The 56,343-nt window shown below is 61.1% G+C and carries 49 protein-coding genes, 1 tRNA gene, 2 pseudogenes and 1 riboswitch (1 of these 53 only partly in view); of the genes and pseudogenes, 21 read left to right on the top strand and 31 right to left on the bottom strand.

Features of this window, described 5'->3' with window-relative positions:
• Nucleotides 1-36 precede the first annotated feature (36 nt).
• Nucleotides 37-294, bottom strand: coding sequence for a hypothetical protein (locus PW789_RS17145; RefSeq protein ID WP_299378896.1), 258 nt, complete (start codon nt 292-294; stop codon nt 37-39).
• 260 nt (nt 295-554) lie between these two features.
• On the opposite strand from PW789_RS17145, the gene PW789_RS17150 reads away from it, so the two are divergent.
• The 3 genes from PW789_RS17150 (at nt 555) to PW789_RS17160 (ending at nt 3,819) form a co-directional block, all read left to right on the top strand.
• On the top strand, nt 555-2,387 hold the full coding sequence (locus tag PW789_RS17150; RefSeq protein WP_299378898.1) for a hypothetical protein: 1,833 nt from the start codon (nt 555-557) through the stop codon (nt 2,385-2,387).
• A gap of 60 nt (nt 2,388-2,447) precedes the next feature.
• Nucleotides 2,448-3,074, top strand: coding sequence for a YbhB/YbcL family Raf kinase inhibitor-like protein (locus PW789_RS17155; protein WP_299378899.1), 627 nt, complete (start codon nt 2,448-2,450; stop codon nt 3,072-3,074).
• Between the two features lie 160 nt (nt 3,075-3,234).
• Nucleotides 3,235-3,819 (top strand): outer membrane beta-barrel protein, encoded by a 585-nt coding sequence (locus PW789_RS17160; RefSeq protein WP_299378900.1) that lies wholly within the window; start codon nt 3,235-3,237, stop codon nt 3,817-3,819.
• Between the two features lie 84 nt (nt 3,820-3,903).
• Here PW789_RS17160 and PW789_RS17165 read toward each other — a convergent pair whose 3' ends face one another.
• The 4 genes from PW789_RS17165 to PW789_RS17180 all read right to left on the bottom strand — a co-directional run bounded on the left by PW789_RS17165 (nt 3,904) and on the right by PW789_RS17180 (nt 8,908).
• A complete protein-coding gene (locus PW789_RS17165) occupies nt 3,904-5,463 on the bottom strand; it encodes a cytochrome P450 (protein WP_299378901.1) in 1,560 nt (519 codons plus the stop codon).
• Between the two features lie 45 nt (nt 5,464-5,508).
• Nucleotides 5,509-6,183 carry a dTMP kinase gene (gene tmk, locus PW789_RS17170; protein WP_299379243.1) on the bottom strand — a complete coding sequence of 225 codons (675 nt, stop codon included), beginning with the start codon at nt 6,181-6,183 and terminating at the stop codon, nt 5,509-5,511.
• A gap of 208 nt (nt 6,184-6,391) precedes the next feature.
• The gene (locus PW789_RS17175) at nt 6,392-7,591 is read right to left on the bottom strand and encodes a hypothetical protein (RefSeq protein ID WP_299378902.1); all 1,200 of its coding nucleotides are present in this window, start codon (nt 7,589-7,591) and stop codon (nt 6,392-6,394) included.
• 315 nt (nt 7,592-7,906) lie between these two features.
• Nucleotides 7,907-8,908: an aldo/keto reductase gene (locus PW789_RS17180; RefSeq protein ID WP_299378903.1), complete on the bottom strand. Its 1,002-nt coding sequence runs from the start codon at nt 8,906-8,908 to the stop codon at nt 7,907-7,909.
• A 141-nt stretch (nt 8,909-9,049) separates the two neighbouring features.
• On the opposite strand from PW789_RS17180, the gene PW789_RS17185 reads away from it, so the two are divergent.
• Nucleotides 9,050-10,264 (top strand): MFS transporter, encoded by a 1,215-nt coding sequence (locus tag PW789_RS17185; RefSeq protein ID WP_299378904.1) that lies wholly within the window; start codon nt 9,050-9,052, stop codon nt 10,262-10,264.
• A gap of 10 nt (nt 10,265-10,274) precedes the next feature.
• Here the strand turns inward: PW789_RS17185 and PW789_RS17190 are convergent, their stop codons facing one another.
• The 4 genes from PW789_RS17190 to PW789_RS17205 are packed head-to-tail and all read right to left on the bottom strand — an operon-like array spanning nt 10,275 to nt 13,155.
• A complete protein-coding gene (locus tag PW789_RS17190; protein ID WP_299378905.1) occupies nt 10,275-10,631 on the bottom strand; it encodes a hypothetical protein in 357 nt (118 codons plus the stop codon).
• 32 nt (nt 10,632-10,663) lie between these two features.
• Nucleotides 10,664-11,467: a response regulator gene (locus PW789_RS17195; RefSeq protein WP_299378907.1), complete on the bottom strand. Its 804-nt coding sequence runs from the start codon at nt 11,465-11,467 to the stop codon at nt 10,664-10,666.
• Between the two features lie 51 nt (nt 11,468-11,518).
• Nucleotides 11,519-12,526: a UDP-3-O-(3-hydroxymyristoyl)glucosamine N-acyltransferase gene (lpxD, locus tag PW789_RS17200; RefSeq protein WP_299378909.1), complete on the bottom strand. Its 1,008-nt coding sequence runs from the start codon at nt 12,524-12,526 to the stop codon at nt 11,519-11,521.
• Between the two features lie 35 nt (nt 12,527-12,561).
• Nucleotides 12,562-13,155: a hypothetical protein gene (locus PW789_RS17205; RefSeq protein WP_299378911.1), complete on the bottom strand. Its 594-nt coding sequence runs from the start codon at nt 13,153-13,155 to the stop codon at nt 12,562-12,564.
• 212 nt (nt 13,156-13,367) lie between these two features.
• Here PW789_RS17205 and PW789_RS17210 point away from each other — a divergent pair, with 212 nt between their 5' ends.
• Nucleotides 13,368-15,149, top strand: coding sequence for a CCA tRNA nucleotidyltransferase (locus PW789_RS17210; protein WP_299378913.1), 1,782 nt, complete (start codon nt 13,368-13,370; stop codon nt 15,147-15,149).
• Between the two features lie 116 nt (nt 15,150-15,265).
• Here the strand turns inward: PW789_RS17210 and PW789_RS17215 are convergent, their stop codons facing one another.
• The 6 genes and pseudogenes from PW789_RS17215 to PW789_RS17235 form a co-directional block, all read right to left on the bottom strand.
• Nucleotides 15,266-15,394, bottom strand: coding sequence for a hypothetical protein (locus PW789_RS17215; protein ID WP_299378915.1), 129 nt, complete (start codon nt 15,392-15,394; stop codon nt 15,266-15,268).
• A 12-nt stretch (nt 15,395-15,406) separates the two neighbouring features.
• Nucleotides 15,407-15,463, bottom strand: a pseudogene (locus PW789_RS20230) (hypothetical protein); the annotation flags it as partial.
• A 1-nt stretch (nt 15,464) separates the two neighbouring features.
• Entirely contained in the window at nt 15,465-15,767 is a 303-nt protein-coding gene (locus tag PW789_RS17220) for a hypothetical protein (protein WP_299378917.1), read from the bottom strand.
• A gap of 129 nt (nt 15,768-15,896) precedes the next feature.
• Nucleotides 15,897-19,364, bottom strand: coding sequence for a TonB-dependent receptor (locus tag PW789_RS17225; RefSeq protein ID WP_299378919.1), 3,468 nt, complete (start codon nt 19,362-19,364; stop codon nt 15,897-15,899).
• An 89-nt stretch (nt 19,365-19,453) separates the two neighbouring features.
• A complete protein-coding gene (locus tag PW789_RS17230) occupies nt 19,454-20,437 on the bottom strand; it encodes a hypothetical protein (protein ID WP_299378921.1) in 984 nt (327 codons plus the stop codon).
• A 133-nt stretch (nt 20,438-20,570) separates the two neighbouring features.
• A complete protein-coding gene (locus PW789_RS17235) occupies nt 20,571-22,115 on the bottom strand; it encodes an FAD-binding protein (RefSeq protein WP_299378923.1) in 1,545 nt (514 codons plus the stop codon).
• A gap of 342 nt (nt 22,116-22,457) precedes the next feature.
• On the opposite strand from PW789_RS17235, the gene PW789_RS17240 reads away from it, so the two are divergent.
• Nucleotides 22,458-24,944 carry a heavy metal translocating P-type ATPase gene (locus PW789_RS17240; RefSeq protein ID WP_299378925.1) on the top strand — a complete coding sequence of 829 codons (2,487 nt, stop codon included), beginning with the start codon at nt 22,458-22,460 and terminating at the stop codon, nt 24,942-24,944.
• A gap of 89 nt (nt 24,945-25,033) precedes the next feature.
• Here the strand turns inward: PW789_RS17240 and PW789_RS17245 are convergent, their stop codons facing one another.
• Nucleotides 25,034-25,888: a sugar phosphate isomerase/epimerase gene (locus tag PW789_RS17245; RefSeq protein ID WP_299378927.1), complete on the bottom strand. Its 855-nt coding sequence runs from the start codon at nt 25,886-25,888 to the stop codon at nt 25,034-25,036.
• A 102-nt stretch (nt 25,889-25,990) separates the two neighbouring features.
• Between PW789_RS17245 and PW789_RS17250 the strand changes: the two genes are divergently transcribed.
• The 4 genes from PW789_RS17250 (at nt 25,991) to PW789_RS17265 (ending at nt 31,894) form a co-directional block, all read left to right on the top strand.
• Nucleotides 25,991-26,740: a hypothetical protein gene (locus tag PW789_RS17250; RefSeq protein WP_299378929.1), complete on the top strand. Its 750-nt coding sequence runs from the start codon at nt 25,991-25,993 to the stop codon at nt 26,738-26,740.
• 84 nt (nt 26,741-26,824) lie between these two features.
• Nucleotides 26,825-27,781, top strand: coding sequence for a sugar phosphate isomerase/epimerase (locus PW789_RS17255; protein ID WP_299378932.1), 957 nt, complete (start codon nt 26,825-26,827; stop codon nt 27,779-27,781).
• Between the two features lie 66 nt (nt 27,782-27,847).
• Nucleotides 27,848-28,042: riboswitch (cobalamin riboswitch) on the top strand.
• 100 nt (nt 28,043-28,142) lie between these two features.
• Entirely contained in the window at nt 28,143-30,425 is a 2,283-nt protein-coding gene (gene metE, locus PW789_RS17260) for a 5-methyltetrahydropteroyltriglutamate--homocysteine S-methyltransferase (RefSeq protein WP_299378934.1), read from the top strand.
• Nucleotides 30,426-30,991: 566 nt separating this feature from the next.
• Nucleotides 30,992-31,894 carry an FAD-dependent oxidoreductase gene (locus PW789_RS17265; protein ID WP_299378937.1) on the top strand — a complete coding sequence of 301 codons (903 nt, stop codon included), beginning with the start codon at nt 30,992-30,994 and terminating at the stop codon, nt 31,892-31,894.
• Nucleotides 31,895-31,960: 66 nt separating this feature from the next.
• Here the strand turns inward: PW789_RS17265 and murQ are convergent, their stop codons facing one another.
• On the bottom strand, nt 31,961-32,929 hold the full coding sequence (murQ, locus tag PW789_RS17270) for an N-acetylmuramic acid 6-phosphate etherase (protein ID WP_299378939.1): 969 nt from the start codon (nt 32,927-32,929) through the stop codon (nt 31,961-31,963).
• A 168-nt stretch (nt 32,930-33,097) separates the two neighbouring features.
• Here murQ and PW789_RS17275 point away from each other — a divergent pair, with 168 nt between their 5' ends.
• Nucleotides 33,098-34,135 (top strand): serine hydrolase, encoded by a 1,038-nt coding sequence (locus tag PW789_RS17275; RefSeq protein ID WP_299378941.1) that lies wholly within the window; start codon nt 33,098-33,100, stop codon nt 34,133-34,135.
• 115 nt (nt 34,136-34,250) lie between these two features.
• Nucleotides 34,251-34,781, top strand: a complete 531-nt coding sequence (lepB, locus tag PW789_RS17280) for a signal peptidase I (RefSeq protein WP_299379245.1) — start codon at nt 34,251-34,253, stop codon at nt 34,779-34,781.
• A 48-nt stretch (nt 34,782-34,829) separates the two neighbouring features.
• On the opposite strand, the gene tpiA is transcribed toward lepB, so the two are convergent.
• The 3 genes from tpiA to PW789_RS17295 all read right to left on the bottom strand — a co-directional run bounded on the left by tpiA (nt 34,830) and on the right by PW789_RS17295 (nt 37,466).
• The gene (tpiA, locus tag PW789_RS17285) at nt 34,830-35,600 is read right to left on the bottom strand and encodes a triose-phosphate isomerase (protein ID WP_299378943.1); all 771 of its coding nucleotides are present in this window, start codon (nt 35,598-35,600) and stop codon (nt 34,830-34,832) included.
• Between the two features lie 101 nt (nt 35,601-35,701).
• Nucleotides 35,702-36,934, bottom strand: coding sequence for a phosphoglycerate kinase (gene pgk / locus PW789_RS17290; protein WP_299378946.1), 1,233 nt, complete (start codon nt 36,932-36,934; stop codon nt 35,702-35,704).
• A gap of 157 nt (nt 36,935-37,091) precedes the next feature.
• Nucleotides 37,092-37,466, bottom strand: coding sequence for a RidA family protein (locus tag PW789_RS17295; protein WP_299378948.1), 375 nt, complete (start codon nt 37,464-37,466; stop codon nt 37,092-37,094).
• Between the two features lie 75 nt (nt 37,467-37,541).
• Between PW789_RS17295 and PW789_RS17300 the strand changes: the two genes are divergently transcribed.
• Nucleotides 37,542-38,210 carry a DUF6629 family protein gene (locus tag PW789_RS17300; RefSeq protein WP_299378951.1) on the top strand — a complete coding sequence of 223 codons (669 nt, stop codon included), beginning with the start codon at nt 37,542-37,544 and terminating at the stop codon, nt 38,208-38,210.
• A gap of 76 nt (nt 38,211-38,286) precedes the next feature.
• Here PW789_RS17300 and gap read toward each other — a convergent pair whose 3' ends face one another.
• The gene (gene gap, locus PW789_RS17305) at nt 38,287-39,291 is read right to left on the bottom strand and encodes a type I glyceraldehyde-3-phosphate dehydrogenase (RefSeq protein ID WP_299378953.1); all 1,005 of its coding nucleotides are present in this window, start codon (nt 39,289-39,291) and stop codon (nt 38,287-38,289) included.
• Between the two features lie 230 nt (nt 39,292-39,521).
• Between gap and PW789_RS17310 the strand changes: the two genes are divergently transcribed.
• From PW789_RS17310 to PW789_RS17335, 6 genes are all read left to right on the top strand, one after another.
• The gene (locus PW789_RS17310; RefSeq protein ID WP_299378955.1) at nt 39,522-40,352 is read left to right on the top strand and encodes an AAA family ATPase; all 831 of its coding nucleotides are present in this window, start codon (nt 39,522-39,524) and stop codon (nt 40,350-40,352) included.
• Nucleotides 40,353-40,411: 59 nt separating this feature from the next.
• Nucleotides 40,412-40,921: an ATP-binding cassette domain-containing protein gene (locus PW789_RS17315; RefSeq protein ID WP_299378957.1), complete on the top strand. Its 510-nt coding sequence runs from the start codon at nt 40,412-40,414 to the stop codon at nt 40,919-40,921.
• Complete coding sequence (locus PW789_RS17320; RefSeq protein ID WP_299378959.1) at nt 40,818-41,174, top strand: ATP-binding cassette domain-containing protein; 357 nt, start codon at nt 40,818-40,820, stop codon at nt 41,172-41,174. Before PW789_RS17315 ends, PW789_RS17320 begins: the two co-directional genes overlap by 104 nt.
• Nucleotides 41,174-41,803: an ABC transporter permease gene (locus PW789_RS17325; RefSeq protein ID WP_299378962.1), complete on the top strand. Its 630-nt coding sequence runs from the start codon at nt 41,174-41,176 to the stop codon at nt 41,801-41,803. Before PW789_RS17320 ends, PW789_RS17325 begins: the two co-directional genes overlap by 1 nt.
• A gap of 8 nt (nt 41,804-41,811) precedes the next feature.
• The gene (locus PW789_RS17330) at nt 41,812-42,711 is read left to right on the top strand and encodes a glycine betaine ABC transporter substrate-binding protein (protein ID WP_299378964.1); all 900 of its coding nucleotides are present in this window, start codon (nt 41,812-41,814) and stop codon (nt 42,709-42,711) included.
• 72 nt (nt 42,712-42,783) lie between these two features.
• Nucleotides 42,784-43,290: a DinB family protein gene (locus tag PW789_RS17335; RefSeq protein ID WP_299378966.1), complete on the top strand. Its 507-nt coding sequence runs from the start codon at nt 42,784-42,786 to the stop codon at nt 43,288-43,290.
• Between the two features lie 2 nt (nt 43,291-43,292).
• On the opposite strand, the gene PW789_RS17340 is transcribed toward PW789_RS17335, so the two are convergent.
• Both PW789_RS17340 and ribA read right to left on the bottom strand, forming a co-directional pair.
• The gene (locus tag PW789_RS17340; RefSeq protein WP_299378968.1) at nt 43,293-45,476 is read right to left on the bottom strand and encodes a hypothetical protein; all 2,184 of its coding nucleotides are present in this window, start codon (nt 45,474-45,476) and stop codon (nt 43,293-43,295) included.
• Between the two features lie 169 nt (nt 45,477-45,645).
• Nucleotides 45,646-46,284, bottom strand: coding sequence for a GTP cyclohydrolase II (ribA, locus tag PW789_RS17345; RefSeq protein ID WP_299378970.1), 639 nt, complete (start codon nt 46,282-46,284; stop codon nt 45,646-45,648).
• 101 nt (nt 46,285-46,385) lie between these two features.
• On the opposite strand from ribA, the gene PW789_RS17350 reads away from it, so the two are divergent.
• Nucleotides 46,386-47,825, top strand: coding sequence for a sensor histidine kinase (locus tag PW789_RS17350; RefSeq protein ID WP_299378972.1), 1,440 nt, complete (start codon nt 46,386-46,388; stop codon nt 47,823-47,825).
• Here PW789_RS17350 and bshA read toward each other — a convergent pair.
• The 4 genes and pseudogenes from bshA to PW789_RS17375 form a co-directional block, all read right to left on the bottom strand.
• Nucleotides 47,795-48,949, bottom strand: coding sequence for an N-acetyl-alpha-D-glucosaminyl L-malate synthase BshA (gene bshA / locus PW789_RS17355; RefSeq protein WP_299378973.1), 1,155 nt, complete (start codon nt 48,947-48,949; stop codon nt 47,795-47,797). The two genes, PW789_RS17350 and bshA, sit on opposite strands and share 31 nt — an antisense overlap.
• Nucleotides 48,950-48,960: 11 nt before the next feature.
• Nucleotides 48,961-49,838, bottom strand: a pseudogene (locus PW789_RS17360) (ChbG/HpnK family deacetylase).
• Nucleotides 49,839-49,907: 69 nt separating this feature from the next.
• A complete protein-coding gene (locus tag PW789_RS17370) occupies nt 49,908-51,089 on the bottom strand; it encodes an OpgC family protein (protein WP_299378978.1) in 1,182 nt (393 codons plus the stop codon).
• 312 nt (nt 51,090-51,401) lie between these two features.
• A tRNA-Val gene (locus PW789_RS17375) sits at nt 51,402-51,478 on the bottom strand.
• A gap of 153 nt (nt 51,479-51,631) precedes the next feature.
• Here PW789_RS17375 and PW789_RS17380 point away from each other — a divergent pair.
• Entirely contained in the window at nt 51,632-53,092 is a 1,461-nt protein-coding gene (locus PW789_RS17380) for an MBL fold metallo-hydrolase (RefSeq protein WP_299378981.1), read from the top strand.
• A 3-nt stretch (nt 53,093-53,095) separates the two neighbouring features.
• On the opposite strand, the gene PW789_RS17385 is transcribed toward PW789_RS17380, so the two are convergent.
• From PW789_RS17385 to uvrB, 4 genes are all read right to left on the bottom strand, one after another.
• The gene (locus tag PW789_RS17385; RefSeq protein WP_299378983.1) at nt 53,096-53,746 is read right to left on the bottom strand and encodes a YdcF family protein; all 651 of its coding nucleotides are present in this window, start codon (nt 53,744-53,746) and stop codon (nt 53,096-53,098) included.
• Nucleotides 53,743-54,162, bottom strand: coding sequence for a response regulator (locus PW789_RS17390; protein WP_299378985.1), 420 nt, complete (start codon nt 54,160-54,162; stop codon nt 53,743-53,745). The genes PW789_RS17385 and PW789_RS17390 overlap by 4 nt, the downstream gene beginning before the upstream one ends.
• A 174-nt stretch (nt 54,163-54,336) precedes the next feature.
• Complete coding sequence (locus PW789_RS17395; protein WP_299378987.1) at nt 54,337-55,128, bottom strand: ABC transporter substrate-binding protein; 792 nt, start codon at nt 55,126-55,128, stop codon at nt 54,337-54,339.
• A 2-nt stretch (nt 55,129-55,130) separates the two neighbouring features.
• Nucleotides 55,131-56,343, bottom strand: the 3' portion of a protein-coding gene (gene uvrB / locus PW789_RS17400) for an excinuclease ABC subunit UvrB (RefSeq protein WP_299378989.1). 776 nt of this gene lie beyond the right edge of the window; only the last 1,213 of its 1,989 coding nucleotides appear in the window; its start codon lies off the right edge, out of view — the gene reads right to left on this strand; it ends in the stop codon at nt 55,131-55,133.

Genomic DNA, 56,343 nt, shown 5'->3' on the forward strand with positions numbered 1-56,343 from the left:
GTTGCGGGGGTAGGATTTGAACCTACGACCTTTGGGTTATGAGCCGTAGGAGTCTGAGGTATCGAAGAAGCGGAGGCCGTTGTCGTTGTAGCCGTCGAGGAGGAGCCGGGTGAAGGGGTTGTTGCCGAGCCTGACCTGGTTAGAGGAGCCTCCGAAGCCGACAGTGCCGGTGCCCATGGCGAGGCGCGAGGTACGGATGCCGGTGTTGCCGAGCACCACTTCATCCTGCGCGGTGAATTTTTGGGGAGCGGTTCGAGCGCGATGAGTGCGCCGGGCGAGCTGGTGGCAAGCCATGCGGCCCCGAGGCCTTTGGCGCTGCGGCGAAGGAAGTCTCTCCTGAGCATCAGCATCGGCGACACCTCTTGGGAACTTACGATACGCCTGCGTGGGAGCGGGGTTAGGGGCTGCGGCGATTTTTCTAAACGAAATTTTGATGAATGGCGACAGGTGTTGAGAAGTGTTAACAGTGCGCGAAGGCTGGCAACCCTTCGGCGCGTTCTTCCTTCTCTTTCAGGATGAGTTTCTTACGCCTTCCTAGAGCAGGCGCCGGGTTGTTGCTTGGCGCAGGAGTGATGGTGTGGGCGCAGGCTGCGGGCCAACAGCAGCGCCTTTCATCTGAAGATGTACAGATTGTGGCGCAGACGGCGAAGCAGTCGGCTTATGGCTTCTCGCTGGCGGCGTGGTGCACTTTGAAAAATCGCAATGGGCTGCAGCAGTATGCCATGGTGGTCGCTGCATGGCAGCAGAGGAATCATTGGAAGGAATTAGAGGCGGGGCCGGTTAAGACGGAGCTGGCGGCGGGAGAGTATGAGGGGCTTAAGAAGGAGGCGTTCAATGAGTTCAATGCGCATGCCTTCAAGTCGGCGTTTCTGTGTGCGGGGATTGCGAATGTGTTGCGGGAGCCGGAGCATGATCCTTCGCAGCAGTATGGAGCCGAGCTGAGCAGGATTGCTGCGGCGAGTGTCGCTGCGACACCACCTGCTGCGATTGCGCAGGGGGGGACGAATTCCGTCGCTCCATCTGCGGGAGCAGGTGCAGTGAGCGGAGGAGCTTCGCCGAATGCTGCGGCCGCTGGCAGTGCAAACTCTTCCGTGCCGCAGCGGGGTTCTGTGGGGCAGGCGACGTCGCAAGAGAATACAACGGTGCAGGGTGGAGTGCCGCCGACTGCTCCTGTGGCGGCGAGCGGGCCAGTGACGGTGGGCGATGCCTCGATTACTCCGCCTGCCGGATGGACGGTCTCTAAGAGCGCGACGGACCAGGCGATTCTGCAGAAGTCGATGGTGACAATGGTGCGGTCCAGCCGCGCCGAGGCGAAGCTTCTGATCTCGCTGACGGTGCAGCCGATGCAGGGAGGTATCGACCAGGCTTTTCCGGTGGCGGTGCGGAGAAACTTTCCCGGGCCACCGATGGAGTTGAAGTACATCAGCAAGGGTGTGACGCGCGGCGGTCTGCAGGCGCGCACGGTGCGGGATGGAGGCAGGCTGAATCTGCCGGGCAATCCGCGAGCGCGTGTGCGTGCTGTGGGAGTAGCGCTGCCGGATGGCCGGTTGTTTGTGGCCATGATCCTGATGCGGTCGGATTGGGAGAGCCTGATGTCGAAGGCTGACGACGAGTTTGAGGAGATGGTGGCGTCACTGCGTTTTGCAACGCAGCCCGAGGCATCGTTGTGGGACTTCAATCGTCCGCCGAAGGGTTCAGGCGGGCAGAAGGGGCTGTACTGGGCGAATGGACTGATCAATATGCCGAACGCCTTTGGAGGCATGGACCTGCGTGCGGAGCGGTACTACGTGATGCTGTTTCCTAACGGACAGGCGTACAGCGAACTGCCGGAGGATGGGCACGTCGATGATATGAACTTCGCTGCGTTGTGCCAGAAGAGACCGAAGAACTGCGGCACCTATGACATCAGTGGTGGTCAGATCCACTTCAAGTGGCTGAAGGAGTATGGGCTGGTGGAGGAGACGCAGGGGCCGTGGTCGGCGGGAGATAAAGGTGGGCTGGATACGAATGGACATCACTACACACGGATTCTTCCGGTGCATGGACTTCGGGTGAGCGGCAAATACACAAGCACGTTTGCCTCGGTGGGTTCGATCGGCGGGCAGTCGAATAGCGTTGTGTCGGAGAAGTACATCACGTTCACGCCGGATGGGCGGTACCAGAAGTCGGGCTTCGCGGGGGCTAGCTTCGACAATACGAATGCGGCCGGGACCGTTGCTTCTAAGAAGAGCGTTACGGCGGGGACTTACAGGATTGAAGGATATACGTTGATGCTGACACCGAATGGAGGCTCTCCGGAGCTGTACAGTGTGATCTTTGAAGACCCTTCTCCTTCACCAAAAGCGATTTTTATCAACGATGACGGTTTTCTGCGTAGTGGCAGCTAGTATGGCGGGCCGGCAAAGTTGTGCAGGAGTTTGTATTGTTGAGGGAGGAGATGATTCCGCATGAGACTGACGAGCAAGAGCTTTAAGGATGGGGAAGCGATTCCGGGCGAGTTTGCCTTTGCGGTGCCGGATGCGGCGAATCATGTGGCGCTGAGTACGGACCGGAATCCTGAGCTGGCGTGGACGGAGGTGCCGGAGGGCACGGAGTCGTTTGCTCTGGTGGTGCACGATCCGGATGTGCCGAGCAGGGGCGATGACGTGAATCAGGAGGGCAGGGAGGTTCCTGCCGATCTGCCACGGGTGAACTTCTTTCACTGGACGCTGCTGGATATTCCTGCGAAGACGCGGGAGATTGCCGCGGGCAGCCAGGGGGACGGAATTACGGCGCGGGGCAAGCGCGGACCGGCGGCTCCGGGAGGAATGCGCCATGGGCTGAACAGCTACACGCAGTGGTTTGCGGGCGATGCGCAGATGGAGGGCGATTACTTCGGCTATGACGGGCCGTGCCCTCCGTGGAACGACACGATCGTGCACCACTATGTCTTTACGCTGTATGCGCTGGACGTGGAGGCGCTGGAGATTGACGGCGAGATTACGGGCGATAAGGTGCTGGAGGCCGTGAAAGGGCATGTTCTGGCCGAAGCGTCGCTGACCGGGACGTATTCGCTGAATCCGAAGGTAAAGTAGCGGGCGAGGGTTGGCGGAAGGCGCTGGCTGGGTGGCCAGCGCCCTGTTTTTGGCCCGTCACGGGTTTGGCGGGGCGCGAAACGGGACGGAAGTGGCTTTGACCGGATACACTTGAAGGCAGGTTGGCTTAGCCCCCGTTCCAGACTCAAGGATTCAGTAAATGAAACTGTGGTTTTCGGTAGTTGTGTTGGCACTCTGTCTGATCCCTGCTTCCGCTCACGCTCAGGTCGGTGTGTATATCAATCCTGTTGCTGCGCGGATCAGCACGTCGACGGCGGACAGCGGCACCTTTGCCTTCCTTGGAGACGGAAATAAGTCGGCCTGGTTCGAGGGCGTGAACATTGGCGGGTTCTACGACCGTTATCACGGCAAGTCGGTGGATGTGGGCTTCGATGTCCGCGATACCTACATGGGTTCGAACAATGCGCGCCTGAATGACTTTCTGGTGGGTGCGCGGGTGGTGGCGAAGAACCTGTCTCCGATGTGGCGTCCTTATGTGCAGCTGTCGGGCGGCGCGGGAACGACGCGTGCGCCGCACAGCACGATCAAGACGACGCGTGCGACGTGGGCGGTCTTTGCCGGTGCGGACTACAAGCTGAGCCGGGTGGTGAATATCCGCGCCTTTGAAGTTGGCTACGGCTCGCTGACGACGATCTCGAGCGCGACGGTGGGAAGCGCGGCGACCTCGCTGCCGTCGTCGAAGATGCTGCAGGTGAGTGCGGGTCTTGTCTTCCGCTTCAAGTAAAGCTCTTCGCTTCAACAAAAAAGATCAGTAGAAGATTCAAAGGCCGCCGGTGTGTCAGGACGACATGCCGGCGGTTTTTTGCGTTCAGCGCGGATGGAGGCGCATCATGACGGGATCGCGCGGGCGGAGGGTGATCTTGGCCTGCGGAACGGGCGTGGTGGTGCCGAGGTAGTCCATGCGCCAACGGCTGGCGATGGTGGCGATGGAGAGGACGCCTTCCATCCAGGCGAAGTTCTCGCCGATGCACTGGCGGCTGCCGGCGCCGAAGGGGAAGTAGGCAAAGCGCGGGCGGGCGGCCCTGGCCTCGGGGGTGAAGCGGTCAGGGTCGAAGCGTAGCGGGTCGGGGAAGAGCTCGGGCCGCCGGCTGACGATGTACTGACTCATGAAGAAGTGCGCACCTGCGGGGATGCGATAGGGACCGAGGGTGACGGGCTTGATGGACATGCGTCCCATGGCCCAGGCGGGCGGGTAGAGGCGCATGGATTCGGCGAAGACCTGCTCGGTGTAGCGGAGGGCGGGGTAGTCGGCGAGGGTGGGCAGGCGGTGCCGCAGGGAGGGATTCGTGGTCGAAAAGCGGGTCCCTCCGCTGCGCGCTTCGCGCTCCGGTCGGGATGACACGTTTGGAGATGGTGGCTCGCCTGGCATTGCAAAATGCGGGGGTTCCTCGGCTTCGTCCCTTTGGGGCTTCGCTCGGAATGCCACTCCATTTTTGTGCGTGTCCGGTCGGAATACCGCTTCGTTGGAGGGGATGCCGTTGGTTGGCGTACCGAGAACGGCGTCGAGTTCGGCGTGGAGCCTGGCTTCGGCTTCGGGGTTCTGGGAGAGGAGATACCAGGTCCAGGCGAGGGCGTTGGCGGTGGTCTCGTAGCCGGCGAGGAAGATGGTGAGGACCTCGTCGCGGATCTGCTGGTCGGAGAGCGCGGAGCCGTCTTCGTCGCGGGAGGCGATGAGCATGGAGAGGAGATCGCCGCGGTCTTCGCCGGTGGAGCGGTGTTCGGCGATGAGCCGGTTGACGACCTCGTCGAGGCGAGCCTTGGAGCGGCGGAAGGCGTTGATCTTTGGGATAGGTACGGGAAAAGGGAGATCCAGGACGGTTTCCATGCGGGGGAAGGCGACGAGGAAGTTGTAGATCTCCATGATGGCGTTGACCTCGTCGTTGATGCGACGGATGTCGTCGGTGACCTTGGTATGGAAGAGGGTGCGGGCGACGATCTCAAGCGACAGGGACATCATGGAGGCGGAGATGTCGAGGGTCTCGCCGTCGTTCCAGGAGGCGATGTGGTTTGCGGAGCTGGAGACGATCTCATCGGCGTAGGCGGCGATGCGCTGGCGGTGGAATGCCGGTGCGACGATGCGGCGGTTGCGGATGTGGATGGGGTCGTCGGAGGTGATGAGGCCTTCGCCGAGAAGGATCTTCATGCGGCGGACGGTGCGCTCCTTGACGAAGGATGCGCCCTGGGTGACGAGGATCTCCTGGATGTAGGCGGGGTCGGTGACGAAGATGATGGGGGTGCCCATGAAGCGGTAGTGGGCGATGGAGCCGTAGGTGCGCTGCAGATATTCGAAGAGCCGGATGGGCTCGCCGAGCTTGACCCAGTCCTTGTGAGCGTAGAAAGGCAGCGAGAAGCGGAGGCCCGGGGGCATGGTCCATCTGTTTCTGTCGGGGCGGCTCATTGCAGGGTTAGATGGTCAGGCGACGGGTGCGGGGATGCGTGTGGAGACGATCTCGCGGATGCGTGCGAAGATCTGCTCGATGCCGGCGTCATCGCGGACGGCGACGACGCGTTGCGGATCGCGTGCGGCGATGGCCTCGTAGGCGTGATAGATGCGGCGGTAGAACTCGTCGCCTTCGCGCTCGAAGCGGCCTTCGTCGGTGCCCTTCTGCTGCATGCTGCGCTGGTTGCGGCGGCGGGCGCGGTGGAGGGAGGAGTCGAGCGGAGGCAGCAGGAGCAGGGTGAGGTCGGGCTGGAGGTCGTCGCAGACGGCACGGTGCATGGCAAGGATGCGCTCGGAGCCGAGCTGGCGCCCTGCGCCCTGGTAGGCCTCGGAGGAGTCGGTGTAGCGGTCGCAGAGGACGATGGCGCCGGATGCGAGCGCGGGGAGGATGATCTCGTGGATGGACTGGGCGCGGTCGGCGAACATGAGGGCCATCTCGGCGAGCGGAGCGATGGGACCGAGGGTGGCCTCGGAGCGCGAGTCGAGCAGGATGGAGCGGATGCGGTCGCCGAGGACGGTGCCGCCGGGCTGGCGCAGGGTTACGACCTTGTGGCCCTCGGACTCGAGTGAGGCGGCGAGACGGCGGAGCTGGGTGGTCTTGCCGGAGCCGTCGAGGCCCTCGAAGGTGATGAAGTATCCGCGAGGCATGCTGTGGACAGGATAAATGGTGTGATTGGGGTTGGAGAAAGATGGGGCGGGCAGATTCAGCTTGATCTGTGGCGCAGAGGCCGCCTTTAGGGACGTATCTTTGAACTTCAAGCTTCCGGATTGCGGATGACCGGCAGCTTCATGCCGACGCAATTGCACATCGCTTCCAAGAACGAATTGGGCGTCAATGAGGACGTAACGCATGTTGTTAGTCGGGGATGAAATAACTCGCATGCGGATCTGGATATCGGAGGAGGTCATTCTGTACGATGCCCCGTTGAAGTTCTGCCCTGATCTCGGGAGTATCGGGGAGGACGAGGCATCGCTCTAGTTGTAGAGGCGCGGGTTTTTTTTCGCCACGTACCGAGAGAAGCAGAAAAGGCTCTCCGGGAGTTAAAGGTGTCTCCATCTTCAATGGCGCATATTCAAAGTGATCGTAATACCTATATGTACTCGCTATTACATCGATCGATTCGCCGACCTTATATCCGGTAGAACCTTTGAGAACGCCGTCCAGGCGCACGGTGGCTTTCTCATTCACCTCAATGTGTAATTGCTGATCTTGAGATTTTTTTAGGGAAGTTACGCTCAATATCTGATCCGCTTCGCGACCGCGAACGAAAATTGGAATGCGGCACTCAACAGGAAGTACCGTCACCTTGTTGTTCTCTTGATTTCCCGTCGCTGACGGGACTCCATTGTGATGCCAGTCATAGAGATGCCAGCCTTCGGATGCGGGATAGATGTCTTCAAGATCGCGGCAGGGCCTCCAATTCGTGAGGCAGGCCAGATTAAAAGTAGTCAGCCAACGCATCTCCGATTCGGGAGCGTCTGGGGTAAACGATACATTGACCATGAGACAAAATGAGCAGCCTCCAGGTCTCGTGTACTTATAGTACGGATGTTTGGCGAGTTGCTCGCTGTAGGTCCAGCCATCCCAGCTTAGGTGGCTCGTTGCACCGCTAGTGGCGATAAGCGCATATCCCTCAAAACCCCTAAAAGGAGGAACCTGGTAGATGAAGACTGCGCTCTTTCGCAAAACAATCGAGTCTTGAACGGTAAAGGTTACGCTCAAGTCTGCGTCCCTGCCTCCGAGAAACCAACTAAGCCTGAAGAGACCCAATACAATCTGACGGGTCGGGACATGGTCCAACGCTCGTCCAAATCGTGCTTCCACCAACTCCATGGGACTTCTCAGCGTTATGGTGTAGCGACAGAAAGAAGCGTTGCAGTCTCCTTGATAGTGTCCGTACTTCCCCCACTTATGAGTCAGACTCTCTGCTTCGGGCCACTTGGTTTGGCGAAGCTTCAGGGCTTGGAAATCGGCCATCAAGTGCTCGGCCTGCCGTCTGAAGAGATAGGACTCGATACGGACGATGGCTCCAAGCAGAAGGAGAAGGCCAAGCATTGCTACAGCTGCGCAGCGAAATTTACGGACTGTAGTGGCCGATGTCATGCGTCCTTAAACATCACATAGTTGCCGCCTGTCCGCATCAAGAATTGTCGTTTTGCATGCCGAGTTTCCTGTGACACCTGACAGATCGGCATCAGTTGGATCGGCTTCGATGTTCAAAAAAGATCAGGGTATTCGGTTGGGTTATGGGCGTATCCCCAGCAATAACGGAGGTTTCGGATTAGTTCTCATAAACGCCGTTCAGGCACGTAAGCAGTTGCCGGGAATTGGCCTTAAATGCTCACGTGCCTGGTTGGCTTGAAGGGTTTGTTATGAGTTGCGGATGCGCTCCATCTGGAGTTCGTTGTAGCGCTCGCCTGCGATCTCTTCTTTTGGAAAGGCGGCCTCAAGCTCTGAGACCTCTGCCGGGCTCAGCTTGATGTCGGCTGCGGCTGCATTTTCTTCGAGGTACTTGCGGCGCTTGGTGCCGGGGATGGGGGCAAGGTCGTTGCCCTTGGCGAGCACCCATGCAAGGGCGAGCTGGCCGGGCTTGACGCCCTTGCGGTCGGCGATGGCGGTGACGCGATCGACGAGGACCTGATTCTTGTCGAAGTTTTCGCCGGCGAAGCGAGGGTAGCGTTCGGCGCGGAAGTCTCCGGTGCCGAAGTCGGACTTGTTCTTGATGGCGCCGGTGAGAAAGCCCCGGCCGAGCGGGGAGTAGGGGACGAAGCCGATGCCGAGCTCACGCACGGTGGGCAGGATCTCGTCTTCGACGCCGCGCTCCCAGAGGGAGTACTCGGTCTGAAGCGCGGTGATGGGGTGAACCTTGTGGGCGCGGCGGATGGTGGCGGGCTGGGCTTCGGAGAGGCCGAGGTACTTTACTTTGCCCGCTTTCACCAGCTCGGCCATCGCACCGACGGTGTCTTCAATGGGAACTTCGGGGTCGACGCGGTGCTGGTAGTAGAGGTCGATGGTATCGACGCCGAGGCGCTTGAGGGAGGCGTCACAGGCCTGGTGGACGTATTCCGGCTTGCCGCTGACGATCCAGTAGGTGGGGTCGTCCTTCTTGCGGATGTTGGCGAATTTGGTGGCGAGGAAGACCTCGTCGCGGCGTGACCTGATGGTTTTGCCGATGAGTTCTTCGTTGTCGCCGATGCCGTAGGTGTCTGCGGTGTCGAGGAAGGTGATGCCGAGGTCGAGCGCGCGGAGTATGGTCGCGGCGGACTCCTCGTCGTTGCGTTCGCCGTAGAACTCGCTCATGCCCATACAGCCGAGTCCCATACGGGAGACGACTGCGCCTTGTGATCCTAGCCTGATGCTGTCGATGCTCATGTGGGCTTAGATGAGGCGGAGCTGCAGAGGATGCGCCGAGGTCATCGAGGATGAGCGGCGTGTATAGCGGTATACGGTTTGAATGCTCAAGATCGATCCTGAGATAATGGGATCAGCTATACGCTTTTTACGACTTTTACGATGTCCAGCGCTACCCTCCATCCATCCAGATCTCTCACCGACCGCGAGGTGACGAAGCTCACGCTTCCGGCGGTGGCGTTTACGTTTGTGGCGTATCTGTCGATCGGCGCGCCGCTGGCGTTGCTGCCCTCGTACCTGCACCTGGGCCTGGGGTTGAGCACGGTGATCGCCGGGTTGATCGTGAGCGCGCAGTACATCGCGACGTTCGCTTCGCGTCCCCTGGCGGGGCACATGTCGGATGTGCGCGGACCGAAGGTAACGGTGCGCTACGGTCTGCTGCTGGGAGCGCTGAGCGGTCTGCTGATCGTTACGGCTCACCTGGCGCAGAGGACGATGTGGCTGGGGCTGAGCCTGCTGATCCTGAGCCGCCTGGCGCTGGGTGCGGGGGAGAGCCTGACCTCGACGGGCGCGACGATGTGGGGGATCGGGCGCGTGGGGGTGGATCACACGGCGCGGGTGATCTCGTGGAACGGTGTGGCGACGTATACGGCGCTGGCGGTGGGTGCTCCGCTGGGAACGCTGCTGGGCGAGCGCTGGGGTTTCTGGTCGGTGGGCGCGATGATCATGGCGATCTGCCTGGGAAGCTATGTGGCTGCCGAGAGAATGGCCCCGACGGCGGCGGCGAAGGGGAAGAGGGCCCCGATGGGCGGCATCCTGCTGAGGGTGATGCCGTATGGCGCGGGGCTGGCCCTGGGCGGCATGGGCTTTGGCGTTATTGCTACGTTTATCGCACTGTACTTTGCGCAGGCGGGCTGGCAGGGCGCTCCGCTGTCGCTGACGATCTACGGTCTTTGCTTTGTGGGGGTGCGGCTGCTGTTTCCCGGGGTGATCGCCCGGTATGGTGGATTTACTGTGACGCTGGTCTCGCTGGCGGTGGAACTGGCGGGGCTGGCGATGCTTGGGCTGACGCACACCCATGCGCTGGCCTATGTCGCGAGCGGATTGACCGGGCTGGGATTTTCGCTGGTGTTTCCGGCGCTGGGCGTGGAGGCGGCGAAGGCCTTTCCTGCATCGGTGCGGGGTGCGGTGCTTGGCGTGTACACGGCCTTTGTGGATCTGTCGCTGTTTCTCTCGGGACCACTGGCGGGCGCGGTGATTCGCAGCCACGGCTACGGGGCGGCGTTCCTGGCGACTGCGGGTATGGTGCTGGTGGCGCTACTGGTGGTGGGGACGATGGCCATCTCGGTGCGGAGCAAGACCGCCATCTCCTCGTGAGCGAGGGAGGCTAGTTCGCTGGCAGGACGTGTGGGCCTGGCTGCCACTGGACGCCGTTGTCGGCGATGGTGATGGTGAGCGGGCCTTCGGCGCCTTCCTTGAGCAGGGGGCCGTCGAACTTCTTTTCCTGGTTGGCGGTATCGGTGTAGATGAGCTTCATCTTGCCCTCGCCGAGCACCTTGAAGCGGTAGTGGAAGGTGGCTCCCGGGGCAAGAGTCTGGGTGCCGAAGCTGGCGCTGGGGTAGTCGACTTCGATCAGCTGCATGGGCTGCGCGGTGTGGTTAGAGACGGTGGTCTCGACGTAGGCGGAGTGACAACCCGCGAGAGCGAGGACCGGCAGGACTGCAAGAGCACAAAGCAAGCGCATACAACTCAAGGGTAGCAGGCGGCGGCGGCGGTTCAGGAGAAGAGGCCGTTATTGCGTTCGAGGATGCGGGCGGTGAGGACGACGCCGGAGCGGTCATCGTGCAGGGTGATGGGGAAGGCGAGGACGCTCCAGGTGACGTTCAGCTCGCCGGTCTTGGGCAGGGCGAGGAGGCCGCGGCGGGTGCGGTCGATGTAGGTCTCGCGGGTGTGGGAGACGGTGCGAAGGACGTCGCGCCAGTCGCGCATGAGAGTGGGCATCTCGTCGAAGACGCAGCGGCCGGGGAACCAGTCGCGGGGCTGGCCGAGATACTCGGCGGCGGCATCGTTGCAGTGCATCCAGATGCCGGTGTGGTCGAAGATCTGGACCAGGACGTCGGAGCCGATGGCCATGGCGATGCGGGAGTAGAAGAAGTCGCGGGCATCGACGACGACGGGGACGCCACGTCGCTTGGCCTCGAGGGCGCTGAGGGCGCTGAGCAGGTCTTCGACAGAGCTGTAGCCCTTGAGCAGGTGCATGTCTTCGGCGCCTCCGAAGTGGCGTTCGAGGGTGGCCGAGAGGATGATGATGGGGACAGCGGGGCGGGAGCGGCGGAGGGCGTAGGCGACCTCGGTGCCGAACTTGCCGGAGCCGAGATGATAGTCGAGCACGGCGATGTCTATCTGGTCGAAGACTTCGATGGCCTCATCGATGGTCGCGGCGGGGATGCAGTGGTAGCCGTGCTGGCGCAGGATGGCGGTACGAAGGTGAAGATTGGCGGGTTCGTCGTCGAGCAGGAGGACGCGGACGTTCCTCGTGCCCGCAGACACACCTCCACCCTGTCCTGTCCACTCGTCCATAGCTAGTCGGTTGGATGCTGCGGGCTGAGGTTGAGTTAACCCGCAGAGGCCTTATTTTTCATTATTTTTCGCCGATGACTTAAGGCTCTTCAGGAGGTCGGGGAGGCGGTTGATCATGGCGACGGTTTTGAGCCACTGCCGATTATCGACGGCGGGATAGCCGCTGACAACCTTGCCGGGGGGGACGTCTGAGGGGATGCCGCTTTGGGCGGTAGCGATGGACCCGTCGCCGACGGTGCAGTGGCCGGCGACGCCGACCTGCCCGGCGAGGATGACGTTCTTGCCGATGATGGTGGAGCCGGCGAGGCCGACCTGGGCGCAGAGCAGGGTGTTCTGGCCGACGGTGGAGCCGTGGCCGACCTGGACGAGATTGTCGATCTTGGCGCCGGAGTGAATGCGGGTCTCGCCGAGGGAGGCGCGGTCGATGCAGGCGTTGGCCTGGACCTCGACGTCATCTTCGAGAATGGTGGGGCCGGACTGCTGGATCTTGTACCAGCTGCCGTCCTTCTGCTTGGCGAAGCCGAAGCCGTCGGCCCCGATGATGGCGCCGTTCTGCAGGATGACGTTGTCGCCGAGCTGGCAGAACTCACGGACGACCGCGTGGGCGTGGGCGAAGAGATTGTTACCGGCGCGAACGTTGGGATAGATGACGACGTGGGGCAGCAGGATGGCGTTATCACCGATGACGGCGTTGTCGCCGATGACCACGTAGGAGCCGATGTGGGCGTTGGCTCCTATGGTTGCCGTGGGGGCGATGACGGCACTGGGGTGGATGCCGGGAGCGTAGCTGGGAGGCTGGTGAAAGAGCTCAATCGCGTGGGCGAAGGCGAGGTAGGGGTTGGAAATGCGCAGGGTGGCGGGAGCGATCTCAGGGAAGTCGGGCTCGACCAGGACGGCCGAGGCGCCTGTGGTGCGGGCGAGGGCGGCGTACTTGGGGTTGGCGACGAAGGTGAGCTGGCCGGGAGAGGCGGTCTCGATGGTGGCAACCCCGGTGATGGTCTGATCGGGGTCACCGGTGAGGGTGGCTCCAAGGTGCTGGGCCAGATCTGCGAGCTTCATGGAGGGGATTTTAACGGAGTTTGCGTCGGAAGGCTTTAGTTGGGCCGGGAGCTGGGTGGCAGGGTGTCGAAGAGATCGTCCTGCAGCGACGGCGCGGAGGATGCGGGAGCGGGCTTGGGGCGGGAGGGAGTGGTAATGACGGCCAGCAGCTGGAGCTCGGTGATGGCGGAGCGCGGAATGTAGATGCGCTGGGTGTTGGAGCGGATGTCGGGCGGGACGAGGAAGAGGCCAGCGTCGTCGATCAGGTCGTCGGCGAGGGAGAGGTCGAGCGGAGCCAGGCCTTCGAACTGCTCGACCTCAGCGGAGGGGGAGGCGGGGACGCCAGAGGACGTGCGGAAGGAGAGCCGCAGCCACAGGCCCTCGGTGCGGGGACGGGCGAGGAAGGTTCGACGGGTGAGGCGCTCGGGGTTGGCAGTGTCGTTAAGGTTGAAATCGCGGACGTAGCAGATGTATTTCACCTCGCCGAGCGGAAGCGAGAGGATGCGTCCGGAGAGATCGAGCAGGTCAATGGAGCGGTCCTCTGGCTGGCCAGTTCCGCGGGAGCGTACGAACTGCGACAGGGGCAGATACCCTGGGATGGTGTCGCCGAGGAAGCGGCGGACGATGACTTTTTTATGGGCCGAGGACATGGTTCTTCTCGGCGGATTGTCGCACGCGGGCCTGTGGGGCGGCTCACAAAAGCTTCGTGCGGAGTAGTCAATTCGCCAACGCTGTGTTACAGTCAGCTTTTGCGTCAGGATCGTTTGATCTTTCTAAGCGTTTGATTTTCCGTGGCTTAGTGCCGGATGTTTGAGGAAAAGCAGGACGCTTAAGACCGGCTTGGAGCGATTGCCAACAGATTATGGCCGATTACATCTATTTACTGGAGAACCGGCTTTCAAAGGCGCAGCAGTCAGCGCTCGAAAAAGTTCGAGAAGTATCTGGAAGCAAAGGGTTTAACGTATTTTTGGTGGGTGGCGCGGTTCGCGACCTGACAAGTGGCTCACCGGTGAGAGACCTTGATGTTGTTGTTCAGGGAAACGCCCTTAAGTTAAAGAAAGATATAGAGAAGGCTGGCGGGAAGATCTCCGGGGAGTCTGAGGCGACTCAGGCGATTTACGTGGAATTTCCCGGTGGCGTACGGATGGAGATTGGTTCGACGCTTTCTGTCACGTACCCGAAGCCCGGCAAGCCGGTCTACAAAGCCGCGACGATTCAGGAAGATTTGAGGCGGCGCGACTTTACGGCCAACGCCATGGCGCTCAGCCTGAACCAGGGATCGTATGGTCTGCTGATGGACCCGCTGAATGGCGTGGCCGACATCGAGAACCGTGAACTGAGACTGGTGAATCCTTATGGCTTCATCGAGGACCCGGTTCAGATGATTCGCGCGGTGCGGTTCATGGCCAGGCTGGGATGGCAGCTGGATGAAAAGACGCGCAGCCGCTACGAGACGGGCAAAGAAGAGAACTACATCGCCGTCATGACTTCATGGCAGCAGGGATACGAGACGGAGGAGATCTTCCTCGAGGAAGATCCGCTGCGGGTGATCAGGCGTCTGGAAGCTGAGGACTGGATCAAACATCTGAATCCGGCGATCGGTTCGACGAAGGCCAATCTGGCAGAGATCGAACGTCTCCGGGATTCTCAGATGCAGCTGCATATGCAGGGCATCCAGGCAGAGGCGGCGGCGTCCAACTTCCCGCTGCTGACGGCTAAGATGGCTCCGAAGGATGTGGCGGATCTGAAGAAGAGTTTCGTCAGGCATGGATTTTCCGCCGACATCGACGGGCTGGAGGCAGAAGGCAAGGCGTTTGCCGCGCAGCTCTCGAGCAAAGAAGCGGCACATCCGTCGCAGGCCTGGAAGCTGCTGTATGCCGCTCGTCCAGAGGCCGTGCTGTGGGCGGCGCACCATGTGAAGACGGCTGGTGTGCAGAACAAGCTGAAGGGCTTCTATGGGGAGTGGCCGCAGGCGCGGCAGAAGATCCCCTATGCGCTGATGCAGGAGATGCGTATCACTCCAGACGTAGCGGGATACGATGAGCTGCTGGAGAAGCTGTTCTTCGAGCTGATGGACGGCAAGCTGGGAACGGTCGAAGAGATGAAGGCGTTCCTGGAGCCGTATTCGCCTCCAGCGCCTCCGCCGCCGGTGCACCTGCGCCGCGCGCGGGCGACGCGGAAGGATGCGAAGCCTTCGAAGAGCAAGAAGAAGGCCGCAGCAGCTGCGCCTGCAGAGGGTCAGCAGCCGGTCGAGGAGATCGCAGCATCTGCTGCCGCTCCTGCGACAGAGAAGAAGACCGCAGCTTCCGCAGTGAAGAAGGATGCCAAGAAGGTGGTTGCCGCTCCGGTTGCTGCGGCCAAGAAGGCCGTGACTGCGGCGCCGGTGAAGAAGGCTCCGATCAAGGCTGCACCGGCGAAGAAGGTCGTCTCCAAGCCGGCAGTCGTCAAGAAGGCCCCTGCTAAACCGGCACCGAAGAAGGTGGTGGCGGCAAAGAAGGCGGTCGTCAAGAAGGCTCCTGCTAAACCGGCACCGAAGAAGGTCGCGGCGAAGAAGCCGGTGGTGGTCAAAAAGACGGCAGTCAAGAAGCCTGCTCCCAAACCGGTGGCAAAGAAGGTCGCTGCGAAGAGCAGCAAGAAGCGCTAGAGCGAAGGCGTTAAGATCTTCGGCCGAGCCAGCAGTTACTGGCTCGGCCTGGTTCTTTTAAGCGGCAATGCTGCTCCTACGCGGCGAGCCCGCTCAAAGCTGAAGCTCGGCCAGGATCAGAACTGGGGCTCGCCGAAGATGTTGATCGTCAGTGGGGCATCGACGAAGTGGTAGCTCCGCGCCATGCGGAAGGTCGTGGCCTTGCGATGGACGTCGTAGCTGGTGCCGGTGACGACGGTTGGCACGGTGAGGAGGCAACCGCCGTGAAGCGGAGGGATCCTGGACTTCCAGGCTCCGGAGAGGATGTTGGCGATCTCACCGACGGCGTCGTAGACGTCGCTGTTGAGCTCGCTGGATTTCGATGCCGAGCATGATGGAGGCGATGCGCTTGGCGGTGGCCTCGTTGACGACGATGGTGAAGGCGCCGCTGAGTGCGCCGGCCAGGCCGATGACGGCGGTCAACGTGATGGGGACATTGCTGGGAGCGAGGCCGGACTCCGACAGCGTGACCTGCGAACCAAGCATGGTGGCAAAGACCTCTTCGACGGTCTTGTCGAGATTGTTGGTGTCAGTCAGTTCAGCTCGAAGGGCGCTCTGCTCGTCAATGGACGTGGCCATGGGTGGTTATGGTCTCCTGCGCGGATGGTGTTGTTTGGTCTATCGGCGGGAGAGGGAAGGGGATGAGCGGGAGTGGCAAAGAAAAAGGCCCGATCTCCAGAGGAGACCGGGCCCGAGGGTAGTGGTTGGTTAGAAGTGGTACTTGACGGACAGCTGCATCGTCCTTGGGTTGGACCGGATCGGCGTACCCTGGTTGCTGATGTTGCCGAAGCCAGACGAGGTCAGAGTTTGGATGTTGTTTCCCGGATTGCCGAGAAACGCGTTGTTGAACAGGTTGTCGGCATCAGCGCGGAAGTTGATCTGCTGCTCATGCCAGATGGTGAAGTCCTTGGTGACCGAAGCTCCATACGTCGAGAAGCCAGGGGCACGCTCGGAGCCGACGCGGGCAGTACCGAAGGTACCGAACGCCGGTTGACCATAGGCGCAGACACCATTATCAACGCCAGCCGTAGTGCAGGGAGTCGCGGACGGATCGGTTCCGAACCAGTTGGTGATGGAACGATTGACAACCTTGATCTTCCGATACTGGTTTGGACGCTGGGCGCCACTATTTACTTGAGAGTTGTTGCTTGCGCTGAGGGTGGTGGGGAAGCCGGAGTAGACGATGCCGGTCAGACCGACCTTCCATCCGCCCACGACCTCATCCACAATGAGAGGCATGCCGGCGCCATATTTGCGTCCGCGACCAATAGGAAGATCGTAGACGAGGTTGAAGTTGACAGCGTTGCGAACGTCCTGTCCGGTTGGGCCGTAGTCGCCGCCGAGGTTGTAGACGTTCTGTGCGTAAGCGCTGGGGTTGTTGATGCCGGGGGCGCCATAGAAGCCGAGGCTGTTGGTCATGGCGCGGCTATAGGTGTAGTTTGCGGTGTACTGCAGACCGTGGGCCAGGCGCTGACGGAAGGTCGTCTGGAGGGCGTTGTAGTTCATCATTGCGTTGGAGTCGGTGTAACGGATGTTACCGGTGTAGCCTACACCCGGTGTGTCCTGGTAGGGAGACTTGGGGCAACCTGTAGGTTGTGCTGCTCCGGTGGCCGGGAACGCTTGAATGACCCCATTGATGACGCATGGAGTTGCAAGCGCATTCCGCCGATTTGCCGTGACGAGATGGGCACCCGTCTCACCGACGTAGCCGATCTGGAAGGAGGCGGTATTGCTGATCTGATACTCGAGGGTCAAGCTGTACTCGCCGATGAAGGCAGGCTTGATCTTCTTGTTCCAGACGTTATAGACGACTCCGGTTGCACCACCCGTGCCGCTTGCTGTTCCGAATCCGCTCTGTGCGGTGAAGAACTGTCCCGGGACACTACCCGTCGAATTGGACTGGAGGCCTGAGGCCTGATAAGAGCCCTGGAAGGGAAGGTTGGTGGTCATGCGAAGATTCGCACCGGTTCCTTCCATGAAGTTCTGGATTCCGTATCCGCCGCGGACCACCAGGCGAGGAGTCGGCTGGTAGGCGAAACCGATACGGGGCATGACGCTACCGTAGAAAGGATCGACGAGTGCCCGGTTGTATCCAGCGGCCTTAGCCTGCGAGGAGCCAGCCAGCAGAATGACCGATGGGTTGGCCGGATCGATCGTCGACATCTTGTTGTTGACCTCATAGATCGGCTGAACGTATTCGTAGCGGACACCGAGGCTGAGGGTGAGGTTTGAGGAGACTTTCCAGTCGTCCTGTGCGAAGTAAGCACTACGCCAGGAGCGCATGCCAACCGGTCCCGAGACGCCGCCCTTGCTGACGAAGCCAGCGCGGTTCAGGACGAAGTCGGCTCCAGTGTATCCGCCTGTCGTTCCACTTGCGGTTCCGGCGCCGAGGTAGTAGAAGCCACCGAGCGAGCCATCATTGCCGGGGTAGAAGTTGTTCTGCTGCTGGCGGAGGAACTGGGCACCGAACTTGAAGGTGTGCCGGTTCTTCGACCAGGTGAGGTTGTCGCCGTAGAGAAAGGTGTTGAGAGTGTAGTTGGTACCGGTGTTGGAGTTACCGATAGTGGTGAAGTCGCTGGATCCGTTCGTTGCGGAGAATCCCTGAGGGCTGGCCGAGTTGGCCATGGTGAGGCCCGAGAAACCGGCAAACGACTGACCGCCAGGAATGCCGAGAAGGCTGTTGCCGTTCAGGCCGAAGGCGCCGCTGGGGTCGAGCAGGACCGCACCGTTGTTCTGAACGCGGGTGTAGCCGGCACGGAACTCATTGATGACCGAAGGGCTGAAGGTGTGGACTTCGTTGATGGCCACGCTCTTGAAGGGGAAGGTAGGAGCGCTGTTAAAGCTGGTGATCAAAGCATTCGTCGTCGTTTGTCCGCTGTCCATCTGGGAGTAGCGAACAGACAGGTTGTCCTTGTCGCTGACTTTATAGTCGACCTTGACATCGAACTGATTGCCATAGTTCCGCTGCTTCTGGAGGCCATGGTAATTGTTCTGGGTCGGCGTACCGGCGGTTGCAGCGAAGTTGGGAAGAGGATAGAGCTCCGGGTGCGCAAAGAGATACTGCGCGGCGGGGTTGGTGACCGGAACCTTATTGTTGGCATAGGCCGGAAGGCCAGCTGTCGTCGCGTCGTATAGCTGGATGGTCTTGCCTGCGCCCATGATGGCAGGGTCCAGGAGTTCGGAGAAATCGCCCTGACGCATCTTCGCGGTATAGACGCTCGCAGTGGACGCACCGCCGGAGTGGAAGCGGCCACCTTGATAGTCGACGAAGAAGAAGAGCTTGTCCTTGACGATAGGACCGCCGAAGGTTCCACCGAACAGGTTGCGGGTGTAGGAGTTTTTCGCAATGCTGGTGTAGTTGTTTTTCCAGCTGTTCGCGTCGAGGTTGTAGTTGTTGAGGAAGTAGAACATGCTTCCGTGCCAGTTATTGGTACCGCTCTTGGTCTGATAGAGAACGTCGCCACCGTTGACGTTGCCATACTCGGCGCCGGCGTTGGAAGAGATGACCTGAACCTGGCCGATGGCATCGACGTTGGGAACGTAGCCCTGGGTGTCGTCGAGGGTCTGGTTGATGTTCATACCATCGAGGATGTACTGGTTGGCCTGCTGACGGTTGCCATTGACGGAGACGGAAGCTCCGCTGCTCTGACCGCTGGCATTATTGCCGCTAAGCGGGCCGGAGACGGCTGCGTTGCTGACAAAGCTATTGGGCTGGGTGCTGACCGATCCGGGAAGAAACATCGTAATGGCTGTCAGATTACGACCGACGAGAGGGATGTTCTCGATGGCGCGCGTGTCGAGCGTGGTCGAGAGCACGGGGCTTTCGGTGTTGATCAGCGGAACGAGCTCGGAGTTGACGGAGACCTTCTGCTCAGTGCCGGCCAGCGAAAGCTTGGCGTCGATCTTGGCGTTCTGGCCTGTCTCGAGGACGAAGGGACCGAAGTTGGAGGTGGCGAAGCCGGGGGCGTCGATGGTGACCTTGTAGCGTCCGATCTGGAGGAAGCGGAGGCCGTAGACGCCGTCGTTGTTGGAAGTTGTCGGGGTTGCCACGCCGGTTTCGACGTTGGTTGCCACGATCTTGGCGTTGGGAATAACAGCGCCAGATGAGTCGGTAACAATACCGTTGATGCCGCCAGTGATTGTCTGTGCGGTTGCAACTACGCTACAGACGGCCATAAGCGCCAAGGTTAGGAGTCGAAAGAATCGAACTCGAGTTTGCATCGGTGTCTCCTCAAAATGTTGTCTTGCGTGAAATACAGCTGTTTTTATTGGTTTTTAGGCGGGGCAAAGAATCTGTAGTGGATCTTCCAGTGTCCAGTCTTGCCGGGAGGGACATCGAGATGGATGTAGGCCTCGGGCGAGATGGTCGTTCGGATCGACCAGAGATAGAAGCGGGAGATCGGGGAATCCGAGCTCTGCTCTATGCCAACCTTATTTTTTGTATCTTCAACTGTGAAATGGTAATCCGACGGGCTGGCGGAATATCCTTTTATATAGCCAGCGACCGTTTGCCTGGGTTTTAGTTCCTCCTTGTACATAATGTCGTTTCCTTCAAGTGAAACGGCGTCTCCGAGGGGTTCCTCGGGCAGCGGCTTGAAGGAAAAACGAATTGTCATCCCCGGTGATGTTGGCTGTCCATCAAAAATGAAGAAATCATGGTCATACACGTCGGTCGTGATGGCCTTGGAGCCCGTGTTCTTCAGGGAGTGCTCCAGCGTCATGGTGTCGCCGGAGAGAGTCAATTTTTTCTGGTAGATATAAGCGTATCCCAAGGGGCTGGTCAGCCGTTGGGTAAAGATGACGGCGTGTTTGCTGGTCTTGACCGTCCACTTGCCGGAGTCGACCAGCGGATAGACGTAACCGAAGCGGTAGGGAGAGTCATCCACCTTACGCAGGACGCCGACGCCGGGTTTAACGAAGAGTTCACCTGGCTTGGCTATGTTGTATCCAAGGGCTCCTTCTTCGGAGCGGAACTCTTCGACCGGACCGGTGACGGCGTCGTTGGTCATGGGGTCGTAGTTGCGGAACCACTCACCGAAGAAGCGATGGCCGTTGAGGGAGACGCATCCGACGATGCCGGACCAGTCGAACCGGGATGAGCGGTAGTAGCCGCTGTTGGGATCGGGAAGAAAGACCAGCGCGTCGAGGACCCCGTTGGAGATAGAGGCCTTGGGATGGTCGCTGTGGGGCACGTCTGCGCAGGGCGATGGTGCAGCTGCTGCCTGTGCGAACGGGGCAGCAGCTGCCATGCCTGCGAGGAGACTGACGTTCCGATAGAACGAAAGCCTTTTGGTCAAAAACCGAATCAAGAGCGTCTCCGAGTGCAGCAACTTCAGATACGAACTGCTTTAAAACGGTCATGCCGTGCGGCCGGTGGAAAAATTATGGCCGAATGGACATGGAATGATGAAATATATTGTTTGAATCGTAACGCTTTTTGACATTCTGAAGGAAGGGATAAAGCCCTTCCTCCCCATAAAAAAGTTGGGGCCAGAAAGAGTAGTCCAGCATATCGGCATCGGGATAGTTGATATAGCAACCCTCGTAGTTGTTATTCCAGTACGGGGTGCCTTTGTGCTTTTCGTCGACATCGGGGCCGGAATAGAGTTCGGCGTAGAAGTCTTTCATCCACTTCAGTCGGGCGGCATCGTCGGCTGCATCGTTCCAGTAGCTCTGGAACTGTAGCTTCATGATGGAGGCGCGCTGGGGGATGGAGGTGGCTTTGCCCATCTCCGGGCGATTGACGGCGCCACCGTAGGAGTCGACCGCGACGAGGCCGCTGGCTCCGGGGACATCCATGGTGAGGTACTTGTAGATGGTCTTCGCCTCGGCCGAGGTGAAGCTCTTTTTCATGTAGCAGGACTTGTACTTGGCGCGGGCGCCACCGCCGACACCGCCGCGAACGGTGGCGTCGAACCAACGCTGACGGATCATGTTCTGAGTGCCGGTGCAGGGTTCCGGAGTGCCATCGGCCTTGCGGACGACATTGCCGATGCCAACCTTGGGGCTGTGGCGCGACTCCATGGTCTCGTGTGTGGTGACGACGGGCTTGCAGCTCTGGAAGAGCTGGATGAACTCGTAGAGAGGCTTGAGATCATCGATGCCGCCGTCGGGGTTGCAGAACTGGGCGCCGATGCCGATGCGGCCGGAGGTGTGATGCGAGAGGCCGAGGAAGGTGAACATGCCCCAGGTATCGGGGTCCTTGCCGCGGGTCTCGTGGTAGTGGCCGTAGGTCTTGAGGATGGTCTCGAATTTCTCGGGCGTCATGTCTTCCCAGGGGAAGCCCATGCTGACGTTGACGATCTCGCGTGGAGCCGTGGGCATCTTGTCGAAGTAATACGCCGTGATGAGGCCGAAGTTATTGCCGCCTGCACCGCGGCAGGCGCGGAAGAGGTCGGGGTGGTTCTCGGCGTCGACGCGAAGCGGAACGACGGTTCCGGAGGAGTCGACGGTGAGGATATCGACTGCGGAGAGCCAGTCGACGGTGAGGCCGTGCAGGCGGCTGAGAACACCATAGCCTCCGCCGGAGATGTGGCCGCCGGCCGAGACAGCGTAGCAGGAGCCGCCGGGGAGGGTGACGCCGTACTGCTTGTACAGCTCGGTGTAAGCATCGCCGAGGCGCATGCCGGTGCCAACTTTATAGGTATGGCCGGAGCCGGTGCCGTCGATGCTCTTAAGCAGGCTGACGTCGAGGAGCGCACCGCCGGGATTGTTGCTGACGAAGTCTTCGTAGCAGTGGCCGCCGGAGCGGATGGTAGGCCGCAGCCCGGCACGGATGATCTTCTGCAGCGTCTCGGCGGCGTCGTCGGCGTTCTGGCAGACTTCGATGCGCCCGGGGGCGTCCGCTTCGTTGGCAGGCCAGCGCAGGTTGTTTCCCTGTTTGAGGGATTCGAAGCGTGGATCCTGACGCGAGACGGTGATCGACATAGAGCTCCTTGAATTGAAAGGTGATGCGAAAGTGGGTCTGTGTCTGCCCGTTTGCACACTGGTCCCTAAAAATTTCCGTTATGGAAAATGGCGAATTTCAAAATATTCGCAGAGGGTATCGCGCAAGGTGACCATCGGATCTGTCGTTCTTGTTTTCCGGTGCCATGATGATTACACGGAGTTTATTGCTGTCAATGAGCCCAATGTTTCAGGTTGTTCTAGGTAATTTGCCTTAATGGATATTCATGATCGCAGCTTTCAAGGGCCTGAGAACCGGGCCTCTGGAAAAGAAGGTGTAATGAGAGGAGGGTGGTTTCGTCTGCATGGGTGAGGAGATTTGAAATGAATGAGATGGCAAAGGATCCCGTGTGTGGGATGCAGGTAGGGATTGAGGGGGCGAGGTGGACGCTCGAGCATGGGGGAAGGAGCTGGTACTTCTGTTGCGAGGGGTGCCTGAAGAAGTTCAAGGCTGATCCGTCGAAGTACGACGGCACGCAGCCTGTTTCGTCCGCAGGTGAGCTGGTTTCGATCGGTGGGATCGCCAAGCCGGTGGGTGGTTCGTGCTGCGGGAGTACGAGCCAGGCTGCCAAGCCGACGCAGGCGGTGGCGAAGGGGACGAAGTATATCTGCCCGATGGACCCGGAGGTGATCTCGGACAAGATGGGGGCTTGCCCGAAGTGCGGCATGGCGCTTGAGCCGATGCATCCGGTGGGGCCGCGGGTGGAGTACACCTGCCCGATGCATCCGGAGGTGGTGAAAGACGAGCCCGGCAGCTGTCCGATCTGCGGGATGGCGCTTGAGCCAAGAGAGATGACAGGTGAAGAGGGGAATCCAGAGCTGGAGAGCATGACGCGGAAGCTTTGGATCAGCAGTGCTCTGACGTTGCCGCTGCTGGCGGCGATGGTGCTGGAGATGCTTCCGGGCTTCGCAGACTGGATGCATCGGCCCTGGGTGGGATGGGTGGAGATGGCGCTGGCGACGCCGGTGGTTCTCTGGTGCGGTTGGCCGTTTTTCGTGCGGGGATGGGCTTCGCTGGTAAACCGCAGCCTGAATATGTTCACGCTGATCGCGATCGGTACGGGAGCGGCTTATCTATATAGCGTGGCTGCGGTGGTGGCGCCGGGGCTGTTTCCCGAGTCCTTTCGGCAGGGCGGGATGCTGGGGCTTTACTTCGAGGCGGCGGCGGTGATCACGGTGCTGGTGCTGGTGGGGCAGGTACTGGAGTTGCGTGCCCGCGATAAGACCGGTGGCGCGATCAGGGCGCTGCTGGGGCTGGCTCCCAAGACGGCGCGAAGGATTGCGGAGGACGGCACGGAGAAGGATGTTCCGCTGCTGGAGATTGTGGTGGGTGACAGGCTGCGGGTTCGACCGGGGGAGAAGATCCCGGTGGATGGTGTTGTCGCCGATGGCCGGACGACGGTGGACGAGTCGATGGTGACGGGAGAACCGATTCCGGTGGCCAAGGCATCGGGCGACCGTGTTGTGGGAGGAACGATCAACGGCAATGGCGCGCTGGTGATGACGGCGGAGCATGTGGGGTCGGAGACGCTGCTGGCGCAGATCGTGAAGATGGTGAGCGAGGCGCAGCGGTCGCGTGCGCCGATTCAGAGGCTCGCCGATAAGGTGTCGGGTTACTTTGTGCCTGCTGTTTTGGCGGCAGCTGTAATTGCGGCATTTGTGTGGGCGGTGTGGGGGCCGGAGCCGCGGCTGGCGCATGCGCTGGTGATCGCGGTGGCGGTGCTGATGATTGCGTGTCCGTGTGCGCTGGGGCTGGCGACGCCGATGTCGGTGATGGTGGCGACGGGGCGCGGTGCGCATGAGGGCATCCTGGTCCGTAACGCCGAGGCGTTGGAGCTGCTGGAGAAGGTGGATACGCTGATCGTCGATAAGACGGGCACGCTGACGGAGGGAAGGCCTCGCCTGACGGATACGCTTGCGACGGATGGCACCAATGTCGATGAGATGCTGGCTGCGGTGGCGAGCCTGGAGCGCGCGAGCGAACATCCGCTGGGCGCGGCGATCGTTGCGGGAGCGCAGGAGCGTGGGCTGACGCTCAATGAGGTGAAGGAGTTTGAGGCGGTTACGGGCAAGGGTGTCGGCGGAATGGTGCGTGGACGTCGTGTCCTTGTCGGCAATGCTGCGATGCTGCAGGAGGCAGGGATCAACAGCGACGCGATGAGGACGCGTGCGGAAGAGTTGCGGCGCGAAGGGAAGACCGTGATGCTGGCAGCGATCGATGGACGCTTTGTTGGCGCGGTTGCGGTTGCTGATCCGTTGAAAGAGAGCTCGCGGGCCGCGGTTGATGTTTTGAAGGAGAACGGCCTGCGCGTGCTGATGGTGACGGGTGACAACCGAACGACGGCAGCTGCGGTGGCAGGTGAACTAGGGATTGAGTTCGAGGCGGAGGTCTCGCCGGAGGGGAAGGCCGAGGTCGTTCGGAGGCTGCAGAAAGAGGGCAGGATTGTGGCGATGGCGGGCGATGGAGTGAACGATGCTCCCGCGCTGGCTGCGGCTCAGGTGGGCATCGCGATGGGAACGGGCACGGATGTTGCGATGGCTGCCGGAGGGATCACGCTGGTGAGCGGCGATCTGCGTGGGCTGGTGCGGGCGCGAAGCCTGAGCCGGAAGACGATGGGCAACATCCGGCAGAATCTCTTCTTTGCCTTCGGCTATAACGCGATTGGTGTTCCGCTGGCGGCGGGCGTGCTGTATCCGGTGTTTGGATGGTTGCTGAATCCGATGCTGGCTGCAGCGGCGATGAGTCTGAGCTCGGTGTCAGTGATTACGAATGCGTTGCGATTGCGAAGCGTCTCGCTGGAGTCAGAATAAGTTCGAATAGCAAACAAAATGGCGGAGATAGAGAATGCCCGCATCGATGAGGAGCGATGCGGGCATTCTTTTCGTAAGGGCGAGACGATTTACTTTGTGAGGCCGAGACCGGCGATGACGCCGCGCATGTAGGCGAAGCTCTTCATGACGCCGGGGAAGGGATTGTTGTCGTCGATCTCGTATTCGAGGTCAACGTTGCCCTTGTAGCCCATGGCGGCGAGGGTGCGGAAGATGGCGGGGACAGGCATGAGGCCATCGCCGACGGGGACCTGGCTCTCTTTCACCAGGCGCTGCGCGAGGTCCTTCATGTGGAGATCGAAGAGGCGTGGTCCAACCTTTTTGATGGCTTCAACGGGATCTGTACCGGTGCGCATGGTGTGTCCGACGTCGATGCAGCATCCGATGCGCGGGTCCATGTTCTTGACGACGGCGAGGACGTCGAGGGGCGAGGGCCACTGCTTGTCTTCGGTGCCGTGGTTGTGGATCGCGAGCTTGATGTTGTATTCCTTCACGAATTTTTCGACGCGCGGAAGGACCTGCCGTGTGGGTGCACCGACGATGATGGGAATGCCTGCGGCCTTGACGTACTCGAACTTGGACCGGATGTCTTCGTCGTCATCTTTGTCGAAGTAGATGGTGCCGGCCGCAGTGAGAGTGAGGCCGGCAGCGCGGTATTCCGCAGCATGCGTGGCGACCTGGTCGGCGGGCTTCATGGGCAGATGAATGTCTTTGAGATTGAGATATGGCGTCTTCAGCTGCTTCATGAATTCGATCAGCTGCGCCTGGTCGAACTTGCGGAAGGTGTAGCTGGCGATGCCGAGGCGGATGGGGGACTCCGATGCCGTCGGTGCAGCCAATGCAGTGGTGGTGGTCGACAGTGCCGCGGAGGCTGTGAGAGCGACTCCGCCACAAATCAGGCTACGGCGCGAGAGGTTTGCGTTCATGCAGGGCATAGTAGCGAGGATGTGTAGTGGTCGTCCAGTTCGAGGGACGGGAAAACGTTCCTTTCATCGGCCTATATTGGCCTTGACACCTGTAAATTCGGGATGGTAGCTTCTCGTTCGCTCTTCGAACAATACCCCGTGGCGACGTTCCAGGCAGGCTTTCCGGCGCCGGTGGCGGCACCGATTTCGGCGAACGGGATTATTCCTGTGACGATGGGATCGCTGGCGGCGCAACAGCTGTATTACGTTCCGCTGGATTACAAGAGTCCTTATGTGCACTCGTGGAACGTGGCGATTCAGCGGGCGCTAACGTACGACATGTCGATGCAGGTTGCGTATGTGGGCAACCGCGGCGTGGGAATTCCGGGCAACATCGACATCAACAATCCAACGACGTATGGCGGAGGCACGGCGTCGAAGCCGGAGTATAACTGCGTGGGCTGCCCGTCGGGCGTTCACCGCACGGCAACGACGAGCAAGATCTTCCAGGGCTTTTCGTCGAACTATCAGTCCTTACAGGTGCAGCTGAACAAGCGCTTCTCGCATGGATTCGGTTTCACCTCGGTGTTTACGTGGGGTAAGGGACTTGGCTATATCAGCGGTGCCGACGGTGGTGTGTCTTCTACACCGATCTGCTTCCCGATCCGGCGCGAGGCTGCGCTGGAGACGAGGCTGGATGCATTTCAGCTGAGCAATACGCCGCAGTTCAACAATCCGAACTCGGGCAGCGGCAATATTATCTCGGCGGCAAACTTTGGACGCATCACCGGCACGCTGGGCAGTGGTCAGGGCAGCGTGAACGGTATTGGTGGAGGACGCAGCCTGCAGGCCTCGGCCAGGATTACGTTCTAGGCCGAAAAATAGAATTAATCGCACGGCCAGCTTCTCTTAATTGGAAGCTGGCCGTATTTTTATCTGCGGGAAGAAAGGATGGGAATGATGGTTTTGACGCGACGAGGTTTTATCGGCGGAGGCATGGCCGCCGGACTGGCGATGGGTGGAGTGAATGCGTTCGGATTTGCGGCTTCGCCGTTCAGGATTGCGGTGATCACGGATGAGATCTCGCAGGACTTCGATCATGCGTGCGCGGTGGCTGCGAACGACTTCGGCATGAAGTGGGTGGAGCTGCGCGGGATGTGGAAGAAGAGCCTGCTTGCGCTGAGCGACACGGAGATTGCCGAGGCACAAAGGATTCTCGCCAAGTACAAGTTGAGCGTGACGGACATTGCGAGTCCGCTGTTCAAAGTGGACTGGCCTGGCGCTCCGAAGTCGGAGCATAGCGCGAAGAATACGCCATCGACAGATGTGATGAAGGAGCAGCAGCAGATGCTGGAGAAGAGCATCGCGCTGGCGAAGCAGTTCAAGACGAACAAGGTGCGCTGCTTTGACTTCTGGAGGATTGAGGATGTTGCGCCGTATCGCAAGGCGATCGATCAGACGCTGGCGGAGGCTGCGGCGACGTGCGGCAAGCAGGGCGTGACGCTGGTGCTGGAGAATGAGTTCGCTTGCAACACTGCGACGGGGCGTGAGGCTGCGCGGGCGTTGCAGGCGGTTCCATCGTCTTCGTTCGGGTTGAACTGGGATCCGGGCAATGCGGTGATGCGCGGCGAATTCGATGCGTATCCGGTTGCATGGAAGATGCTGCCGAAGAATCGTATCCATCACTGCCATGTAAAGAATGCGGTGAAGGGAAGCGATGGCAAGGTGGTTTGGTCGCCGGTGGGGACGGGCGTGATCGACTGGACCGGGCAGTTCCGCGATCTGGCAAAGGCAGGATATCGCGGTGCGGTGAGCCTGGAGACGCACTGGCATGGCGGCTCGTCACCGGAAGATTCGACACGAAAGAGCTGGGCGGGGATGAAGAAGGCGCTCGAAGACTCCGGGACGTTTTAGGAGGAAGTAGGACCCTGGGTGCGAGGCGCACTTCACGGAATGCCGGGCTCAGGGTAAGCTAGGAGAACAATTTCAATGCTTCGCGGTGTTCGATCCCTCTGGGATCGGAATTAAAAGGGAATCCGGTGAACACTCCGGAACTGCCCCGCAGCGGTAAGCAGGAACGAACGCTCCACGATGGCACTGGCCGCAAGGCTGGGAAGCCGGAGCAAGTAGGTAGCCTGCGAAGTCCGAAGACCTGCCGCGAAGCTTAATAAGCTCACCCGCCTCCGAGGGGAGGGAGGATGACGATAGCGCACCGTGTCTCTGCACGGGTGCGTCCGTCTCTCCGTCTCCGTGTGGCCGAACGTCAGGAGAGACGATGACATTTCCGAAGGCAGGCAATTTAGGTTTTCCCCGCATGGGAGCGAAGCGCGAGCTGAAGTTTGCGCTGGAGAGCTTCTGGAGCGGCAAGAGCAGTGAGGCCGAGTTGCGCCAGGTTGCGCGAGCTCTGCGCACGGCGCACTGGACGATGCAGCATGAAGCTGGAATCGCGACGCCGCCTTCGAATGACTTTTCGTTTTACGATCATGTGCTCGATCTGGCGGTGATGCTGGGTGCTGTACCGAAGAGATTCGGGCATCCAGGTGGCGAGGTGTCCCTGTCGACTTACTTTGCGATGGCGCGTGGCGCGGCCAACGCGACGGCGATGGAGATGACGAAGTGGCTGGACACCAACTATCACTACGTTGTGCCGGAGTTTGAGCCGGGTATGCGCTATGAGCTGCTCTCGGCGAAGGTCGTTGAGGAGTACCAGGAGGCGAAGGCGCTTGGCGTTGAGACGCGGCCTGTGCTGTTGGGGCCGGTATCGTTTGTGCTGCTGGGCAAGACGACCGATGTGAGCGTTGTGCGTGGCGATGTGCTGCGAGCAATTCTGCCGGCATACACGGAGCTGCTGAAGCGCCTGCATGACGCGGGTGCGGAGTGGGTGCAGGTGGATGAGCCCTGCCTTGTGCTCGACTTGAGCGATGAGGCGAAGACGTTGTATCGCGAGGCGTATGCGGTGTTGCGCGAGGGCGCATCGCCGAAGGTGATGCTGGCGACGTACTTTGGCGATCTGGCGGAGAACATGGATCTGGCGCTGAGCCTGGGGGCCGCAGGACTGCATATCGACCTGATACGCGCGCCCCAGCAGCTGGCTGCTCTTGCCGCGAAGCAGACGGGTGAACTGTGTGTGTCGCTGGGGCTGATCGATGGACGCAATGTGTGGCGTACGAATCTGCGTCATGCGCTGGCGGCGGTTGAGACGGCGGTGAAGGCGTTCGGCAGCGGGCGTGTACAGGTAGCGGGATCGTGCTCGCTGCTGCATGCGCCGGTCGATCTCGATTTCGAGACGAAGATGGATGCGGAGATTCGCTCATGGATGGCCTTCGCGAAGCAGAAACTGGGAGAAATCGCGGTGCTGGCGCGAGGTGTTGAAGATCGCGCGGGTATCGAGGTTGAGCTTGCGGCGAACGATGCGGTGCTGGCGACGCGCAGATCGTCGAGCAGAATTCATCGCGAGGAGGTGACGCAGCGGCTGGAGGCCGTGGAGTCGTCGATGCTGGAGCGCTACAGCCCGCATGCTGTGCGCGCGAAGTTGCAGGACGAAGAGTTGCATCTTCCGCCGCTGCCGACGACGACGATCGGATCGTTTCCGCAGACGCCTGAGGTGAGAAAGAATCGTGCCGCGTTTCGTGCGGGCAAGCTGGATGAGAAGTCGTACGAGCAGTTCCTCGAGGAAGAGATTGCTCGCTGCATTCGCTTCCAGGAGACGGCCGGACTCGACCTGCTGGTGCATGGCGAGTTTGAGCGCAACGACATGGTGGAGTACTTCGGCGAGCAGCTGGGCGGCTTCCTCTTTAGCGAGAACGGATGGGTGCAGAGCTATGGCTCGCGCTGCGTGAAGCCGCCGATCATCTTTGGCGATGTCTATCGTCCGAAGCCGATGACGGTGCGCTGGTCGACGTATGCGCAGTCGTTGACTTCTCGGCCGGTGAAGGGAATGCTGACGGGGCCGGTGACGATTCTGCAGTGGTCGTTTGTGCGTGACGATCAGCCTCGTGCTGAGACGTGCCGGCAGATTGCGCTGGCCATTCGCGACGAGGTGAGAGATCTGGAAGCAGTGGGCGTGCGCGCGATCCAGATCGACGAGCCGGCGATCCGCGAAGGACTGCCGCTGCGTCGTGCCGACTGGCCGCTGTACCTGGCGTGGAGCGTGGACGCATTCAAGCTGGCGTCTTCCGGCGTGAGCGATCGAACGCAGATTCACACGCATATGTGCTATTCGGAGTTCAACGACATCATGGACGCGATCGTGCGGATGGATGCGGACGTAATCTCCATTGAGTGCTCGCGCTCGCGAATGGAATTGCTGGAAGCCTTCGAGCGGGTGCAGTATCCGAACGGCATTGGACCCGGCGTCTATGACATTCATTCACCACGCGTGCCTGCGGAGGTCGAGATGGAAGAGCTGCTGCATCGTGCGTTGAAGGTGCTGACGCCGCGGCAGCTGTGGATCAATCCCGACTGCGGCCTGAAGACGCGCGGATGGGCCGAGGTTGGCCTGGCGTTGACGGGAATGGTTGAGACCGCGAAGCGGATGCGCCTGTCGATAGCTGTCTGAAGCAATAGCTTCTTGAATGAACAGCTTCTTGAAGCGAGGCTTCGTAAACGAGGTTGCTGAGCCCCGCGACCGTGCTGGCGCGGGAGGCAACGCTGCACCCCTGGTCACCTGGGGCCGATGTCTGCGAGGAGCAGGCATGGGCTCCAGGTTTTTGTCTTCTGCGGAGTGTTCTTCTATAACTGTGACTGAGAGTCTTGTTGTACTCCCTTCAAGCAAACTTTAATCCTCTTCACCTTCGTACAGGAGATGCACGATGAATCGTCGTTCTTTTCTCCAGGGCTCTGCTGCTCTGGCTGGATGCAGCGCTGTGGGACTAAGTGGCTGCGCCGCCAGGAAGCCTGTTTCATCGGCGGTGGCCGGTGCTCCTGGGCTGCCGCTTTATGATGCCGTGGGCCCGATTATCCCGATCCGCGCGGATGTGGATCGTATCTTCCGCATTACGGTGTGCCTGCGTCCGTTTCGTCCTGCAGGTCCAAGGCTGGAGGTGGAGCGGCTGGGAGACAAGCTCGTCGTGCACAACTACGGCCACGGCGGCAGCGGATGGTCGCTTTCGTGGGGATCGGCCGATGTCGACGGTCCGCAAGGCGCTGGAGGCGGCGAACGGCAGGAGAGAGCTGGCGGTGATCGGCTGCGGAGCCCTTGGTCTGACGGCGGCGATTACGGCGCAGCGTGCGGGCTTCAAGGTGACGATCTATGCCAAGGAGAGGCCGCCGTATGTGCGCTCTTCGCGTGCCACGGGATCGTGGACGCCGGACTCGCGCATTGCGCTGACCTCGGCGGCATCGTCGAACTTTGCCGTGGAGTGGGAGTCGATGGCGCGAACCTCGTTCTCGATGTATCAGAGCTATCTCGGTATGCCGGGCAATCCGGTGGAGTGGACGGATCGTTATACGCTTTCGAGCGGCGAGGGAAATGAAGGCCCGCATCATCGCGACGTGCATGACTGGGCCCACTATGGGGATCGCATCGCCGACCTGACACCCAGGGGGCAGGTCCTCCCCGAAGGCTCGCATCCGTTTCCGGCGAAGCATGTTGAGCGATCAGAGTCACTGACGTTCAATGTCGCGGATTATTCGCGGCAGCTGATGAATGACTTCATGATCGCTGGAGGAAAGATTGAGACGCGCGAGTTTCATTCGCCGCAGGATATGAAGTCTCTGCCGCAGCCGGTGATTATCAACTGCCCGGGCTACGGCGCGCGTCGTCTATGGTCCGATGAGAGCATCGTGCCGGTGCGCGGGCAGATCGGCTGGCTGATTCCGCAGGAGGGCGTCCACTACGGCATACAGGCGAGAGGCCTCTATGTTCTGGCGCGGCGCGACGGCATCGTGGTGCAGCCGGGGATGAGTGAAGACGAGGGCTGGGGAGATACGAACGAACAGCCCGATCGTGCAGCCGCCGTAGCCGGTGTCGAGATGCTGCAGGCTCTCTACCGTGGCATGGAGAAGACGCCAAGGCGGCGAGTGTAAATCACCCGCAAATGAAGAAAGCCCGGGAGCTTATCCCGGGCTTTCCTTTTGCCTGATGAATGAGCGTTAGAGTTCCAGTCTGGAATCGTCGATGGCGCGGCGAACATTTCCGTCGGACTTGGCGAGGCGGCGGACGGCTTCCATTTTGTCGACGTTGGCCTTGAGCATGACGACAGCGATGGGAATCGATTTGCCTGCGGACTTGATGGTGCGGATCGCCGTCTCGCGGTCGATGTCGCAGACCTTCATCAGCACGCGGATGCCGCGTTCGACGAGCTTGGCGTTCTTCATGTGCACGTTGACCATGAGGTTGTCGTACACATAGCCGAGCCGTGTCATCGCGCCGGTGGTGATCATGTTGAGCACCATCTTCTGCGCGCTGGCGGACTTCATGCGGGTGGAGCCGGAGAGGACCTCGGGGCCTACGTCGGTGACGATGGTGGTGTCGGCGACGTCAGAGAGCGGGGTGTTGAGGTTGCAGGTGACGGCTGCGGTCTTGGCGCCGCGGGCGCGGGCGTATTCGACGGCGCCGACGACATAGGGCGTGCGGCCTGAGGCCGAGACGCCGATCACGATGTCCTTGCGGGTGGGGCGGCGGCGGGCGATGTCGCGCTGTCCGAGCTCGGGCGAGTCCTCGTTGACGTCGGAGGCGGAGGCGAGCGCCTTCGGTCCACCGGCCATGATGTACTGCACCTGTGCCGGGGCGGTGGAGAAGGTCGGGGGGCACTCGGAGGCGTCGAGCGAGGCGATGCGGCCCGACGATCCTGCGCCGACATAGATCAGGCGTCCGCCGTCACGGAGCGAACGCGCGACGGTGTCGATGACGATGGCGATCTCAGGGAGCGCTTTCTTGACTGCAGCTGCAACCTTCGCATCTTCATGATTGATGATGCGTGCGATCTCGATAGCGGATTTTGTGTCGAGACCCTCGGATGCAGAGTTAGAGGTCTCAGTGACGAGTCCCTGGAACTCATCGGGGCCGTTCTGAGCGGATTTCGACGGCGGGGTCGACTCGATCATGGTGAGGGTAGCCATAGAGGTTCTACGAGAGTACTTTGTGCTGCTCCTCTTTCTGGACAATTCTAGCCCTATTCTGCATAGGATGCGTTCAGAAAGATTTTCGGTTTGATGCGGCTGAATGTTTTTAGGGTACGAGGATTCTACGCGCTATGGTCGTGCTTCGACAAAAGATAGGGACGAAAGATGGAGCTTGCTAAGATGCAGAGCATGGTCAAACACATCTTTGGCGGCGTGATGATCGCCGCGTTGCTGCTTGTTCCTGTGCTGCCTTCGTATGCCGCGGGCGGGGAGGCTGCGTCTGCACACGTAACGGATCAGGCGCTGGAATCGCAGCTACAGACGCTGGCAGCGACGCATCACGGGCATGTATCTCTCTATGCGGTGCAGTTGAACACGGGCAGGCAGGTGGCGGTGGATGCGGATCGGCCGGTGCCGACGGCATCGGTGATCAAGCTGGCGATTCTCTTTGAGGCGATGGAGCAGGTGAGGAGCGGCAAGGCGCACTGGGAAGAGAAGCTGACGCTGGCTCCCAAGGAGGCGGTGAGCGGATCAGGTGTGCTGACGTTCTTCGACACGCCGTTGACGCTCACGCTCAAGGATGTGCTGACCATGATGGTCATTGTGAGCGACAACACGGCGACGAACCTGGCGATCGACCGCTTCGGCGTGGATGCGATCAATGCCAGGATCGGCTGGCTGGGGCTGAAGGACACCCATCTTTATAAGAAGGTGATGAAGCCGGCAACAGGGCCGATGCCAGCCGATCAGCCGAAGTTCGGACTGGGAAAGACGACGGCGCGGGAGATGGCCACGATCATGGAGCGGATTGGCCTCTGCCAGCTTGCCGGGCCGGGAGAGGCTGCGGAGCCGCAGGACATGGCGATCTGCGGTGTGGCGCTGACGATGCTGCGAAACCAGTTTTATCGCAATACGATTCCGCGTTATCTGGAGGTCCTCGATACCAGCGAGGCCGGATCGGGCATCGCCAGCAAGACAGGCAGCCTGAATGCTGTGCGTAACGATGTGGCTATCGTGGCGGGCAAGGGAGGGCCGATGGTCCTTTCGATCTTCACCGACGGCAACCAGGATCAGGGCTGGACGGCGGACAATCAGGCTGAGATGATGATTGCACGGCTCGCAAAAGAGATTGTCGGCGCCTGGTCTCCTGCCGGGATTGATGGCCGTCTTCTTGTTCCAGGGCTTGGACTTACGGCGCGTTGAGTCTCCAGGGTGCGGGGTGCGTCTAACTATAGAGAGGATGTAGAGTCAGCCTGTGCAAGAAGACGAACAGATTGCCCCAGAGCCGCAAGCAGCTACACCAGAGTCATCGGTAACGGTGGTATCGCCGGCGCAGCGCCGGTTGGGACTACGGTCGTGGGGACGTGATCTGGTCATCTCGCTGGCTGTGTCGGCGTTCATCATTATCTTTCTTTACCAGCCGGTGCGGGTTGAGGGTACGAGCATGCTGCCGATGCTCGAGGATCAGGACAGGCTGTTCATCAACAAGATGGCCTACCGCGTGGGTTCAATCCATCGCGGCGATGTGGTGGTGTTCCTGTACCCGCACGATCATCAGAAGAGCTACATCAAGCGCGTGATCGCGCTGCCGGGAGACGATCTGCGGATCGACCATGGGCGAGTGTTTGTAAATGGCCATGCGTTGAAAGAGAAGTACGTGCCGCCGCGCTTTGAAGATGACCGTTCCTTGCCGGAGGCGATCGTGCCGGACCACCAGTACTTTGTGATGGGCGATCACCGCTCTATTTCAAGCGACAGCCGCGATTTTGGACCGGTGGACCGTGAACTGATCTACGGCAAGGCCGCGTTTGTGTATTGGCCGATGGAGCAGGCGGGCGTCGTTCGCTAGTCCGCTTCTTGAAGAGAGGGCGCAGCCAGAGTGCTGCGCCCTCGGTCTTTAAACGCCGGGATGCGGTGTGACGTTGGCGATGATCTGGGAGAAGCAGACCGGATCAAGCGAGGCGCCGCCGACGAGGGCGCCGTCGATGTTCTCCATGCGGGTGATTTCGGCGATGTTGTCGGGTTTAACGGAGCCGCCGTAGAGGATGCGCGTGGTAGCTGCGATCTCGGGGCCGGCTTCGCTGACCAGATGGTCGCGGATGATCTCGTGCGCATCTTCCGCCACTGCGGGCGTGGCGTTATGGCCGGAGCCGATGGCCCAGACGGGCTCGTAGGCGATGACCAGAGGGCCGAGGGCCGAGCGTTCGATGCCTTCGAGGGCGACAGAGAGTTGAAGCTTGAGCACATTCGCCGTCAGGTTACGTTCGCGCTCTTCGCTGTGTTCGCCGATGCAGACGATGGGAGTGAGGCCGTGCGCGAGCGCGGCCTTGAGCTTGAGGTTGACGCGCGCGTCGGTCTCGTTGAAGTAGCGGCGGCGCTCGGAGTGCCCGATGAGGACATGAGTGGCGCCGATGGCGGTGAGCATGGTGGGAGAGGTCTCACCGGTGTAGGCGCCTTCATCGAGCCAGTGCATGCACTGGGAGCCGACCTCGACCGATTTACCGCGCGCGGCATCAACGAGAGCGGGCAGCGAGGTCATCGAGGGAAACAGGATGACTTCGGTGGTCGCATTGGACTTGATGAGGGGGTAAAAGCTGGTGAGAAAGGCCGTCGATTCGGCCGGTGTTTTGAACATCTTCCAGTTGGCAGCGACGAGCGTTTTACGCATGGGGCATCAGTATCCCATTCCAAAGGCATATTCCGCCAGTGTGGTTTTTCTCCTCTGCGGCAGCGAGGCGCTGGCCTGTACCGCAGAGGAGGGAGGATTTGTCAGGATGCCTTGTCGGTGAGAGCGGCCACTCCGGGGAGCTCCTTGCCTTCGAGGAACTCAAGGCTGGCACCACCACCGGTGGAGATATGAGTGATTTTGCTGGCCACGCCGGACTGCTGTACGGCTGCCACGGAGTCGCCGCCGCCGACGATCGAGGTCGCGTCCTGGTTGGCGGCGACGGCTTTGGCGACGGCGTTGGTTCCCTTGGCGAAGGCGGGCATCTCGAAGACGCCCATCGGTCCATTCCAGACGATGGTGATGGCGTCGGCGATCTCCTTCTTGAAGAGCTCGACGGAGGCGGGTCCGATGTCGAGAGCCATGAGATCGGCGGGGAAGGCGCCGTCGCCGGAGAAGATCTGGGTCTTGGCATCGGGGGCGAACTTGTCGGCCAGCACGTGATCGACGGGCAGCAGGAAGGTAACGCCCTTCTTGGCGGCCTTATCGAGCGCGGCTTTGGCGATGTCGATCTTGTCGGCTTCGACCAGGGACTTGCCGGTGGTCTGGCCCTTGGCGTTGAGGAAGGTGTAGGCCATGCCGCCGCCGATGATCAGCGAGGTGACGCGGTCGAGCAGGCTGTCGATGACCTCGATCTTGTCGGAGACCTTGGCGCCGCCGATGATCGCGACGAAGGGCTTGATGGGATCGCTGACGGCCTTGCCCAGGTAGGTCAGCTCTTTTTCCATCAGCAGGCCGGCGGCTGAGACGGGTACGAAGTGCGTAACGCCTTCGGTGGAGGCGTGGGCGCGATGGGCCGAGCCGAAGGCGTCGTTGATATAGATATCGCAGAGCGAGGCGAGCTGCCTGGCGAACTCGGGATCGTTCTTCTCTTCCTCGGCGTGAAAGCGGAGATTTTCGAGCAGCAGTGGCTGACCCGGCTCGAGTCCGGCGACGAGCTCCTGCGGGATCTCACCGACACAGTCAGGCGAGAAGGCGACGTTTTCGTCATCGCCGATGACGTGATCGAGCAGCTCGCGCAGGCGGTCGACGACGGGCCGCAGGCTCATCGCGGGGACGACCTTGCCCTTGGGGCGGCCGAGGTGCGAGCAGAGGATGACGCGGGCCTTGCGGCGGAGAGCGTACTCGATGGTGGGGATGGTCTCGCGGATGCGGGTGTCGTCGGTGATACGGGGGGCGATGTCGGAGCCGTCGACTGCCAGGGGAACGTTGAAGTCAACGCGGATGAGAACACGCTTGTTCGTAAGATCGAGATCGCGGATCGACAGCTTGGACATGCAGATTCCTTTTCATCGTGGAAAGGTTGATGTTTCGCGCGTAGAGCGTCGGTTATCAGTTCCTATGATAGCGGCTGGCTCTGCGGGGTGCTGTCGCGAGCGGTAAAAACTTGGTGGAGGGAAGGGAGAGCAGGGCAATTCTGAGAGAAATCGAGCGTTATTCCGGGATGAAGGCGTCGGCCTCGATCTCGATGCGCCAGTGGGGATTGAGCAGCTGCTTGATGACGACCATGGTGGCGGCGGGACGGATGGTGGAGAAGAACTTGCCGTGGACGCGGCCGACTGTCTCCCAGTCTTCGACGTGGGTGAGAAACATGCGGGTGCGGTAGACGTGCTCGATGGAGCTTCCCGCGTTTTTCAGTGCGGTGGCGATGAGCGAGAGGCACTGATCGGCCTGCTCAGCCACATCGAGATCGTCAGCGCCGACCGGTCCGGTGCCGGAGACGTGGACGTGGTTGCCGAGACGCACGGCTCGCGAGAAGCCGATGATGGGTTCGTATGGGCTGCTGCCGGAAATGTTGGTGCGTTTCATGCGAAGAGTGTAGCTCCGCCAACGCTATGATCGACGAAGAACAACCTGAATTCTTCTACCGGAAGGAAATGCACGATGTGCTTTTCGGCTGCGGCGAACTTTGTGGGCAGTGGTGTGCTGGCGACGCTGGGTGTGGCAACGCTGACGCGGGTGAAGCATAAGAGGGAGCTGCTCTTCGCCTCGCTTCCAACGCTGTTTGCGGTGCATCAGTTTATCGAGGGATTTGTCTGGCTGGGGCTGGACGGCGATCTTTCTCCGAGTATCACGCACAAGATGGCTGCGGCGTTTGTGTTATATGCGCAGGGGCTGCTTCCTTTCCTGATCCCGCTCAGCGTGCTGTTGTTTGAGCCAAATGTGAAGAGCAGAAGACGCATGCTGCCGTTTCTTCTCGTGGGAACGGGAACGACGCTCTACATGCTCTGGGCGCTGATCGCCTACCCCTTACAGGTTTACGTCCAGAACAACAGCATCGTGTACATCAACGATGGAACCAACAACACCGTGCTGGCTGCGCTGTACGTGATCTCGACGTGCGGCACGCTCTTCTTTTCGAAGGTGCGCGACATGGTGATCTTCGGAGCGGCGAACCTGGCCATTCTGCTGGCAGTGATGGCCGTGAAGCGCTACGCCTTCACCTCACTGTGGTGCGCGTACGCCGCGGTAGCAAGCGTGATTATTCTCGCTTATTTCTGGCGCAGCTATCTGCGCCGTCCGTTTCCCTACAGCAACGCCATCCTGGGCTAAAAGGACATCCGGGGTTAAAAGAATGAAGGCCGGACACTCTTGCGGTGTCCGGCCTTCGAATGCTCTGTGTCGCGCTTTAGAGACCCTTCTGCTCGAGGAAGAGGATGAGGTCCTTGACGCGGTTGGAGTAGCCCCACTCGTTGTCGTACCAGCTGATGATCTTCGCGGACGAGCCGAGGACCTTGGTCAGCTTGGAGTCGAAGATGGAGGAGTGCGGGTTGCCGCGGAAGTCGGTCGAGACGAGCTCCTCTTCGGTGTAGGCGAGGATGCCCTTCATGGGGCCTTCTGCAGCAGCCTTGATGGCGGCGTTGATGCTCTCGACGGAGATGGGCTTCTCGGAGGTGAAGGTGAGGTCGACGACCGAGACCGTGGGGGTCGGGACGCGGATGGAGAAGCCGTCCAGCTTGCCGGCCATCTCGGGGATGACGAGCTTGAGGGCCTTGGCGGCGCCGGTCGAGGTCGGAATCATGGAGAGAGCGGCGGCGCGGGCACGGCGCAGGTCCTTGTGCGGAGCGTCGAGCACGACCTGGTCGTTGGTGTAGCTGTGGATCGTGTTCATCAGGCCGCTGACGATGCCGAAGGTATCGTGCAGCACTTTGACGACGGGCGCGAGGCAGTTGGTCGTGCAACTCGCGTTGGAGATGACGTTGTGCTTGGCGGCGTCGTACTTGCCCTCGTTGACGCCGAGGACGATGGTGATGTCCTCATTGCTGGCCGGGGCCGAGATGATGACCTTCTTGACGGTCGAGCCGAGGTGAGCCTTGGCCTTCTCAGCGTCGGTGAAGAAACCGGTCGATTCGACGACGACCTGCGCTCCGACGGAGGCCCAGTCCAACTTGGAGGGGTCGCGCTCGGCGAAGACCTTGATCTTCTTGCCGTCGACGATGACGCCGTCCGCGTCCGCGGAGATCTCGTGCGGCAGGTTGCCGAGGATGGAGTCGTACTTGAGCAGGTGGGCGAGCGTGGCCGGCGTGGTCAGGTCGTTGACGGCGACAAACTCGATATCGGGGTTTCCGAGAGCGCTGCGGAAGACGTTGCGTCCGATGCGGCCGAAGCCGTTGATTCCTACCTTTACAGCCATGATTACCGTTGCTCCTGTCGATAAATAATGCGTTTTAAAGATTGTAGACCCGCAGCCGTGGATGGGTGCGAGCGGCCAAGGTGGAATCTACCACAACCACCCGCGGCATTTTATTGGCGGCAAAGAATGGTCGTGGATGGGCCGAACTGGTTGGACCGATTTGCGGGGGGCTTTCGGCCTGTGTTACAAAGCGAGTCATGCGCGATCTGCGCGAATGGATAAGCGAAAAGATGAGACGACGCCCAAGACGTGGACCGAATGACTCGGAGTCCACGGGCAAGAGCGGGCAGGAATTGCCCCAAAACCAACCGGCACCCCTGAGGCCGTCGTATCCGGAACCAGTTCCGGAGGCCCAGAATGTTGCCGAAGAACCAGTCACCCTACCGGTCGAAGTGACGGCCCCGGTTGAGACGACGCAGGGTGCGGTGATCGCCGCGCCGGAGACGCCGGAGCAGAAGGTTGTGCTTGAGACGCAACCGGAGTCTCTGGGAACCCCCCCTGTGGAGCAGGCTGCGGCCAAGTCTCCTAAGGGCTTCGTCGTGCTGACAATCGGCCTTCCGGGCTCGGGCAAGACGACCTGGTACAAACGCCGCGGCGTAACCCCGCTTTCGAGCGACCTGCTGCGCACGATCCTGTTCGACGACATCACCGAGCAGCGTTACCAGGGTCTGGTGTTTTCGACGCTGCGCAGCCTGCTGCGCGCGCGCCTGATCGCCAAGATGCCCTGGAACTATGTGGATGCGACGAACCTGTCGCCGCATGAGCGCCGCCAGTGGATCCGCATGGCCAAGAGCTTCGGCTACGAGGTGCAGGCGGTCTTCTTCGACGTGCCTCTGGCCGTGTGCATGGATCGCAATCGCAAGCGCGATCGCGCCGTGACCGACGAGGTGATGCAGAAGATGGCCGACCGCCTGAAGCCGCCGAGCTTCAAGGAAGGCTTTGAGAAGATCACGATCGTTCGCGTGAAGGGACAGGCAGGCGCTGCGGCTCCTGTTGCTGCCGAGGCGGGTGCGGGCGATGAACAGCATGGTGCGGAGTCCGACCCGGAGGCTGCGCAGTAATGCTGCTGCGCAGTTAACGCTGCTGCGCAGTTCGCAGCGTACGCGGTAAGCTAGACGACATGCCCACGGTTGGCGTTGAGTTCGCGAAGGTGAGCTATACGCCGGCAGGTGGGCATCTTGTTTTGCGCGATGTCTCCCTTGCTCTTGAGGCCGGAACGACAACGGCGCTGCTGGGGCGAAGCGGTTCAGGCAAGACGACGCTGCTGCGTACCGTGAATGCCCTGGTGCAGCCGACCTCGGGCGAGGTCATCGTGCATGGGCGGCAGGTGAGCGGCGTGACCGATGAGGCCGAGCTGATCGCGTTGCGGCGCGGCATCGGCTACGTCATCCAGGAGACCGGCCTCTTTCCTCATATGACGATCGAGACGCAACGCCGCACTGGGGCTGGAGATTGCCGGACGCACCCCTGCCGAGGCGCAGGCACGTGCGCTGGAGGTTCTGCATCTGGCGGGTCTGGATGCCGAGGTGCTGAGAGGGCGTTATCCGTGGCAGCTCTCCGGTGGCCAGCGGCAGCGTGTGGGGCTGGCGCGTGCGCTGGCTCTCGATCCGGCCGTGCTGCTGATGGATGAGCCCTTCGGTGCGCTGGACCCGCTGACGCGCGCCGAGATGCAGACGATGCTCAAGGGACTGCTCGGAAAGATGAACAAGACGGTGCTGGTGGTGACGCACGATCTTGAAGAGGCGCTGTATCTCGCTGACAGGGTTCTGTTCGTCGCGGATGGCGAGGTGGTCGCCGATCTGCCTGCGTCGCAGGTTCTGCAATCGAAGCAGCCGCAGGTAATGGAGTACGTTCAGGCTGTTCGCCGCACGGAGGCACGCTGATGGGAGTGCTGGCGCAGCATGGCGATGAGATCGCGAGGCTGACCTTTGAACATCTTTGGCTCACGCTGAGCGCGATGCTGTTTGCAGCCGCCATCGGACTGCCCTTGGGCGTGATGCTGACGCGCAGGCCGCGCTGGGCAGGGCCGGTGATCGGCTTTGCCAACGTGGTGCAGACGGTGCCGAGCCTGGCGTTCTTCGGTCTGCTGCTGCCGGTGCCGTGGCTCGGCGAGAACGCGGCGCGGCTGGCGATCGTGGCGCTTACCGGATACGCTCTGCTGCCGATTCTGCGTAACACCTACACGGGCATTCGCAGTGTCGACCCGCAGCTGGTGGATGTTGCGCGCGCGATGGGGATGACGAACCGGCAGCGGCTCTTCAAAGTCGAGCTGCCGATGGCGGCGAGCGTGATCCTTGCCGGTCTGCGCACGGCGACGGTGACCTGCGTCGGTGTTGCGACGATTGCGGCGGCGATTGGTGCAGGTGGACTGGGCGAACTGATCTTTCGCGGCGTCGCCAGCGTCGATAACGGCCTTGTGCTGGCGGGCGCGATTCCCGCGGCGCTGCTGGCGCTGCTGGCGGATGCTCTGCTGGGGCTGCTGGAGAAGAAGATGACGGTGCGACCGGCATGAGCATGCGCATGCGCTGGTTTCGCTGCGCTGCTTTTGTATCGGTGGCGCTTCTTCTGGGCGTGACGGCGTGTGCTCCTCCGCGATCGTCGCGCATCACCATCGGCGCGAAGAACTTTACCGAGCAGGTGGTGCTGGGCGAGCTGCTGGCGCAGGAGATCGAGGCCGTCACTGGCCAGCCGGTGGCGCGGCGGTTTTACCTGGCGGGCAGCTACATCTGCCACCAGGCGCTGATCAGCGGCCGCATCGACGCCTATGTGGAGTACACAGGCACCGCGTTGACTGCGATCCTGAAGCAGCCTCTGCCGCCGGTGGGGCAGCGTGAAGAGGCGCGTGTGTTTGAGACTGTGGGCAAGCTTTACGAGCAGCGCTACAAAGTTCGTGTCGAGCCGGGGCTGGGATTTGAAGACACCTTCGCGATGGTGGTGCGGGGCGACGATGCGAGGCGCATGGGGATGAAGACCATCTCGGATGCGGTTCCGCATGCATCGACGATGCGACTTGGCGTGGGGTATGAGTTCGAGGAGCGTCCGGACGGTCTGCGCGGCCTTGAGGCTGCCTATGGGCTGAAGTTCGATGGCAATCCACGGCTGATGGACCTTGGCCTGCTCTATCGCGCTTTATCGAACGACCAAGTGGATATGGTGGCGGGGAACTCGACGGACGGGCCGATCCGCACGCTGGGCTTTGTTGCGCTGGAGGACGATAAGCATTACTTTCCACCGTACGAGGCGGTTCCGCTGGTGCGTGAGGATTCGCTGGTGCGTCACCCAGGCATGCAGCAGGCGATGGATAAGCTGCGTGGTGTGCTGACGGCTGACGAGGTGCGCGGCATGAATAGCGCCGTCGACGGCGAGCACAAGGATGTTGCCGAGGTTGTGCGCGCCTTTCGGGCCAGCAAGGGTCTCTAATAGCGATGATCTCTGCTAGAGGTCATCTTCCGGACGCGATCCTTGCGTCGAAGAAAGCAGGAGGTTGTTCTTATGTCGGAGAAGGTGGAGCCGTGGCTGCGCGGCACGTTGACGGAGGTGGATGCGGTGCGGCGTGGAGTGCTGCATGCGCTGGAGCTGGCGGCGGAGGATATGGCGCGGTGGTGCGATCCGCTGAACGGCGTCGAGATGGAGGAGCGTCCGCTGGGCCTGCCGTCGGTGGGGTTCCAGGTACGGCATATCGCACGTTCGCTGGATCGCCTGTTGACCTATGCCGAGGGGGCGGCTTTGAGCGAGCGGCAGCTGAAGGCGCTGAAGGATGAGGAGAGTCACGTTGACCGTGAGGCGACGCTGATGGAGTTTGCCGAGGCGATCGAGGTCTCCATCAGGCGAGTGCGAGCCTTCGCAGCAAAAGACTATGCCGAGCCGCGGTTTGTGGGGAGAAAGAAGCTGCCGACGAGCCTGGGAGGTCTGCTGGTGCACATCGCCGATCACACTCAGCGTCATGTAGGGCAGGCGATCACGACTGCCAAGGTCGTGATCGCCTTACGGACAGAGTAGGCTTACCTGCGGTTGAGCAGACCGCCGAGCGTATTGGTCAGCGAGTTGGTGCCGTTCTTCTTGGCGGCTGCTGCGGGGTTGCTGGTGAGGCCCTTGGTTCCGTTGGCCATCGCTCCGCTGAGATTGGGTGCGAAGGTCGGGTTGGAGGTGGTTCCTCCGATGGCGACGGGCACACCGTTGCGCAGGGCGCTCGTAGCGAGTCCACCGATGCTGCCGGCTGCGCCTCCGCTGGGAATCATACCCATCAGGGTTCCGGCGATGCCGCCTGCGGCCGAACCGCCGCTGCTGCCGCCGAGGATGCCGGTCAGCTTAAGGATCAGGTTGTAGTTGAGCGCTCCGGCTGCGGAGACTGTGCCTGCGCCCGTCGCCGTGCCCAGGGCCGGCATGTTGAGCGCGAGGTTGTCAGTGCGAACATTGCCGCCGTTGACGTTGATGTTGGTGCTCAACGAGCGGATGGCCGTGGTGGAACCCGTCTTTGCGCCGGTCAGCGATGTGAGTGCCGACAGCTTGGAGCCGAGATCGAAGTTGGCGAGATTGGTGTTGTCGAGGCGGATCGGCCCGCTGATGATGGGGGCAGCGGTGGAGCCGGTGACGGCGAGGTTGGTCGTCAGGGTTCCGCCCTGCAGCTTCGATCCCGTGGGAAGATGCACGCCGACGGAGGGAAGAAAGGCCTGAAGCTCGTCGATGGAGACCGACTGGCTGTTGACCTTCAGGTTGATGGCCGTGGTCGGGCCGCTGGTCTGGTAGGTTCCGGCAACGTTGATGACGGCTTTGCCGATGGCGATTGCCGCCGAAGTGACCTGTCCGGTTAGTGTCTGCATGTTCTGCACGACCGTCATCTTGACGTTGACGGGCATCTGCGAGGGCGAGCCGTTGGCCGCGACCTGCAGATTGGTGGCGTTGGCGGAGATGTTGGCGTTGAGATTGGTTCCGTCGGAGAGCGCGTTGACGTCGGCGTTGGCGATGCCCTTGATTCCGGCGTCAGGCGCGACGATGCCGCTGGAGGCGAGGTCGAGGTGCGTCAGGACAGCGTGGGTCTTGAAGGGAGTCGCTGCGACGCTTTGCTGGTTGATCGGGCCGGCGTTTCCGTCAGCCGTCACCGAGCCGCCTCCGGGGATCTGCGCGCTGGCCTTGAAGGGCGAAGAGGCGGTGGGCGAGACGCCGGTAATCTCGGCATTGAGCTGCTGGTAGACGCCGGGCGTCTTCTGGCCGGGGGAGGACAGCGTCAGGGAGCCGTTCTTGATCTGCAGATGGTCGGCCGAGAAGGTGCTCATCATGTTGTTGGCGTCGGGCGCATTGGCCTTGGCCGGTGCCGCCGCGGGCTTGTTGTCGCGAACGATGGCGAGCTTGGGGGTATCGACGACGAGGTCGTTGACGTGCAGCAGTTGGCCGTTCCAGGTGGCCGTCAGATTGACGGCGTCGATGAGCCCGGTGATGCCGGAGGAAGCCTCGACGAAGCCTGCAGCGGCCGGATCGAGATGCTTAACCTCAAGCTTGGCCGAGAAGGGGGTGAGCGAGGCGTCCTTCTGGTTGATCGGGCCGGCGTTTCCGGCGATGGTGACCTGTCCGTCGCCGGGCAGGTGCGCGGAGGCGTTGTAGGGAAACTGCTTGTCGAAGGTGAAGTTCTTCGCTTCGAGATTGAGCTGGTCGTAGGTGCGCGTTGGAATCGCAGGATCGCCCGGCGCGGGCTGCGCGGAGACGTTGAGCGTGCCGTTGGTGACAGCGACTTTGGCGATATTGACGGCTGGCGTCGCCTCGCCGCTCTTGGCCGGAGCGCTCGGCTTGGCGCCTCCGATGGTGGAGTAGTTCCAGGTGCCGTCGGCATGGCGAATCAGGTTGATCTTCGGCGTGTCGATCGCGAAGCCGGTGATGTTGACCGTCTTGCTGAGAATCAGCGGCAGCATCTCGACGCCGATCTTGACGGACTTGGCCTGGAGAAACGGCTGGCTGCTGTAGGCGGGATCGTCGGCCACCTGGGCGTTCTCGGCGACCAGGCTACCGGACCAGACGGAGAGGTCGAGCTTGCCCAGCGTGGTCTTACGGCCGAGGGAGGTCGTGATCTCCTGCTCGATACGGGTGCGGAAGTTGTCCGCGTTCAGGAACATGGGAATCGCCGTAACGATGATGACAATGAGCGCAAGGATGCTGCCGAGGACGATCAGAAGAGTTTTGTGACGCGCTGCCATAATTGCCCTTTCTTGTCGTGGTGCCAGCTGCTTCTGTCTGCGATGCAGATTTTTGGGATGGCGATGACCGGGAGCTAAAGAAGACAGGGGCCCTAAACCGCAATGGCTTGATGGCATGTTACTGAGTGATAGGGGATAAGAGCAATTCGGCGGAACGCAGGGAAGGCGGCTAGCTGACCAGATGGCCCATCTTTTCGCGCTTGGTCTGCAGATAGCGCTCGTTGGTGGGCTCTGACGGAACCTCTGCCGAGATGCGCTCCGTGACCCGGATGCCTGCCAGCTCCAGGGCCTCGACCTTGGCCGGATTGTTGGTGATCAGCCGGACAGCGTGGACGTTGAGCTGCTTGAGGACCTCGGCGGGAAGCTCGAACTCGCGGCAGTCGGCCTTATAGCCGAGTTCAAGGTTGGCTTCGATGGTGTCCATTCCCTGATCCTGAAGCTCGTAGGCCTTCAGTTTAGCCATCAGGCCGATACCACGGCCTTCCTGCTGCTCGTAGAGCAGGATACCTGCACCAGCCTCGGTGATCGTGGCAAGGGCCAGCTCCAGCTGCTGGCGGCAGTCGCAGCGCAGCGAGTGGAAGACATCGCCTGTAAGGCACTGAGAATGGATACGCACAATGGGGGGCGCCGAGTGGATATCGCCCATGACGAGCGCCACGGCCCCTTCGATCCGCTTGGACGGCGCCGGGATGTCGTCGTTACAGGGCTGCGGGTTCTCCACGATGCCCTCGAAGCCGAGGATACGAAACTGACCCCAGCGGGTGGGGAAGTCGGCATCGGCGACCTTGGTGACAGAGGAGAACGGCATCGTCTTCTGATTATACGTTTTTGTGCTCACCTTGATTGGATTCTCCCGGGCGCGGGAGCGATGCAAATCCGGCTTCTGTGCCGGAGAGGTAAAGTAGGGATGTGCCGCACATCTCCCCATCTTTGATCCTGATCACTCTGCTGGTGAAGCTGGGCGTGGCGGCGGCGACGTCAAGCTCGCTGGCCCGGTCGAAGGTCTTCAAGAGGGTGCTGCTGGCCGAGAGACGGACTCCCCGGGAGGTCGCCGAGCTGGTGGCGATGATCTGCGTCCCCCTGGTTCTGGGCGTGCTGGCTCGCGTGAAGGTGCCCAACTTTCTGGCCGCCGATCTCTCCTTTGAGACCTGCATGCTGCTGGGGCTGATGGTAGGCCCGCTGGGAGCGATGGCGGGTGGTGTTGCCATGGCGTTGCCCGCGGTCCTGCACCAGGAGTACTGGGCGCTGCCGGTGAACCTTGCCGTGGCTGCGGTCGCGGGATCGTTTGCGAAGTTTGTCGACCGCGAGGAGGTCTGGTCGTTCTCCCCGATGATCGACCTCAGCATCTATCGGTGGGTCACGCGCAATCTGCGCCGCCCGCATCTTGACCGGCAGGTCCTGCTGCTGGTGCTGATTGCGGGGCTGCAGCTGTGCCTGAGCCTGCTGGCGCATCTTTACCCGAGACGGTACTTTTCGCTTTACTCCAGCGAGTGGTGGGTGGAGCTGCTGATCTGCGCCAATGCGCCGATTGTGGTCGGCATCCCGCTGAAGATCTGGAACGCCATCCGGGTGGAGCGAAAATTGGAGGAGCAGGGACGGCTGCTTCTGGAGGCTCGTCTCGACGCGTTGCAGCGGCAGATCAATCCGCACTTTCTCTTCAACACGCTCAATTCGATCACCTCGCTGGTTCGTATGCAGCCGGAGCTGGCGCGAGAGATGATCGTCAAGCTGGCGAATATTCTTCGCGTGCTGCTGAAGGACCGCGAGGCCTTCGTGCCGCTCCGCGATGAGCTGGCGTTTACGGACGATTATCTCGACATCGAGGTCGTGCGTTTCGGCGAGAAGCTGAAGGTGGTCAAGGAGATTGCACCGGAGACGCTGGATATCCAGGTTCCCGGCATGCTTCTGCAGCCGCTGATTGAGAACAGCATCAAGCATGGGCTGGAGCCCCGCATCAGCGGGGGCACTGTAACTCTGCGCAGCCGCGTGACCGATGACGGCATGCTGGTGATCGACGTGGAGGACGACGGCGTCGGCATCCCCGTGGAGCGCGACGACAGCTCGCTGCTTAAGGGGCCGGGCTCAGGCACGGGCATCGGCATGCGCAATGTGCGGGAGCGCATGGAGGTGCAATATGGCAAGCTGGGCAGCATCGAGATCAACAGCCGCCCGGGCCGCGGCACCAAGGTGACCCTGCGCATGCCGGTGCTGGAAGCCGGCGCCGTCGACTGGACGGAGAATGGGCGCGAGGTGCTCGAGGCAGCTTCGCACGTGGTCAGCGACATGATGCGCCGTGTCGATCCGGACGGACGCCTGAGTCAGGCGTTGCGTTCGAGCACGCGGCGGTAATAGTCCTCGTACCTGGGAATGATGCTTTCGGTCGAGAAACGCTCCACTGCAGTGCGGCGGGAGGCTTCGGACATGGCAGCGAGCCGTGCCGGGTCGTTGAGCAGCGCGATGGCGCCTGCGGCCATACTTTCGACATCGCCGATCTCGTACAGCAGGCCGCTCTCTTCGTGATCGATCAGCTCAGGCACGCCGCCGACGCGCGTAGCGATCGCGGGTACGCTGCACGACATGGCTTCGAGCGCGGCCAGGCCGAAGGATTCCATCTGGCTGGGCATCAGCATCAGGTCGGCCAGCGGCAGCAGCTCGTGTACGTCATCCTGCTTGCCGAGGAAGTGGATGCGGTCCTGTACGCCATGGCGCAGCGCCAGGTGCTCGGCGGCGCTGCGGTCGGGGCCATCTCCGATCAGCATGAGCCGTGCGGGCATGGAGCGTGCGACGCGGGCAAAGACCTCAATGACGTCGAGCACACGCTTGACCGGGCGGAAGTTCGATAGATGCACCAACAGTTTTTCGTCGTCGTTGGCAAAGCGGGGGCGCATCTCGGCGACCAGCTCAGGACGGCGCACGTAGAGATCGCAATTGACGAAGTTGCGGATGACCTCGATCTCGCCGTCGATGCCGAAGGCCTCGCGGGTGCGCTCGGCGAGATGCGCGGAGATGGCCGTAACACCGTGCGATTGCTGAATGCCGAAGCGGGTGATCGGCAGGTACGAGGGGTCGAGCCCGACGAGCGTGATGTCGGTGCCGTGCAGCGTCGTGATGAAGGGAAGGTTCCTGCGGCGTGAGCCCATGGAGTTGCTGGCGATCATCTGGCTGGCGAGCAGGGCGCTGACCGAGTGCGGAATGGCGTAATGAACATGCAGCAGGTCGAGGGAATAGAAGTCTGCGACCTCGGCCATGCGCGTCGCGAGTGCAAGATCGTAGGGCGGGTACTCGAAGAGGGGATAGGTCGCGACCGAGACCTCGTGGAAGTGGATGTTTGTCTCGCGGCCGTTGAGACGGAAGGGTTGCGACGAGGTGATGAAGTGAACCTGGTGGCCGCGTGAGGCGAGTTCGATGCCCAGCTCGGTGGCGACGACGCCGGAGCCTCCGTAGGTTGGGTAGCAGGTGATGCCGATCTTCATGATGGCGGTTCCTAAACGTGCGCGGGCGCGATGGCGCCGAAGTGGATGAGCTCGGGAGCGTTTGGCCGCGCGAGCGCTGCTGGTATCGCTGTGATCAGTGCCTGCATCTCGATCTCGCGATGTGTGCGAAGACGCGTGGTGATGCGGTCGAGGTCGCTGTCGTTGTATCCAGGATGGCAGACGAGCTCATAGGTTCCCTGCGCGGGCAGGGCCTCCAATAGTTCGGTGAGGGTGATGGCGTTCAGGTTGCCGGTGGCGGAGACGCCGATGGTGCCTCCCGTGGATGAGACGATGCCGCAGCCGATCTGCCGCTGGTGCTGAAAGCTGGGGCGAAGACGGTTGAGCAGGCGAATCTGCATGCGGCGCTTGAAGTCGGCGTGCGCGAGATGCTGCGTGAATGCTGGCTCGAACGGATTGCGGATCGCCGTGATCGACTCCTGTTCGAGGACGTGCAGCAAGGGCCGGGCCACGCGGGGAAAGAGATGCGAGTGCTTGTGCGTATCGACATGCGTGATGGAGATGCCGGCTCCCCGGATCTTGCGGATCTGCGCCTGCACCTCGTGCTCGATCTCCTCTTCGCGGATGTGTCCGCGCAGCAGCGCCTGCACGAAGTCGATCAGCGACGGACGAAAGGTCTTGCGGTCCGGGCCGAGCAGCGTGGGAATCTCTTCCGGGGGGAGGCCGGGGTTCCGTCGGTGAGGACGATGTGGCAGCCCACGCCCAGCGTCGGGTTGGCATGGGCCAGAGCGACGGCATCCTCGAAGGCGGTTCCGGTGGCCATCAGTGTGGCAGAGGTGAGGACGCCGGCCTGATGCAACTCTACGATGGAGCGGTTGACTCCGCGTGTCAGGCCAAAATCGTCTGCGTTGATGATGAGGCGGGAAGGCATGAGGGGCTTTCAGGTGGGGATAGCACTACTTTATCAGTTTGGATGCAGAGGATGGCATGCCCGGAAGCTTCATCCGGAGGTGCTGGGAGCAGGTGTTTCGATGGTCATCTGCTTCTGTTGCTTGGCGCGGCGAACCTCGCGCAGGGCGACCAGCAGCATACCGGTGAACGTAAAGATGACAAGGGCGACGGCGTGTATCCCGTGCAGTTGATCGATCTCTCCGTAGAGCAGCGCGAGGCCTCCGAAGACGAAGAAGACGTGGGCGCAGAAGACCTCGAGCGAAGCCTTGCCCAGTGTCAGCAGCGGCTCGACCAGCACGATGCGCGAGACCAGTCTGCGGCTCCAGTAAAGGACGCAGGCAAAGGCAAACAGGTTGATGAGGCGCAACGGGCCGATCTGCCACTTGTCGAGTTGCAGGCCAAAGTACTGCTGGTTCATCCAGCCCAGCCAGTTGTGTCGGACGGCGATGAAGAAGGCGCACACGGCGGCGCAGATGGGATAGGCCACACGCGGCAGACTGCGAAAGGGGATCTCCCCGTGCGCGGAGGTGGCGCCGACCCACAGGCCGGCGATCCAGACGATCTGCCAGGCAAAGAGGTTGAAGGCGCCGGTCTCCTGTAGAGGAATGTGCAGCCCGGTGACGGCAACGACGATGTTGTGAACCCAGGCACGCAGGCCGAATTGTGCCAGCAGCCAGATCAGGCCGCTGACGGCAAGGATCGGCTTCCAGGTCCAGCGTTTGGCGATCAGCAGCAGGGATGGCGTCACCAGCATGAAGGTGACGTACATGGGCAGAATGTCGAGCAGAGGAGGGCAGTAGATCAGCAGCAATGAGCCCACGATGGCCGTTCCCGGATGGGCGAGATAGAAGTTGAGCAGGTTGACCAGAGCCGGCCGGTGCGTATGCGCCGCAACTGCAGCCACAATGGTGAAAGCAAACAGGAGCATCAGCAGGTGATAGCCGTAGATTCGCAGACTGCGCTTCCAAAGCTTGGCCTTCATCTTGTCTTCGTCATCCTCGGCCACGCGCACATAGAGATGGGCCACCAGGAGACCGGAGAGAAAGACGAAGCCTTCGGCGGACGAGATATACCCGAAGGGCTGATTCACGAAGTCGCTGAGGTGCGTGGGCAGGTGGGTGAGCGTCATCCAGATCAGGAAGAGGCCACGCAGGGCGTCGAGCTCAGGGCGCCGACGGGAGCGCCCGAGGTGAAGTACGGAGATGGAGCGCTGCTCGAACGCGTTCGTCACCGGGGTCAGCTCCTGCTTATAAGACGCCAGATCGCGCCCGGGGTTGCGGTCAAATAGGATTCAAACTCAGGCAAAGCAGAGAGTCCGCGGCGAAATGACAAAGCCCCGCCAGGCGATGGCAGGGCTCCAAAAACTCAGCGGCGGAATACCGCGTCAACGTGGTCTACAGGTAGGGACGGAAGAACAGCAGCAGGCTGACGAAGCTCAGACCGAACAAGATGACAAAGACCTGCCAGTAGCTGTCAATAAAGGACTGTTCGTGCTCTGCACTCATCGCGAAACCTCTCCTGAATCTTAAATTATCCAGCGAAATGGTGGGCAGAGAGGGATTCGAACCCCCGACATCCTGCTTGTAAGGCAGGCGCTCTAACCAGCTGAGCTATCCGCCCACTCCGTTGGGCTGTACCTCTACCAGTGTATGGGAGCGGAGGCGCTGACGCAATCGGGTAAGCATTTCTGCGTGCTGCAATTGTCAAACGGCAAAGACGCGCATATCGTCATCCCTTGGTGTAGCAGGTAAGCACGGAAGGGGAAACGAGAGCATGGGAATTCGGTTGCATTTTTGGGGCGCCGCGCAGACGGTGACTGGCTCGTCGCATCATCTGGAGTGTGCAGGACAAAACATTTTGCTGGATTGTGGACTTTACCAGGGCAAGCGCCAGGAGGCGCAGGAGATCAACCGGCATCTCGCGCTTGATGCAGCGCAGCTGGCAGGGCAGGGCCCGGATGCTCTGCAGGCCGTCGTGCTCTCGCATGCGCACATCGACCATAGCGGCAACCTGGCCTCGCTGGCGAAGCAGGGCTATCGCGGGCCGATCTTCGCCACGCCATCCACCATCGACCTCTGCCATCCCATGCTCAAGGACAGCGCGCATATCCAGGAAGGCGACGCCGAGTTCATGAACCGTCGCCGCGGGAAGCGCCGCCAGATCGGTGCGCCCGAGGGGGCTGCTCCGGTCCAGCCTCTCTACACGGAGGAGAACGCGGAGCAGGTGCTGCAACTGTTCAAGCAGTTGAAGCTGCACGAGCCGATGACGCTGCCCGGCTCCTCGGCCGATGCAGGGTTCTCCGTTTCATTGAGCAACGCCGGACACATGCTTGGTTCCACCTGCGTCCTGCTTGAGGCGAAGGAGAATGGCCAGAAGACAAGGCTGCTCTTCTCGGGCGATGTGGGGCGCAAGAATCTGCCGATCATCCAGGACCCCGACCCGGCGCCAGCGGCAGACTATCTCATCATGGAGAGCACCTATGGCAATCGGCTGCATCAGCCGATCGGCCCGGTAAAGCAGAAGCTGGCAGGCCTGGTGCGGCGGGTTGCCGCACGTGGCGGCAAGATCATCGTTCCGGCCTTCGCTGTGGAGCGCACGCAGCAGCTTGTGATGCTGCTGCATCAGCTGATCGACGAGAAGCTGATTCCGGATATTCCGATGTTCGTGGACAGTCCGCTTGCCACCAACGTCACCGAGGTCTTCCGCCAGCACACCGAAGACTGGGACCAGGAGATTGCGGCGTTCAGCAAGACCGCGAGCGATCCCTTTGGCTGGAACCGGCTGAAATATACGAAGACAGTGCAGGAGAGTAAGGCGCTCAACGATCTGCATGTGCCGTTCCTGGTGATGTCGGCCTCGGGGATGTGCGAGGCAGGACGCATCCTGCATCATCTGAAGAACGGCATCGAAGACCCGCGCAACCTGATCCTCATCACCGGCTATCAGGCCGCGAACACGCTGGGCCGGAAGCTGGTGGAGCGCCAGCCGGAGGTCAACATCTTCGGCGAACCGAAGCGCGTGCGGGCCGAGGTGGATTCCATCGGAGAACTCAGCGGCCACGCCGATCAGCACGAGCTGCTCAGCTGGATGGAGCCTGCGGTGAAGACGCTTAAGAAGGTCTTCCTGGTGCACGGGGAACCCCTGGCGCAGGCCGCGCTGAAAGAGGAGATCGAGAAGAGCTACGGCCTTGAGGTGGTCTGTCCGCGCAGGGGAGAGCGATTCGAGGTTAGCTAGCGTCTAGGGGGCGGTGGCCGGTGTCAGCGGCAGAAAGCGCGACGAAGGATAACCCTTGACGCGCAGTTGCAGGCACCGCCAGGCCTCTGCCGAATAGAGCACCACCTTGTGATGAATGCCGTACTCCGACGGCCACAGCGAGGCGTGTGTCCTCCAATCGATGGAGAGCGCAGGCTGGCGAGTGTTCAACGCATTCATGATCAGCGCCGTCCTTCCGAGGTGGTAGGGAGAGCTGACGATCTCGGCCGAGGACCAGCCATGCTGATGCATGATGGTCGTCGAGTAGTACATGTTCTGGACGGTGTTCTGGGCCTGGTCTTCTTCGATGACGTCGCTTGCGGGGACGCCCTGCGATTCAGCCAGCATGGCCATCGTGTGTGCTTCGACGAGCTGGTTGTGTGCGGCACCGCCGGTCATGATGAGCCGAGGAGCCACGCCTGCCTTATACTCGCGCACACCTTCGAGCACTCGCTCGCGCTGTTCCGGTGAAGGTGTGCCATCGAGCTTCGATGGTGTGCCGAGGACGACGATAGCGTCGAAGTGGGTTGCGACAGCGTTGTGTGTCGGCAGCGTGATGTAGTTGCCGTAGACGACCAGCGCGACGACGACAACGGCGGTCAATATCCAGAAGGTGATCCATCCCAGGAGTTTCACGCCGTTAGGGTAGCAGAGCCTCGGGCGTACCTGGGATCAAGAATGCGATGGACCTCTCCCAGCAGTTGCGGCAGAGAGAATGGCTTCGGCAGAAAGTTCCAGTTGCGAATGCGCATCTGCTCCAGCTGCACCGGGTCAAGGATGGCGCCGGAGACGATCAGTACGGGTAAGGAAGGCCGCAGGGCTTTGGCTTCGCGCGCCAGATCCATGCCTGTGCGGTTGGGCATGGAGTAATCGGTAATCAAAAGATCGATCGGCGATCGTCGAAAGATATGAATGGCACGATCTGCGTTTTCACAACTGAAGACGTTGTAGCCTTCATGTTCGAGAAAGGTGCGGGTAAGAGAACGGATGTCGGAATCGTCATCGACGACAAGAATATTGCGTAATGCCTGGGGAAGCTGCTCGTAATGCATTAGTTCGGTACTCTTTGCTCAATACTCGTTGAACTGCGTTTCAGTGACGTAACAGTCAGTTGGATGCGTCCAAGGCGTTGGAAATCAACCGGCATGGACGCAATCTTTCAATCGAGCGCGAGGTCCCCGTGCAAAACCTCACATGGAGTTTGACGCGGCAGACCTGTGGAAGACTCACGTTGCCAGTGAAATTAGCCGCTCTGCCCGCTTCGTCGACCCAGGATGAATGGCAGATGAAAGATATTGCAGTCCGAGGGTAAGAGAAGGGATCGCGGGTGTATTCAGATATTCATCCGGGATGCAGTAGACGCGTCCTTCACGCACGGCGCGAAGCTGCTGCCAGTTGCGCTGTTCGACGACCCGCTGAAGAGGGACGCGGTCACCTGCACCGCACCATGCAAAGATCAGCACATCGGGATCGGATGCTGCGATGGCTTCAGCGGTCGTTTGCTTGCCCGGCTCACCGACGAAGCTGCCGCCTGCGATCGCGATCAACTCCGCGATCCAGGGTTGCGAGTGGATAAGCGGCTTGCCCCACTCCTCGCAATACACCCTTTGCCGCGGTAGTGCTCCGGTAATGGAGGCCGTGTCCTTGAGGCTGCTTTCGAAGGCCGCGATCAGGGCTTCGGCCTCGATGGTCTTCCCGACCTGTGCCGCAATCAGGCGGGTGTCCTTCAGGACGTCAGCGAGTGTGTGCGGCGCAAGTGCGAGCAGAGGATAGCCGGCTTTCAGGATCGCGGCCAGGGACTCCATGCGATAAGGAACGGAGGCGATGACGAGATCTGGTAAGACCGCGGCAAGTTCGTCTGTCGTCGTCGTCCATGAGTCGGCAAGCACCGGCAGATTCCTTGCAGACAGATCAGGTAGCACATCGAGGCAATACTTCGTATGCGCACAGAGATGCTCCAGCGCGCCGAGCGCTGCGAGCGTCAGTGTTACGGAGGGCTGCAGGCTGGCGATGCGCATCTTTAGCTGAACAGAAACTCCTTGGTGCGCAGCTCCTTCACGGTGTCGCGCAGCTTGGCGGCCTTCTCGAACTCGAACTTCTTCGCTGCTTCGCGCATCTCGGTCTCGAGCCTGGCGATGTAGCTGTCGAGCTCCTGCTGCGTGGCGAACTCCGGCATGTCGCCGGTCTCTTCGGTGAGGTCGGCGTAGTCGGCTTTGAGGATGCCTGCCAGGGCCATCTCCATGGGACGGCTGACCGACTGCGGTGTGATGCCGTTCTCCTCGTTGTAGGCCTCCTGCTTTTCGCGGCGCCGATTGGTCTCGTCGATGGCACGCTGCATGGAATCGGTCATCTTGTCGGCATAGAGAATAGCGCGGCCTTCGAGATGACGCGCAGCGCGACCGATGGTCTGAATCAGCGATCCCTGCGAGCGCAGGAAGCCTTCCTTGTCGGCATCGAGGATGGCGACAAGCGAGACCTCGGGAAGATCTAGGCCCTCGCGCAGCAGATTGATGCCGATCAGCACATCGTATTCGCCCTTGCGCAGATCGCGCAGCAGCTTGATGCGCTCCAGCGTCTCAATCTCGGAGTGCATGTAGCGGCAGCGCACGCCGACCTCGGTGTAATAGCCGGCGAGATCTTCGGCCATGCGCTTGGTCAGCGTTGTGACGAGCACGCGCTGATTCCTCTCCGCACGGTCACGAATCTCGGCCAGCAGGTCGTCGATCTGTCCCTTGACGGGGCGAATCTCGACCTCGGGATCGGTAAGACCGGTGGGTCGAATGATCTGCTCGACGACGACACCCGCGGATTTGGTCAGTTCATAGGGGCCGGGCGTGGCGGAGACGTAGACGATCTGCCCGGTGCGCGACTCAAACTCCTCGAAGCGTAGCGGCCGGTTGTCGAGTGCCGACGGCAGGCGGAAGCCATAGTCGATCAGGTTCTGCTTGCGCGAACGGTCGCCGTGCCACATGCCATGCAGCTGCGGCACGGTGACGTGCGATTCATCGATGAAGATCATGAAGTCGCGCGGAAAGTAATCGAGCAGCGTCGGTGGCGGTTCACCGGGAAGACGGCCAGAGAAGTGCCGCGAGTAGTTTTCGATGCCGTGGCAGTAGCCGACGGACTTCACCATCTCGAGGTCGAAGCGGGTGCGCTGGTGAATGCGCTGCGACTCGACCAGGCGACCCTCCTTCTCAAGCTGAGCCTCCCATTCGAAGAGTTCGGCGAGAATC

The organism is Edaphobacter sp. (genome assembly GCF_028283685.1).
Taxonomy (GTDB): Bacteria; Acidobacteriota; Terriglobia; order Terriglobales; family Acidobacteriaceae; genus Edaphobacter.

What these genes read in the sequence shown, in the direction of transcription:
- PW789_RS17145 (WP_299378896.1), bottom strand. Translation starts at nt 294, where the DNA reads ATGGCTTGCCACCAGCTCGCCCGGCGCACTCATCGCGCTCGAACCGCT.
- PW789_RS17155 (WP_299378899.1), top strand. Translation starts at nt 2,448, where the DNA reads ATGAGACTGACGAGCAAGAGCTTTAAGGATGGGGAAGCGATTCCGGGC.
- PW789_RS17160 (WP_299378900.1), top strand. Translation starts at nt 3,235, where the DNA reads ATGAAACTGTGGTTTTCGGTAGTTGTGTTGGCACTCTGTCTGATCCCT.
- PW789_RS17165 (WP_299378901.1), bottom strand. Translation starts at nt 5,463, where the DNA reads ATGCCCCCGGGCCTCCGCTTCTCGCTGCCTTTCTACGCTCACAAGGAC.
- tmk (WP_299379243.1), bottom strand. Translation starts at nt 6,183, where the DNA reads ATGCCTCGCGGATACTTCATCACCTTCGAGGGCCTCGACGGCTCCGGC.
- PW789_RS17175 (WP_299378902.1), bottom strand. Translation starts at nt 7,591, where the DNA reads ATGCTTGGCCTTCTCCTTCTGCTTGGAGCCATCGTCCGTATCGAGTCC.
- PW789_RS17180 (WP_299378903.1), bottom strand. Translation starts at nt 8,908, where the DNA reads ATGAGCATCGACAGCATCAGGCTAGGATCACAAGGCGCAGTCGTCTCC.
- PW789_RS17185 (WP_299378904.1), top strand. Translation starts at nt 9,050, where the DNA reads ATGTCCAGCGCTACCCTCCATCCATCCAGATCTCTCACCGACCGCGAG.
- PW789_RS17190 (WP_299378905.1), bottom strand. Translation starts at nt 10,631, where the DNA reads ATGCGCTTGCTTTGTGCTCTTGCAGTCCTGCCGGTCCTCGCTCTCGCG.
- PW789_RS17195 (WP_299378907.1), bottom strand. Translation starts at nt 11,467, where the DNA reads ATGGACGAGTGGACAGGACAGGGTGGAGGTGTGTCTGCGGGCACGAGG.
- lpxD (WP_299378909.1), bottom strand. Translation starts at nt 12,526, where the DNA reads ATGAAGCTCGCAGATCTGGCCCAGCACCTTGGAGCCACCCTCACCGGT.
- PW789_RS17205 (WP_299378911.1), bottom strand. Translation starts at nt 13,155, where the DNA reads ATGTCCTCGGCCCATAAAAAAGTCATCGTCCGCCGCTTCCTCGGCGAC.
- PW789_RS17210 (WP_299378913.1), top strand. Translation starts at nt 13,368, where the DNA reads ATGGCCGATTACATCTATTTACTGGAGAACCGGCTTTCAAAGGCGCAG.
- PW789_RS17220 (WP_299378917.1), bottom strand. Translation starts at nt 15,767, where the DNA reads ATGGCCACGTCCATTGACGAGCAGAGCGCCCTTCGAGCTGAACTGACT.
- PW789_RS17225 (WP_299378919.1), bottom strand. Translation starts at nt 19,364, where the DNA reads ATGGCCGTCTGTAGCGTAGTTGCAACCGCACAGACAATCACTGGCGGC.
- PW789_RS17230 (WP_299378921.1), bottom strand. Translation starts at nt 20,437, where the DNA reads ATGGCAGCTGCTGCCCCGTTCGCACAGGCAGCAGCTGCACCATCGCCC.
- PW789_RS17235 (WP_299378923.1), bottom strand. Translation starts at nt 22,115, where the DNA reads ATGTCGATCACCGTCTCGCGTCAGGATCCACGCTTCGAATCCCTCAAA.
- PW789_RS17240 (WP_299378925.1), top strand. Translation starts at nt 22,458, where the DNA reads ATGAATGAGATGGCAAAGGATCCCGTGTGTGGGATGCAGGTAGGGATT.
- PW789_RS17245 (WP_299378927.1), bottom strand. Translation starts at nt 25,888, where the DNA reads ATGAACGCAAACCTCTCGCGCCGTAGCCTGATTTGTGGCGGAGTCGCT.
- PW789_RS17250 (WP_299378929.1), top strand. Translation starts at nt 25,991, where the DNA reads ATGGTAGCTTCTCGTTCGCTCTTCGAACAATACCCCGTGGCGACGTTC.
- PW789_RS17255 (WP_299378932.1), top strand. Translation starts at nt 26,825, where the DNA reads ATGATGGTTTTGACGCGACGAGGTTTTATCGGCGGAGGCATGGCCGCC.
- metE (WP_299378934.1), top strand. Translation starts at nt 28,143, where the DNA reads ATGACATTTCCGAAGGCAGGCAATTTAGGTTTTCCCCGCATGGGAGCG.
- PW789_RS17265 (WP_299378937.1), top strand. Translation starts at nt 30,992, where the DNA reads ATGTCGACGGTCCGCAAGGCGCTGGAGGCGGCGAACGGCAGGAGAGAG.
- murQ (WP_299378939.1), bottom strand. Translation starts at nt 32,929, where the DNA reads ATGGCTACCCTCACCATGATCGAGTCGACCCCGCCGTCGAAATCCGCT.
- PW789_RS17275 (WP_299378941.1), top strand. Translation starts at nt 33,098, where the DNA reads ATGGAGCTTGCTAAGATGCAGAGCATGGTCAAACACATCTTTGGCGGC.
- tpiA (WP_299378943.1), bottom strand. Translation starts at nt 35,600, where the DNA reads ATGCGTAAAACGCTCGTCGCTGCCAACTGGAAGATGTTCAAAACACCG.
- pgk (WP_299378946.1), bottom strand. Translation starts at nt 36,934, where the DNA reads ATGTCCAAGCTGTCGATCCGCGATCTCGATCTTACGAACAAGCGTGTT.
- PW789_RS17295 (WP_299378948.1), bottom strand. Translation starts at nt 37,466, where the DNA reads ATGAAACGCACCAACATTTCCGGCAGCAGCCCATACGAACCCATCATC.
- PW789_RS17300 (WP_299378951.1), top strand. Translation starts at nt 37,542, where the DNA reads ATGTGCTTTTCGGCTGCGGCGAACTTTGTGGGCAGTGGTGTGCTGGCG.
- gap (WP_299378953.1), bottom strand. Translation starts at nt 39,291, where the DNA reads ATGGCTGTAAAGGTAGGAATCAACGGCTTCGGCCGCATCGGACGCAAC.
- PW789_RS17310 (WP_299378955.1), top strand. Translation starts at nt 39,522, where the DNA reads ATGAGACGACGCCCAAGACGTGGACCGAATGACTCGGAGTCCACGGGC.
- PW789_RS17315 (WP_299378957.1), top strand. Translation starts at nt 40,412, where the DNA reads ATGCCCACGGTTGGCGTTGAGTTCGCGAAGGTGAGCTATACGCCGGCA.
- PW789_RS17325 (WP_299378962.1), top strand. Translation starts at nt 41,174, where the DNA reads ATGGGAGTGCTGGCGCAGCATGGCGATGAGATCGCGAGGCTGACCTTT.
- PW789_RS17330 (WP_299378964.1), top strand. Translation starts at nt 41,812, where the DNA reads ATGCGCTGGTTTCGCTGCGCTGCTTTTGTATCGGTGGCGCTTCTTCTG.
- PW789_RS17335 (WP_299378966.1), top strand. Translation starts at nt 42,784, where the DNA reads ATGTCGGAGAAGGTGGAGCCGTGGCTGCGCGGCACGTTGACGGAGGTG.
- PW789_RS17340 (WP_299378968.1), bottom strand. Translation starts at nt 45,476, where the DNA reads ATGGCAGCGCGTCACAAAACTCTTCTGATCGTCCTCGGCAGCATCCTT.
- ribA (WP_299378970.1), bottom strand. Translation starts at nt 46,284, where the DNA reads ATGCCGTTCTCCTCTGTCACCAAGGTCGCCGATGCCGACTTCCCCACC.
- bshA (WP_299378973.1), bottom strand. Translation starts at nt 48,949, where the DNA reads ATGAAGATCGGCATCACCTGCTACCCAACCTACGGAGGCTCCGGCGTC.
- PW789_RS17380 (WP_299378981.1), top strand. Translation starts at nt 51,632, where the DNA reads ATGGGAATTCGGTTGCATTTTTGGGGCGCCGCGCAGACGGTGACTGGC.
- PW789_RS17390 (WP_299378985.1), bottom strand. Translation starts at nt 54,162, where the DNA reads ATGCATTACGAGCAGCTTCCCCAGGCATTACGCAATATTCTTGTCGTC.
- PW789_RS17395 (WP_299378987.1), bottom strand. Translation starts at nt 55,128, where the DNA reads ATGCGCATCGCCAGCCTGCAGCCCTCCGTAACACTGACGCTCGCAGCG.